A 57,671-nucleotide genomic window follows, 5' to 3' on the forward strand; every position below is an offset into this window, starting at 1 on the left:
CCAATTTGTGTCCTTCCTCGTAATTGGTCTGTTTCATCTTTCGTAAATTGGCTGGTTACAGTGCCGGAGATTTCACTTACAGTGTTGCTACCATGAAGTTTTGGAGGCCATATAGATGAAACAGCTGCCCACGATCCCATCACGCAAAACACTAGAAAAGATACAATCCTATCAACCTGGAATGCCGATTTGGGAGATAAAAAAAATGTACGGACTCTCTCCTATCATGAAATTAGCCTCAAATGAAAATCCACTCGGCCCATCCCCCAAGATCATCCGCGCCATTCTCGGTGCGCTCCCGGAGCTGCATCGTTACCCGGATGCCCATGCAACGACTCTGAAAGAGCATTTGGCAGATCATCTTGAGTTAAGTCTGGAGCATTTAGTCATCACGAATGGCGGTGACGAACTGATCAAGCTCATCTCCGAGACCTATCTGGAGCCCGAGGACGAAATCGTCGTGCCTTCGCCGACCTTTTCTGAATATGAATTCGGTGCGCATCTCATGGGAGCTGTCATCAAAACAGTTCCGCTTGAGGCCGATTACGCATTCAACGTCTCAGCAATTTTGGCAGCGATCACAGATCGAACCAAGCTTGTCTACCTTTGTTCCCCAAATAACCCGACAGGCACCTATTTGACTCATCAGGACTTGACGGCATTGCTAGACCAATTGCCAGATGGGGTGCTTGTTGTACTCGACGCTGCTTACAGTCACTATGCAACGGCTGACGATTACACAACAGGCATTGAATTTGTCCGCCAAGGATACCCTGTTCTCGTCTTGCAAACCTTCTCGAAAATTTACGCGCTTGCAGGTATTCGCATCGGATTTGGTGTCGCTCACCCCTCGGTGATCCAAAAAATCCTGAAAGTAAAAGAACCGTTTAACGTCAATTCCTTGGCACAAATAGCCGCCATTACCGCTCTTGGAGACGTAGAGCATTTTGAAAAATCCCTCACGGAAAACACCAAAGGCCGCAAGCAGCTCTACGATGCATTCGATGAAATGAATATCCCTTACACCGTGAGTATGTCTAATTTTATCTTGGCAAAATTCGGGCCAAATGCGGGTAGGATTTATCAAGAGTTGCTGGAAAGAGGAATCATTTTGCGGTACGGAGACACTTGGGAGTTACCGGAGCATATTCGAATCAGTGTAGGTACGCTGGAAGAAAACCAAATTCTCATCCAAAACCTCCGTGAGCTATTACCTATCGCAGGAAAATAAACGAAAAACACCGGCTAGAAAATGTCCGGTGTTTTTTCTTTTGCAAAGTGTTTATGAAGCTGAATTCCCCTTGTGTTTACCCGTCGCCAATACTATACTGAATGCAAATTACCCAGTCATTTCCACCGGCAGGAATGACTGAAATTTCATAACTTGACGAAAGCTTGCGTTCAATAGAAAGGTGGATCAGATGTCACTCAAACCTGAAAATTTACAAAGCTACATCGACTCCCCAGATAAACAGCAACGACTATACAAACGAACGCTCTGGATTGTCGTCATCTCACAAATTTTCGGCGGTGCAGGACTTGCGGCAGGTGTCACCGTAGGGGCTCTCCTCGCCCAGGATATGCTGGGTTCGGAAAGTCTCGCGGGCATCCCTTCCGCATTGCTCACGCTTGGCTCTGCTGTGGCTGCATTGCTGGTGGGTCGGCTCTCTCAACGCTTTGGACGCCGTTTGGGGCTCGCTAGCGGCTTCTTAGCCGGAGGGATTGGCGCAATTGGGGTGGTTATCGCAGCTGTCGCAAACAGTATTGTCCTTCTGTTTGCTTCCTTAATTCTGTATGGGGCTGGCACCGCTACTAACCTGCAGGCCCGCTATGCAGGCACAGACTTGGCAAAGCCTAAACAGCGCGCGACTGCCGTGAGTATTGCCATGGTCTCCACTACATTCGGGGCTGTTGCAGGACCAAACCTGGTGGAAGTCATGGGACGATTCGCTACTTCCATCGGTGTCCCCGCACTTGCTGGTCCTTTCATCTTGGGTGCCGCTGCCTTCATCCTCGCAGGTCTCGTATTTTGGGTACTGCTTCGTCCGGACCCGTTCATCGTTTCGAAAGCAATCGCCGAAGCGAAACAGGTGGATCAGAGCTCCCCATCCTATCTGAATGAGAACCAGCTTGCAAGCAACAACCGGGGAATCATCGTGGGAGCCACCGTCATGATTTTGACGCAGATCGTCATGGTCGCCATTATGACAATGACACCTGTACATATGAAGCATCACGGACATGGTCTCTCTGAAGTAGGCATCGTCATCGGTTTTCATATCGGTGCGATGTACCTCCCTTCGCTCTTGACAGGTGTTCTCGTTGACAAGATCGGTCGCTCCACCATGGCCTATGCTTCTGGTGTCATACTGCTTGCAGCCAGCCTGACTGCAGCTTTTGCGCCAGTCGATTCGATGCCGCTACTCATCACCGCTCTTGTGCTGCTCGGACTGGGATGGAATTTTGGACTAATTAGCGGCACAGCGCTCATCGTGGATGCAACGCAGCCCGCCACTCGTGCGAAAACGCAGGGAACAGTTGATGTCTTGATTGCCTTGGCTGGCGCATCCGGTGGTGCCCTGTCCGGTATGGTCGTCGCCAATGCCAGCTTCGCAACGCTTTCCCTTGCTGGAGGCGCATTATCGCTGTTGCTAGTCCCTGTCCTGATATGGTCCCACAGAAAGAGCAAACACCGTGTAGAGATCTCCCAAAACTAAAGCCACCCTCATCAGGTGGCTTTTTCTCTATTCCAAGTACCTCAAAACAAAAAATAACACTGCTCACAGGCAGTGTCATTTTCCTCCAACCACTTTATTATCATGTCGCTCATTTGGACTATGCTCATCTACAATCTGTTTTAAGCTAGCGAAGCCAGGAGTAAATTTGCTGTTGGGAATCTTCTTCTTGGAAGAGAGATTTTTCGAGTAAACAGCAGTTTCGTTGCCTCTTTTCGCGAAGAACTCAGCTAATTTCATCGTATCCCACTCCTAACTAGCTCTCTTTAAGGTTTTGACCTTGTTCACAAACTTGGTAACAAATCCTAATAATAACATATACGTAGTCAACCGCTCGAACTCCTGCATATTTTCGGGAGTAAATGTGTCATTCTTGTAAACAGCGACCGCAAATCCAAGCCTGAACTTGCCAAAATTTTTTACAATGGCAAATTGTTCAATGTCCGTGTTTTGAATACGTCCCTTTACTTGTTTATCGGCAATTCTGCAATCCTCTTGAAGCATGGAAGACAGTAGTAGCGTACGTACGGTGTCAAAATCTTTCAACTCGGTTAAGTAAAACACTTCAAACTGCTTGTCATTATTCGTAGGGACGATCCAATAGCAGCATAGCTCGTCCGGTTTCAATCCATAAATCGTCTTTACTTCCATTTCAAATGCCTTCATAAAAGTGATCGCATTCGCATTAATAATAGCTGATGACTGACCACTTCCATCCAAGCTGTAAATCGCATTGGCCAATTCTTTCTCACAATACTTCACTTCCATCTGGAACTCGATCTCGTTTCCTCTAACCTTGTTGCAGATGAACAAAACGATGAATATCATTCCCGCCAAAATAGCGGAATACAAGATAGACAAGCCTAGAACAGAGCCTAACGAAGCTAGTTTGTTTTCCTCATGTGGCGGTGCTAGGATAAACAGCCATTCGATCGGTTGAAACATCCACTTATGTATGACTGCTATCAAATCTGGCAGCAAACCTTTCAACAATTCAAATACGAGCCATGAGACCAGAACGAACAAGATGCCAAGAACAGAAAACACGATCTTTACATGGCTCTGCACGAGATTCTTTAGCACCTGTAAACCTCTCCTTCTGGTAAAGTTTTACATTATTTTAACATTTTATTCAGATTCTACAAATAGGAAAAAACTACCTACATTTAGGTAGTTTTTTAGGCGTTTCTATCGTAATCGTACTGACTTTTTGATTACCTATGTACTGTATCGTCTGCTGTACAATCTTGCTGTTTTCTTCGATTCTCTTTAACGGTTTAAATGAACTCAACAATTGCATATTCCCCCTATCGGTATACTGGGTGTACTTCGTAGCAGAACGCTCCTTTATTGGTCTGCCCATTTTTCACCTCTATCAAACACGAAATGCTCATCATGGCCTTCATCCGTCTTGGTAATACCCCATACATTATGCCGTTCTGATTTTGTTTAGACCCCTCTTCTGGGTGCTGCTTTTCCACTGTTAGTGACGGTTTTGTTACAGACAATGTTGCTCCCATTGTCACAATTGACATCCACAATCCTTGCCATAATAAAGGATAATCCAAGCGAAAAGGAGTTAGTCAGAATGAATTCAATAAGAGCGAAGAATGAAACCATTCTTTCCTACATCATTGCCATCGCGCGGATTTTCGATAGATCAAGTAGACTTGCCCTACCTCGAACCATCCCATGCCACTGGCTTATTACCTCTGGTCACGAATGCGGTTGAATGGTTTTTTCATGCTTGGCGTTCTCGCCTTCAAACTGAATGGCGGCCTGGAGAAGAAAGTGAAGATACCGTATCAGTATATGCTCGTGTTCTTGATTGTGACTTTCGCATGGATTGGTTTATGTTGGATGCTGATTACCCACAGTTAGTAGCTATTCCCATTCTCGTCGTTGTCTATGAATCTCTTCACAAGCCTCTATACAAAAAGCGGGAGAGAAAAAGTCCCCCGAGAATTAGCCCATAACATTAAAGCCACCCGCCAGGGGTGGCTTTTTTATCCTTACTTCGCCTTTGGGGTTACCTTTTCCACTTTGTTTTCGCCTATCTTCACTTTGAATATATCTTGTTCATCGTAAAAAAAGATGAAATCTTCCACCACGTACAATCGGTGTACGTTATTGGGGTCCCCTTCAGTAAGACTACCACTTTTGATAACTGTTTTCGAACTGCCATCTGTCTTTATTTTAAAGAGCTCCATCGTATCTTCATACGTATAACTGATCTCGTAATTGGGCATCTCAAGCTGATAGATTTCTTTCAAGGGCTTATTGCGCGTATAGTAAATCCAGTCACCTACAACATTCAGATTATGGGCCCAATCACTGCTCAACTTTTGAAGAGAGCTTCCATCCTTTTTGATTTTGTATAAGCCATCGTTGTTATAAAAAATCCACTCTCCTTGAACGGCGACAAAGCTTCGGTGTGAATTGATATTGACAGGATCGCTGCCAAAAACGTTTATCACTGGTTTTTTTGTGGGCGCAGTCTCCATTGTTTGCTGATTACCAAAGCCAAGAACTACAATCAGGCATACTGTCATCACAATGGAAATCATCCATTTCCCTTTATGTTGCATCATGCATCGCTCCCGTTCATGGCCTAATAAAGTACATCCGGCAACACTGATTTATATGTACCAAAACGAATTCGTTTTGTCTGTCTTAATTTGGATTATCTAGAAAAACTAAGAAGCCACCCGTCATAGGTGGCTCTTTCTCTCTATGCTAAAGGGAAATGACACGCGACCTGCCGATCCTGCCCAACCTCTATGAGCTCGGGAATCTCCTTGCTGCATCTCTCCTGCGCCATTGGACAACGAGGATGAAAACGACAACCTGACGGCGGATTGGCCGGAGATGGTACATCCCCTTGCAGGACGATCCGCTCTTGTCGCCGATGCGGAGTAGGCTTCGGAATCGCCGACAACAATGCCGCTGTATACGGATGCAGTGGCTGTGCAAACAAGTCATCCGTTCGTGCAATCTCCACCATTTTCCCCAAGTACATCACGCCTACCCGATCAGAAATATGGCGTACCACATTCAGACCATGCGCGATAAATAGATAGGTCAGCCCCATCTCTTTTTGTAATTTCATCATCAGGTTCAAAACCTGTGACTGTACGGACACGTCCAGCGCAGAAACAGCTTCGTCCGCCACAATAAACCGTGGTGAGAGTGCAATCGACCGCGCAATCCCAATCCGTTGCCGCTGTCCGCCGGAAAACTCATGCGGATACCGATTCCGTCTCGAAGGATCGAGGCCCACCAGACTCATCAGCTCGACTACCCGTTCATCCATTTCCTTTGCAGATGCGCGCAGATGAACCCGCAACGGCTCTCCAATAATATCGCTTACCAAAAATCGTGGATTCAACGAACCAAACGGGTCTTGAAAAATAATCTGCATATCCCGTCTCAGCTTCAAATTCTCTTGTCTGTTCACCTGATGGATATTGGTTCCGTCAAACAGCACTTCTCCGCTCGTCGCCCTTTGCAAATTCAACACGACACGCCCCAGTGTCGACTTCCCGCAACCGGATTCTCCTACGAGCCCAAATGTCTCCCCTGCCCTAATTCCGAAAGACACATCATCTACGGCTTTTACATGACCAACGACACGGCTCAACAAGCCCGCCTTAATTGGAAAATACTTTTTGATATGTTTGGCTTCGATCAAATATTCCCGGTTCATTGGCGGTTCACCTCTGCTTTGCTTCCAGCGACTGAATTTGCACGCTGATTTATTCTGAAGTGATTGCTGACATCTTCGTTCAACCAGCAAGCCACTTGTTGTCCCGTAACAACCTCGCGCAAAATTGGCTCCTCTTTTCGGCATTTGTCAATCGCATGCGGACAACGCGGGTGAAAACGGCAGCCCGTCGGCAATTGGGTAATGCTCGGGATAGTGCCTTGGATGGTGTACAATTCTCCGCCGCGCTCCCCTTCAAATCCGGGAATGGACTGCAGCAAGCCAATCGTGTAAGGATGCCGGGGCTCGTCAAATATCCGTTCGACCGTTCCCTCCTCCACAATCGTTCCCGCATACATCACCGCGATACGATCCGCCATCTCTGCTGCTACCCCCATGTCATGGGTGATCAGCAAAATCGACATACCCAATTCCTTTTGCAGCCGTCTGAGCAAATCCAAAATTTGCGCCTGAACCGTTACATCAAGAGCAGTAGTTGGCTCGTCTGCTATCAGCATTTCCGGGTTGCAGGCCAAGGCCATCGCAATGACAACACGCTGGCACATCCCTCCAGACATTTCGTGCGGGTACTGTTTCACTCGTACTTCTGGCGCCGGAATACCAACCAGACGAAGCATCTCGATCGCTTTTTTGAACGCATCTGTCTGGTTCATGTTTTGATGCAGCATCAAGCTCTCCGCAATTTGATCGCCTACCGTAAATACCGGATTGAGAGCCGACATCGGGTCTTGGAAGATCATCGCAATTTTGTTTCCGCGAATGTTCATCATTTCATCCAAATCCTTTGCCGCCAGATCCTGTCCGTGAAACATGACATTCCCACTCTGAATAAATCCGCCCGCATAATCAATCAGTCGCATGACTGCAAGTGACGTCACACTCTTTCCACTGCCGGATTCCCCTACCAAGCACACCGTCTGTCCTTTGCCAACGTTGATGCTCACTCGATCCGTGGCCTTGACCGTGCCGTCATCCGTAAAGAAGCAAGTGGTCAAATTTTTTATTTCGAGGATGTTGCGTTCCACTTGTTCAGCCTCCTTTTCGGGTTCTTCTTTTTCTTCCGTGGGTCAAATGCATCGCGGATGCCGTCTCCGACGAAGTTAACCGCTAGCACTACGAGCAAAATACAAAGACCGGGATAAAGTGCTTGCAAAGGATCGACCAGCATGAATTCCTGTGCCTTGCTCAACATTAATCCCCAGCTTGTTTCTGGCGGTTGAATTCCCAAGCCTAAATAAGAGAGACCGGACTCTGACAGAATGGCCGAACCAACCATGAGAGTCGCGTACACAATAATCGGGGCCATTGCATTGCGTACCAGGTGACGCGTAATAATGCCCCAGTGTGATACGCCGATCGCTCTCGCCGCTTCCACATACTGCATTTCCCGTAGCTGCAAGAACTGCCCGCGCACTAGGCGTGCCACACTTGTCCAGCTCGTCAGCGACAAAATCAGGATCATATAGACAAATTCCGCTCCGAAGAGAGCCAAAACCAGAATGTTAAAAAACAGACTCGGAATGGAATTCATCACGTCCACGAGACGCATGAAGCAGGTATCAATCCAGCCGCCAAAATAACCAGAAATCGCTCCAATCAGCGTCCCGATGACGACCGCAGCAAAAGCAACGCTGAAGCCGACCAGCATAGACACCCGGCTGCTATGAATGAGGCGGGACAAAATATCACGACCGAGCTCGTCCGTTCCGAGCACATGCCCTTCTGTTCCAGGAGGCAGGTTGGTAATCATAAAGTCAACCTTTGCCGGATCATGCGGTGCAACCCAATCGGCAAACACAGCAATCCCAATAAAAAACAGGAGCACGATCAAGCCACTAACAGCATACGGATTGCGCATGAATTTTCTGCCCGCAGTTGTCCATAGCCCAGGAGGCTTTTCGCCAGCAGGGTTTGTTGGAAGCTGTCCACCCGGTCGATTCGTTTCAACAACAGTGTCATCTTGAAGCTGTACTTGACTCATGCTGCCCTGCCTCCTTTGCGTCCAAGCTGCACTCGTGGATCAACCAGTGCGTAGATTAAATCGGCTAGCAGGTTTCCGATAATCACCATCAGTGAAATCAGCAACGTGATCGACATCAGCACAGAATACTCACGGGCTACAGCCATTTCGACAAACAGACGGCCCATGCCTGGCCAGTTAAATACACTCTCTGTCAATGCTGCGCCTGCTACCAGAGTCGGCAAATCCAATCCGATGATCGTCACGACAGGGATCAATGCGTTCCGCAGAGCATGGCGGAAAATCACGCGTCTTTCCTTCATTCCTTTGGCACGCGCCGTCCGAATATAGTCCTGCTCCAAAACCTCCAGCATACTGGCGCGCGTATATTTGACATAGGCTGCGATGTTCACCAGTGTTAACACTGTAACAGGTAGAATCAAGTGCAAAATGAGGTCGCTTACCTGTCCCTCTTTCCCCATCGTGTACATGTCAGATAGTGGAAGGAGATTCAACTGCATCGCGAAATACTGTTGTAGCATAATCCCAAACCAGAAGGTCGGCATCGCGAATCCGAGATAGGCAACGATGGAGGCGATCTGGTCAGACAGACCGTATTGCTTTGTGCTGTTGTAGATTCCCCACGGGATGGCGATCAGCATGGAAAGCCCCCACGCTACAGACATGAGCACAAACGTATTCCAGACCGTCGGCCACAAAATATCACCAACAGGAACGTTATTTTTAAAGGTATGGCCCAAATCTCCTTGCAGCAAATTACCGACCCATTTCATGTATTGAATATAGACTGGCTGATCCAACCCCATATTTTTCATCTGGATGAGCTGTGATTCAGGAGACATTCCCGGTGAGAGCATAACTTTTAGCGGTCCTCCGGGTGCTGCATGCATGAGTCCGAACGAAACCACTGTGATCAAAAATAAAACAAGCACGGCTTGTAGTACGCGGCGTACTAAATATTCAGCCAATCAGCATCCTCCTTTCGTTTGAAAGGGGAAGGGACAACAAGGCTGCCCTTCCCCCTTTTCCTATTGCTAACCGCCACCAGCCGAGCTTATTTTTTGGTATCGTCGATCCACCAGTTCAGGAAGCCAAAGGTCTCCCCATATGGAATCATGGATACTGGTTTAAACTCATCCTTATACTTGACGCGAGAAGTCATGCCTCGTGGCGTTCCGTACTGATACATGAATACGTATGGCAGGTTCGTCGAGATTTCTTTTCCGACTTCTTTATAGATCGCTGCGCGTTCCTCTTGTTTAACCGTGGATACAGCTTTTTCCCAGAGCGCATCCAGCTTCGGATTGTCGTACCAGCCAGCGTTGTTGCCAGGAGGGAATGCCTTTTTCCCGAAAGTAGAAATGCCATCCGGGTCTGGATCAGACAATTGCCATCCGAGTAACAGAACCTGGAATTTACCAGGGTTGGCATACTGATCGACAAGAGCCGAGAAGTCTAATGCCTTTGGCTTCGCTTCAATTCCGACCTCTTTCAGGTTTTGTTGAATAACGACTGCTGCCTGTTCACGACGACTGTTCCCCGAGTTGAAAATGAATTCAAAGGAGAAACGATTGCCGTCTTTGGCAAGAATTCCATCTGCCCCGGCTACCCATCCGTCTTCTTTCAGCAATTGTTTTGCTTTCTCTGCACTATATTCGTAATGGACTGCTGCATCGCCCGGGTCTGCCCATGTACCTGGCAGGAACGGTGCATCCATAATTTTTCCGGTTCCTTTCAAGATATTATCGATAATACCTTGACGATTGATTGCGTGGGCAATGGCCTGACGCGTTTTTTGACCTTCAAACAACCCGTAGTTGTTCGGGAAGTTCTTCTTGTCGAAGTTGAAGGCAAAGTATTCATAGCTAGGACCTGGCTCCGTCGAAATGTTGATCGTTCCTTTCGCCTTCACCGCTTCGAGCTGCGTGACAGGAATGGAATCTACCAAGTCAACGTCGCCTTTCATCAAAGCCTGTACTTGTGTGTTTTGATCCGCATAGATTTTGTACACAACCTTTTGGATATGCGGCTTCTTTTCCCCCCAGTAATCTGGGTTAGCATCTAGCACATGGAATTCCTTTTGTTTCCACTCTGACCATTTGAACGGCCCGGAAGTTGGTGTCTTGGCTGGATCTTTTCCGTAAGAATGTGCTTGCAATTCTTTAAACGGTACGTCTTTCAACACGTGGGCTGGTGCCAACTGTTGCATTAATCCAAAAGCAAATGGAGCGTACAATTGAGTCAATTTGATTTCTACAGTGTAATCATCCAATTTTTTCATTTCTTTGACTTTATCGTATTTCGTTATTCCTGGTGCGCCTGTCTCAGGAGCTTTGATTGCATTTATGGTATAAATCAAGTCATCAGCCGTGATTGGCGTTCCATCCGACCATTTCGCATTATTTTTCATCTTGATTGTGTAGGTTAATCCATCTTCGCTTACTTTTGGCAGTTCAGCTGCAAGGGACCAAGGGTAAACCGCTAAATCAAAAGACGGGTTCCGATTGTACAAATACGCTTGGGTGTACTCCATAACGTCGCCGGATGCCGTGTCATTTCCGAAAATCGGATTGATCGTGACGATGTCAGACGTGGTAGAATGCGTGAACGTTCCACCGTCTATTGGTTTCTCATCATCCGTACTGGTCGCCTGAGGAGCTACCTGCTCCACCGGTTTTTTTGCTGGTGCTGGTGTTGTAGTTCCTGGCGAAGCGTTGTTCCCGCTTGAGCAACCGACCAACAGCGCGCCGGTTAAAGAGAGCAACGCCAACGGCTTCAACCAACCTTTCCCTTTTTTCAAATCATTTCCCCCTCTTTCACATGTTTTCAAGCCTTTTCCATAATGGGCAATACATCCCAAGGCCTGTCTTTTTAATATTAAATAATTTTCTGTTATTTGAAAATATTTTCCCTTTAAAAGATTTGAAAAAATCAGATCATTTTATATTCCTTTATAAACCTTAATAATAAATCCCCCTTCCACTGAAGGGGGAGCGAGTCTGCCCTATACTGTTTGGAACTGCAACAGTTCACGTATGATGCTTAGCGCCTTGTCGATATCCGCTGTCTCAATACCGGAATGAGTGACCGCTCGAATTCTGCCGTGACCGAGCTCCGCTACGCGCACCCCATGTGCTTGCGCTGCTTCTATGAAGGTCTGCCACGTATGGACTGGGTGTTCAATCCGGAAGAACACAATATTGGTCTCTACATCTTCCACATGAGTCACGATTCCTGGAATCTCCGCCAGACCACGTGCTAAACGAAGAGCGTTTGCGTGATCAACTGCCAATCGATCCGTCATTTGCTGCAAGGCAACCAAACCTGGCGCTGCAATAATCCCTGCCTGACGCATACCGCCACCCAGCATTTTGCGCAGACGATACACTTTCTGAATAAAGTCTTCTGTTCCGACGACAAGGGAACCAATCGGTGCTGACAACCCTTTCGACAGACATATTTGCACGGAATCGGCATAACGCGCAATCTCTGCCGCATCCACGTCAAGAGCAACGGCGGCATTGAACAAGCGTGCACCGTCCATATGAACGGGCACAGCCTTTTCGTTTGCAAATGCGCGAACCTCTTCCAAATAAGACAGCGGAAGGACACGTCCCCCCATCCGGTTATGCGGGTTTTCCAGGCAGATCAAGGAAGGCAATGCGAATTGTGGATCTTCTGGCTCCAACGGAAATACCCGCGCCATATCCGCGATGTCCAACCTTCCATCTGGCTGCGTCGGAATCGGCTCGTACATAATGCCACCGCACACAGCCGCGCCACCCGCTTCATAGATGTAAATATCCGTCTCATTGCCTACGATTACTTTGGAACCGCGAGGACAATGCGCCATTAAGGATGCCAGATTGGCCATTGTTCCACTCGGCATGAGAATGGCTGCCTCTTTACCCAGCTTCCGGGCCGCTTCTTGCTCCAATTGGCGAACCGTAGGATCTTCTCCGTAGACATCGTCACCGAGTACCGCCTCTTGAATGGCTTCCATCATCTGATTTGTCGGCAAAGTGAATGTATCGCTTCTCAATTCTATCAACGGTTTCATACCCCACTCTCCAATTGCTGACCTACTTGTACACTCAGGCAGTCTTTCACCTGCTCGATCAACTCAGCGGTCTCACTGTAATGCTTGCCTTCCACGATGACATAGCCGAGACGATGCGAGAAATTTTGCGGAGGCTGGACGTTTTGTCCGATTTTCGCATGAATCGCCACTTCAGCAATCCCCGGCAGGTTGCGAACGGTATCCATTCCCTGTATCCCGCCATAGGTTCCCTGACGCTCAGACACGAGAAAATGAATGCCTGCATATTGTCGTTCTTCGACTGTTTGAGACAATTCAGGCGCAAGTCCAGCCGCACACCTGATTTGTTGCAAAAGCAGATCAATCCCTGTTGAACGGCGAACCAACTCTGGAATCATTCCACCAGCAAGCCTTGCGTTTACTTCGATGACAACACAACCTGCTGATGTCCACTTCACTTCTGTATGGGCAGCACCGAACTGGTAGTTCACCGCCTCTAACGCTCTTTCCACCGTTCGCTCGATCTCCTGTTTCTCTTCTGCCGACAACGGTGCAGGGAAAATATGTCCTGCTTCCACGAAAAATGGGTATCCCGTTAACCGTTTCTGGGTAATGCCGATGACAAAGCATTGCCCTTGCCACGAGAACGTCTCCACGCTAAATTCAGGGCCCTCGACATACTGCTCGAGAAGCACTGTCCGAGCTGTTTGCTGACCGCGCGCATTGTACTTGATCGCAAGGATTTCCTTTGCCATATGCTCCACTTCATCCCAGCTAAAGCACAGGCGCACGTTATTCGACCCGCTATCGTCAGCAGGCTTCACCACGCAGGGCAGAGAAATGCAAGAGCGTGCTTCCGTCAATGCCTCCATAGAGTTTATTGCCAAAAATTCAGGCTGAGACACTTGATACCCCTGAAGCTTCTCGCGAAATATCGCTTTATTACGGCAGGCTTCAATCGCCTCCAGCGAATTGCCTGTCCAACCGAATTTCCGGGCCAGCTTGGCAACCGCCTCGAGGTAATAGTCGCTTGTCGACATGATTCCGGCTATCTCTCTGCCTTCCTTAATTACTTGTGCTACACTGTCAGTCAGCTCTGCTTGGGAATTCGTGTCGGTCACGACTACGTGACATTCCAACTCATTCAAGCCGTGGTAACGTTCAGGCTTCTCTGTGAAAAATACGGGCGTAAACCCCAATTCGCGCGCTTTTTTAATAGCGAGCATACCTGTCCCCGTCGTATTCGCTTCAACGAACAGAAAGTGTTTGTTCATTCGGATACATCCCCATCAATTTGGAATAGGACCAGCTAGTCACGACTGTCTTTGGTTCCACACATTGTGGCGTGTCTCGCAGGTTCGTTTGCATCAGACCCTTGCTCTCCCGGTAGGAGTGGCTATAGATCGTATCGACATACCGATCCCCTCGATCCGGCAATATGGCCACGATATTGCACTCACTCCCGACCTGGCTCGCTAACCAGTTGGCTACGGCGTATACGGAGCCCGAGCTGTTGCCAGCAAAAATATGCTCATTACGGGCCAACCGCAGTGTAGCCGCAAATGCCTCAGCATCGTTCAACCAATGCACTTCATCGATCATGGAAAAATCTACGTTCTTTGCGATCAAACTGTTTCCCAAGCCACCTTGCAGACGTGTCGGCTGATCGGGTTGTCCGAATATCACACTCCCCGCTGCATCCACCGCCACGACGCGCAGCTCCTTATTATGATGCTTCAGTTCTCTGGCGGTCCCGGACAAGGAACCCCCACTGCCGACTGCACCAACGAGTACATCAATTCGATTGAGGTCCTGCATCAGCTCGGATGCCAGCGCAGCATATGCACGCGGATTTTCCGGATTATCGTATTGTCGAGGCCAGAACGCTCCTGGATACTCCCTCATTAACTCTTGGAGTCGCTCCAGTCTGGCGCTTTGCCACCCTTGTTTTCCCATCTGCGAAACTACGTGAACATGGCAGCCAAGCGAGGTCAGCTTGGCATACGTAATCGGGTCAATTCTCGGATCAGTCACGATGTGTACGTCGTACCCCAACTGACGCCCAACCAAGGCCAACCCGCAAGCCAACGTTCCTGACGAGCTCTCGATAATCGGCATGCCCTCCTGAAGTTCTCCTGACTCTATCGCTGCCAAAATCGACTGCTTGGCCACACGATCCTTCATGCCGAACGGATTCATTAGCTCAAGCTTTGCAAATACGGAGCCCACTGCCCTATCATCAAGTCTCAGCTTGACCAGAGGGGTATCCCCGATTGAATCTGCCAGCTGTTCATACCGCATCTACGCTCACATCCTTCCCTTGCTTGCCAGAAAGAAGCCTCTTCATTACCCTCTCCCGCCTTTCTTCGATCGCCTGCAATTGCCCTTGTCGATCTTGCCACTCCCGTTGCAGCTTTTCTGCATGCTCCCTCTGTGCTGTCAGCATATGGTGTACATCCTCCGGGTTCGTGGAGCCCGTTGATTTTTTCGCGTACAAGCCCCCCTGCACATCGAAGGAAGCAGCGAGGAGTGAAGCCGTATCCGGCACTTGAAAGCCTGCTTCCGCGCAAGCTTCATAGAGTAACCGTGGATCTCCCGGCTCCGGCGATACACCGTGTTCCAGCGCGCGAACGATGTACCTGCCTGCGATTACCTGAGCTGTTCGGTACGGAATCTCATGCTCCAAGGTCAGCAAATTCGCAAGAGTAAATCCTCCAAAAAAGTCCCGTTTACATATATGGAGCAAACGATCCTGATTGAATTGCAGATGATCGATCACCGCTTTTAACAGGCGCAAGAGCGTTTTGGTTTGTTGAAACAACGACAGAAGATGAGTGCCTGCCTCTTTAGACGTCTCTACCAAATTCGTGAAGGCTGTATTGCGCTGAGCTAGCACCATATCCATATAAAATCCGGTTAGATGCGCACTCTTCCCCCGGATACGCTCCAGGATCGGGAAGTTTCTTTTCTGTGGCATGGCAGAAGATATGCCTGATAGCTCATCCGGCAATTGGAGGAAGTTCATCTCGCTGCTGCCCCATTGAATCAAATCTGTTGTAAACCGGGAGATCAACACTGAGAAGGTGGACAGCTCTCCTGCCATTCTCAAAACCCATTCCCGAGACGCGACCGCCGACAACGCACTCATTCGAGGCTGTCGAAACCCAAGCAGCTTGGACAACCGTTGACGATCCCACGGCAGTTCTACCCCAGCCATGGCCCCTGCCCCAAGCGGGCACTGATTCATGTCGTCATAGATTTGTATCCATCGATTCAGGGCTTGCAAAAATTCGTTGTTAATAGAGGAAAGATAGAATCCAGGGGTAATCAATTGTGCGGATTGGTAGTGGGTATATCCTGGCATGGGAACCGAACGATATTGAACAGCCAGTTTATCCATCGATTGAATAAGCTGTCCCAATTCTCCTGTCATCTCCAGCCATTGCGCACGACCAAACATTACCTGTGCGCACGCTTGGACATCATTGCGGCTGCGATCCATATGCCAACACGGTACCGGTCTCGGGAGCAACCCTTCAATATAACGCTCGAGGGCAAAAGAGATATCGGACATGTTCTGTCCGGGGTCAGGAGCGATTGTTTCGGGTGTAGCGGCCTGAAGTGCCTGTGCGATAGGCAAAGCGTCTTGTCGTGTAATCAAGCCCATCCTGACGTATTCCAACAGCATGGCGAATTCAATTTGAATATACCCAGGCAGCAAATGATCGACTTCATACTTGAACTGCGGTTCCAATACTTCATCATGCAAGAGGCGGCTTGGTGTCGAAGCTATACGGCCCGTTAATTTTACACTCATGCAAAAATACACCTCGCTTCCGACTGAGTAACGATTCAACCAGGAGTTGCACTAAAGAGAGATTCCTCCTGATTTTTGTTCCACATATTCGTAGCTTTGTTCTTTTTTCATTCTCAAGTGTGGATTCATCAACATGAGAACCACAATAAGAAGTCCCGCTCCGCCAATAATTCCAAATATCGTAAAGATGGAAACAAGACCAGTAGTCAGACCTACCAGAAAGACCGAAACAGGCATAGCGCACTGAACCATTACACTAATCAAGCTCGATGCTCTTCCCAAGACTTCTTTGGGCACCATCAAGGTGATCAACGTGCCCATTTTGATATTCACAAATGCAGAGCCTATTCCATTCACAAATACACAAATAACTTGCCAAACAATTGGAATGCCAAACGCAAACACTCCGATTCCGATACTAAACAGACTAATGCCGCAGCAAATGTAAATAATCGCATCATATCGATTCAAATAATTAATACATAGCGACCCAAGCATAATCCCGATAAAAAAGCTGATCTCGAGCATGGCCAATTCGGTAACATTGGTTACGACCAGTGGCAGCAAGATCGTTTCTGGAGCCGTCAAAAAATTGAGGATGGTAAAATAAATCATGCAGTTTCGCAAAAAATCATGCTTCGTAATCGCATGGATTCCATCCTTCAAATCCGTCATGATCATCTTGGCTGTAAACTCACTGACAGTAGAAACGACAAGCTCCCTCTCGTTAATCCATAAAATAATCAGTGCACCTAACAAATAGGTGACGACATTCAAAATAAAAGCATACTCCATCCCAAACGCGATCAACCCCGCTGCCAATGCAGGAGCCGCTAAGCTGACAATCGTTTGAATCATCTGCGATAAACTTTGGGCTTGCGTCATATGTTGTTCGGGAACCAGCGTCCGTATTGCTACCGTGAGTGCTGGCCGAAAGAAGGCACTGACTGTGGTCAGCAAAACGGCGATGATGATCAGTGCAGCAGGATGTAGCCTATCAAACAAAAACAACAGGACGATGCATAAAATGAGCGCAGCTCTCAATAAATGCGAGACGACCATGATCCTCTTTTTATTTCCCCGGTCAACAAAAACGCCCGCGAATAATCCGAATAGGATCAATGGAATGGTTTCCGCTGCCAATAAAACTGACATTAACAAAGGACTTTCCGTCAAAACCTTCATTAGCCAAATAAGCGCTAATCGATACACTCCATCTCCCATATTCGAGACAAATTGCGAAAAGATTAAATAGCGATAACTTTTCAAGCTCAGTAACGCCCGAAAAGATACCTTTTCATTAACGCTTACTGGCTGTTCCATCTCGATAATCCACTCCCAGTACGAACGGAATCAAATTTGGGGGAAGATGACTTCCGTGCATGCCAGAAGCCATCTCTTGAACCTGCTACTCTACGTGTGATACACATGCACTTCTTTATTCAATTCACTTAAGCATCTATACCCTAGTTCGAGCTTTTGATAGAAGTCAGGTCCTTCTTTCAACAATAAAATGCCGAGGCTGGTCCCACTATGCGCCACAACCGTACCTAACCCTCCAATTTTCTCGTTGATCTCCATGACTTCCGGCAATAGTTTCTTGGGTAGAATTTTTTGATTCAAGATCGCACTTCTGGACGACACGGCACCTATCGTGTGGACATCTCTTTCTCTGATCGCTTTCGTGATTTTTTGTAACAACACGCTGTACTCCATCTTTTCTTCTTCGGTATATGGCTTTGTTCGTTTATTGAACTCAACGGTATCGATGGTTCCTCCCTCATCAATACTTAGAATGCATAATGCCGGCAGTTCCCCGATGTACTCTCGCAATCTGACTTCTTTATGGTAGTAAGAAACGGAACCCTCATACATTACGCCATCCGTCGGCTCAATACTCAACAAAAACCACTCTAGTAAGGAAGGCTCGATGTTTATATGGAAACAATTCCCAACAGCTCGGGAGGCAGCCACCAAATCTGCTGATGAGCTTGCCAAGCCTTTTCCAACCGGAAGTTCAGAGTTGATCTCCAAAATTCCACCTGCCGGCAATCCGTAGTGCTGAATGATTTTTTCGACCAACCTTTTAGACTTTTGCTTGGAGCGTGGCACGACGACGATCTCCTGCAAGGTTGGAATCGAATAAAAAGTAGCGTAGGATGCATTTTTGATAGGCAAAGTAACCAAAAAATCCCGATTATTTTCTTCGAGAATCCCCTGCAGAAGTTCTCCAAAAGTACCGACAGATACACCGATTCCTACGTCATTCGTATTAGGAAAACGACTAATGGAACTAGTCTTTATCATGCTCATAGCGGCCCCCCGTTTACACGAATATGATATGGTGCTGATTTACATGATGATCACTTCCGCAGGACGATAGCGTTTCATGAAGTAATCGAAAAATTCAATTTTGTTGAATTGACTTTTATTTGTACTAACAAAGACTCCCATTTGTTTTTCTGGCAGGAACCACATAAATGAGTGAAAGCCTATGACCTCGCCTGCCTTCGCCAAAACATTCTCATGCACGTATTCCGGATGGAATTTTACTGTAAATCCATACCCTGTAGACGTCCCTTTTGGATGAGGGACTGACTTACTGGAGAACATTTTTTCTATCGAAGCTGCCTCTAAAATGTTTTCTTTGCCATCAGCACCTCCACTTAAGAGAGCCAGCATCAATGTAGCGATATCATTCCCCGTGGAGAGCATGCTGCCGTCTGGTGAGATTGCAGGGCTAAAATCGTACTTTTGCACCGCCTGATTTTCCTGATCATAGCCTGTTGCCATTTTCGCCTCTAATTCGGGTTGTAGTAGAAAACTGCTGTTTGTCATTTCGAGAGGCGCAAAGAAATTCTCACTCGCATAGCGATCAAAGGAAACGCCCGTAACTCTTTCCACAAGATAGCCCGCCAGCATAAAGGCAAAATTCTCGTTCCCAAAATGTTCGCCAGGTTTGTCTACCACGGTTGGCATATAACGGTGAATATACTCTCGTAACGTTAGGGAGTCACGCCCGCCAAAATTATAGCTTTGGTCATTTCCCGCATCTGGCGAGTCAAACCCTGTTGTGTAGCTGAGTAAATGTTCTACCGTTAGTGGTCCCTCCACTCTTCTCGGTATTTCAATATCGAGGTATTGCTGAACATCCTCGTTCCAGCCAATCAGCCCTTGCTCCACTAGCTTCATAATGGCAGCGACTGTTACGAGTTTGGAAATCGAACCTACCCTGACTACGGTATCATCTGCACTCATGGGCACTTTCTCTGATAGATTGGCGTAACCGTAAGCTTTCTTTACTTTTACTTGACCGTGTTGGACTACCACCGCAATTACACCAGGAAGATCATTCATCGTAGAAGAGTCGAAAAATCCGTCTACCACTGCTTCGAAATCTACCCATTCTCCAGCAATTTCGTGGTCAGGACTGTTGCGCAATTTCAGCATGCAGTGCTGGATGACTTCCCTTAGACTATCCTGGAGGCATGCAGTAAGTCGTTCGATGGTTTCCGTCTTATACTGTGCCTCACTGTAAGCGACCATAAAGTGAAAGCTTCCATTCAACACTATGCACTCAATGTCAATCTTGCATTCCCGAGACTGCTCCTGACTCATGGAATCTCCGCCTGAGAATGTGGACAATTGAATGTCGTCATCCTTTTCTTTCCGATCCATATCAAATTGTCCCAAATAATTAAAACTGACATCAGGTTTTACATTCAAGGTGGTACTTGGTAATTTTGCAGACAAATATTTCAAAACGCCGTAGTGAATCCCTTTATGCGGTATTCGTCGTATATCTTTTTTGATTTTCGGAATGATAGCTGACGGATTCATTTCGTTCCCGACGTCTACCATTACTGGATATTCACTCGTGAACCATCCCACTGTGCGGTTAATGTTCAGATCTGGTAGAATCGATTCCCTGCCATGCCCTTCCATATTCAAGGTGACGCTATCGATATTTGCCCATTTTTTGAAGGCCATTCCAATAGCAGCCAACAATAGTTCATCGATTTCCGTCTGATAGGCACGATTGGCTTGTTTTAGCAACTCCTCAGTTTGCTGCTGATCCATCGTGACCGTTTTGGTCCTGGTTGTTTTCCGAAGCGGTTTTTGCTCATCGTAATCCGTTGGCAACGTTTGATCATCCCTCTCCTCGATTCGATTCCAATATTCACGCTCTTGTTCGAGTCTTTCGCTATTGGCATACTCGTTCAATTGTTGCGCCCACAATTGGAAGGAATCACTTTTTAAAGGCAAACGAATCTCTTCGTTACGAAGGAGCTGCCCATAAGCTGTTTTGAAATCATCGATTAAAATGCGCCATGATACTCCGTCTACGACTAAATGGTGAATAGCAATCAGCAAGTGATCGCCATCCGGGCATCGGAATAACCCCAGCCTCATTAATGGGCCATCAAAAATGTGAAGCCTCGATTGAATTTCACTGCATTTCAAGTCCATCGCTTGTTCGATCTCAGACCCGTTCTTGTTTTGATAGTCCCAAATCTCCAGACTATACATGCCGCTAGTGTTGACGCCTCGATTGTAAGCTTCATAGCCGGTATTGGTCTCGCGGAAAATCATTCGCAGTGCATCATGGTGCTGTACGAGCTTATCGATGACTTTGCGAACCATCCCCTCGTCAAACCGCTCTTTGCGGTACAATACAAAAGATTGGTTATAGTGATGGAGATGCTGACTGTGTTCTTGCATCAACCAATGCTGAATCGGTGTCAGTGGTACAACGCCTTCCATATCCTTCTGGTCAATTTTCCGATTCATTGGTTTCAGTTTTGTACTCAGTTCTGCGATCGTTGGATATTTGAAAAGATCCCGAATTTCCATCTTGTATCCCAAAGCTGCTAATTGCGAGGATACTTGAATGGATTTGATAGAGTCGCCACCGAGCTCAAAGAAATGATCCAAGGTCCCAATCTTTTTCTCGTGTAAAACGTCTTGCCACACAGCTACCAATATGTTCTCGGTGTCCGTTTTGGGCTCCACATATTCCATTTCACTCTGCAAGACGATGTTGATATCCACTAGCGCTTTTCGATCAATCTTTCCATTCGGCGTTACTGGTATTTCCTCTAGCTGAACAAAATGGGATGGGACCATAAATGCCGGTAACGACTTCCGCAACGATTCTCTCAATACGTTCGATTCCACCGAATCTGCCGCTACATAGAATGCAACCAGTCTTTTTTGACCGGATTCATCCACTCTGGCGATAACGACCGCGTCGCGAATATTGGCCATTTTTCGTAATTCCGCTTCGATTTCTTCCAGTTCGATTCGATTCCCACGTATTTTCACCTGATTATCCAATCGGCTTAAAAATTCAATATCTCCACTGGGGAGCCATCGAGCCATATCCCCTGTCTTATACATGTTTTCACCGATACAAAACGGATTGGGAACGAATCTTTCCTTCGTCAACTCTGGCTGCTTGAAATATCCTTTTCCTACTCCCACTCCTCCAATATACAGTTCTCCTGGGACACCCACAGGCTGCACCTGAAGATTGGCGTCCAGAATGTACATCTTCACCCCTGGCAAAGGCTTGCCAATCGGCAATAATTTGTAATCTTGCTGGTCTACTCTTTCATAATAGGAGGAATCAATGGTAGCCTCCGTCACTCCATAGCTGTTCAAGATTCTCATGGTGCTTCCGTATCGATCGACAAGCTTGTGAAAGGCATGTAATGGGCATTGATCCGAACCAAGAATCAATATTTTCATAAAGTCTATGTTGAGCCCATTTTCATTGAGATAGTCCATGAAAGGAAGCACCAGGACAGGGGTCGATTCAAACAGATTAATCTCATGCTTTTCCATCAGGTGGTAAAGGCGCTCCAAATCCACTCTCGCATCCTTTGGACAAATAACCAGCTTCCCACCGTTTAACAGACATCTTATATAATCACCAGTAAACACATCAAAAGAAAAACTTGCCCATTGCAAACTCCTGACGGGGAATTCATCCAGCCTGTATTCTTGTTTCCATGCCTGCGCTAGCGAATGCAGCTGCCGGTGTTCAATCATGACTCCCTTTGGCGTTCCCGTAGTTCCTGATGTATAAATCACATAAGCAAGGTGATCAAGCTGAACAGGTAACCCCAGATTCGTATTCTCCTGATGATAGGACTCTTCATCGTCAAACATGATCATTTTTTTGTCAGCATTCACTTTATGGCGTACCGACTGATGCAGTAACAAAACGTCTGCTCCCGAATGCTCCAGCATGTACCGTATGCGTTCTTCGGGATAATCAGGGTCAATCGGGACGTAGGCTCCACCCGCTTTCACAATCGCCAAAACGCCAACGATCATCTCCATGGACCGTTCTGCGATGATCCCCACCAATTGATTTGCACGGACGCCCTCAGCTACCAATGTCCTCGCGAGCTGATTCACCCGTTTATTCAGTTCTGAATAAGACAGTTCTTGCTCTTCAAAAGCGAGAGCAATTCGATCCGGGTTTTTCTCCACTTGTTCTTCGAATAGCTCGATGATCGTTTTATGCTCATCCCCATTGGTAAAAAGAACTTCCTTATAAGCTGAAATCATTGCCTGTTTTTCTTCCACTGACAATAATTCGATATGTTTGAAATGAATATCTGGTTGATTGGCTACCTGTTCGATGATGTTGCCCAAATATCCGAGCATCCGCTGAACCGTTTCTGGCTTAAATAAATCCGTGCGATATTCGACAGTCAGACCAGCGCCATGTTCCAGATCCATGCATACGAGCGATAAATCAAAATTCGTCATGGAATTATAGGATTCAACGGCTGTCATTTCCAAACCGCTTATTATATTTTCCTCTTCTACCTTCTCTATATATTGGAACATAAAAGAAAAAATAGGATTGCGGCTGACATCTCTTTCCGGGTTAATTTTTTCGACCAATTTATCGAATGGATAGTCATGATGCATGTAAGACTCCAGTGCTTGCTGTCTCCAAACGTGCAACGCCTCGATAAAGGTATGCTCCTGATTGACTTCCAGTCTCAACGGGAGTGTGTTAATAAAAAATCCAATGACCTGCTCAATATCCATGTGATTCCGGCCGGCCTCTGGAGTACCGATGATGATATCCTGTTGATTGGTCAGCTTGGACAACCAAATGCTTATTGTTGATAAAATCACCATAAACATGGAGGCATCATGCTGCTGCGCAATCTCTCGCATCCGGCTAAACGTTTTTTCCGAAATCGGATAAGATTCTATTGCCGAAAAATACGTTTGTACAGGCTGACGCTGAAAATCCGTTGGCAAGTCCAATACGGGAATCTCTTTTTCGAACGTCTTCAGCCAATATGCTTCTGATTCTCCCAGCTCTCCATGATGAATCGAATGATTTTGCCAGACTGCGTAATCTTTATACTGGATGTTCAATTCCGGCAATACGGGCTCTATTCCTTGATGCACGGATTCGTAGATGGTGCCCAAATCCTTCATCAATATCCCCCATGACCATTGATCACTGATCATGTGATGCATGTTCATTAGCAATACGTATTTTTCTTCCGCAGCCTTGCATAACTTCACACGAAACAATGTATCCCTGTCAAAATCAAAGCTGGTTTCCGTCTCTTTTTGGATAATCAAATCAATCGCTTCTTGCTTCGCCGCTTCGGACTCCTTGGAAAGATCGACAAATGTATAGGTGAAGTCATTGCCCGGCAACACCTGTTGTACGGGACGCCCGTCTTTTAAAAGGAACTTTGTTCGCAACACTTCATGTCTTTTCACCAGCAACCCGAAGGCCTGATGCAGAATACGCTCCTTTAACGGTCCCGTAATATAATAGATCGTCGGCATATTATAAGCGGTGTTCTCAGGCTCTAGCTGCTGAATGAAAAACAGTCTCCTCTGCGCATGTGACACCGGGTAATACGCTTGCTCTGTTGCCTTGGGTATCGTTGATCGATCCTGTTGTGTATGGAGCTTACCTGTGGACAGCGTCGCCTCGGTATAAAACAGGGAGGATAATTCGCGAATGGTTCGATGCTCGAATAAGTCCTTGATGGTAACTTCTATGCCCATCTCTCTTTTCATGCGCAAGCGAACCTGAATGGTTTTCATAGAGTGCCCGCCAAGCTGGAAAAAGTCATCGTCGATCCCGATGTCCTCTACGTTTAGCACAGTACGCCAGATAGCTGCCAAGCTTCGTTCCAGCTCATTGCACGGAGCAATGAATGCTCCCGGCTTCTTTTGAACCACGTCTGTCTCTGGCAATGCTTTTTTGTCTACTTTTCCGTTGCGATTTAGTGGCATCGCATCCAGAATGACGATTCGCTCTGGAATCATATACTCCGGCAAGAACGTTCCAAGATAGGCTTGCAGCTCCTGTTCACTCTGCTGTTCATGCATGACCACATAGCAAACTATTCGGTTCTGCCCATGTTCATCTTCTCGTGTTACCGCTACACACTGCCTCACCAGCGTGTGACGTAAAAGGGCGTTTTCTATCTCGCCAAGCTCGATGCGATATCCGCGTACTTTTACCTGAAAATCAGCACGCGTAACAAATACGAGTCTCCCATTTGGCAAATAACGTCCCAAATCGCCTGTCTTATATAACCGTTCTGTTCTGCCCCGCAAAAATGGATTTTCTGAAAAGGCTAGCTCCGTGCGTTCAGCATCATGGAGATACCCCCGCCCTACACCCGTTCCAGAAATGTAGATTTCCCCGACACAACCAACCGGAACGGGGCGCATCCATTTGTCCAGCACATAGTGCTTCATATTGGCGATCGAGCTTCCCAAGGCCACATAAGGATAATCATCATGCGCATACGAACGATCAATGATTTCATGAATCGTATCATCCGAACACTCCGTAGCTCCATACGTATTTACTACGATCACATCGGGATACAGGTCTTGCCACTTTCTGCACAGTGTTACTGGCAATCCCTCACCGGTCGAGATCATGTATTGCAATTGAGGCAAAGCATGCTGTTCCTGTGGAAGAGTCAGGGCAGCATTGTGCAATGCTTCAATCATCGCTGGTACCATCTGAATCACGGTGACACCGTCTCGATTCAAGGCTTGGAGCAATGCATCCGGATCAGCAGCCGTCTCGTTGTCGTAAATCACAAGCTTTCCACCTGCCATCAAGGGAGCGAGGAACTGCCACACCGATATATCAAAGCAATGGGAGGCATTCTGCACTACGATGCTGTCTGAATTCAGTCCAAGGACATCCATTTTGGCGTAAAGATGATTCAACATGCCGCTATGCTCGATCATTGCCCCTTTTGGCATACCCGTGGAGCCTGAGGTAAAAAAGACGTTTGCCAAATCAGCATGCGCATTGATGATGTCTGGATTCGATGTATCCGACGCTTGCAAAGAAGAGATGTCCGCGCTTGACCCGTCCCCTTTATTCAGGCAAAACACGACTGGCTTGTGCTCCACTCTGTCTGCCAAGGTCATGCTGCGCGATTGGAAACGCGACTCGGTCAGTAGGACCTTCGCCTTGCTGTTATCAACAATCGTAAGGAGCCGTTGGTCGGGATGAGCCGTATCAAGCGGGACATAGGCCCCTCCTGCTTTTAGCACAGCTAGAATGCCAATCAGCATGTCGATGCTTCTCTCTGCAAATAGGCAAGCAAGATCATTTCGGCCAAATCCTTGTATTCTGAGCCAATGCGCCAATCGGTTCGAACCCTCATTCAATTCCCGGTAGGTGATGGATTGCTTACGATCGATAGCAGCAATAGCGTCAGGATTGCGCTTGACCTGCTCTTCTATCACTTGCTGGGCAAATTGCTCCATGCTGCGATTCGACTTCGCAAAATTGCCCATTACCTTTGTCATGAGCTCTTGTTCTTCATCCGTCACGATGTCCAGATCGCTGATGCTCTTGTCTACCTCTCGGCAAATCTGCTCGAGCATATGGATGTAATGGGACTGCAGTCGTTCCAGATCGCTCTTGGAAGACGCATTCTCATGGAACAAATGTATCTTCATCAGCTGCCCGACCGTTACAACTATCTCCACTCTTTGGAGACCACCGCGATAAATCATGGCAGATTCTTGATGATCTTCTGCACTATTCCGTATAGTTAGTGTCGTTCCAAATATAGGATCAGCTTCCCGCACACCTGCATAGTGACGGATCATGTCTAGTGTAGCCATATCATGTTGCTGTAGTTGTTCCCAGCTTTCCTGGACTTCCTTTACGACATCACGCACTTTTTGATTCGCATGCACGGTCAGGAAGACAGGCAAGCTATGAGCCAGTGGCCCAATAATGGTATTCGCCTCTTTCCATGTTTCGGGTCTGCCAGAGACGGTAACGCCTATGACCAGCCTGTCCTCGCCACTGTACATATTCTCCAAGAGGAACCAAGCCGCCTGAAAGATTGCCTCTATGGATACTCGCTGCTCGAATGCCATCCTTTTGATGGACGTGGTTAACGCTTCGGAAAGAACAGCGTCGCAACTGATCGGAAGACTTGCTTCCTTCTGTGCCCCTTGTACCGGAACAAACAGAGACGCGCTTTCATAGCCCTCGAATTTCTTTGTCCAAAAGCTTTTGACTTTGGAGCCATCTTGGCTTGACTCCCAAGCAATGTACTCTTTGAATGAGGCCCGCTGGTCAACAGATGACTGAGTACCCCGTACCCGTTTCAGCCATTCCGCTACAAGTAGCTCACGACTGGCATCGTCCATACATAATGCATGATGGGTCCAGATAAGGACGGATTGATTGGCGTCCATCTGCAAAATCGATACCCGGATTAATGGCCCCTCCTCATACAAAATGGGCTCCTGATGGGATGCAAGCGTTGAGAGATATACTTGCTCTTGCTTTTCAGGAGATAATTCCCGTACATCCTGCCAATCAATCGGTAGGGGGAGCTCCTTCAATACGACTTGTACCTGTTTGTTTTTGAGCTGGCGGAAAACCGTTCGCATCACCGGCGTCTGGCTGACTAATTCCTTCCACGTTTCTTGAACGCTTTCCAGTTCGAGACGGTGCTCGATGAGATAGCGCATGGTTGTCATCTTGTCAGGGCGTAATAATTGCTTTTGCACCATGGAAAGCTCTATGACTTCTTGTACGTTCTCTTTTGTTAAATGCTTCAAGCCAGTGCACCTCTTTCGCTACAGAAATAATTGTTCAAAATCATCACTGGTCAGGAATTGACTGTTCAGATGACTGACAATCTCGCGGATTCTTTGATGCGGCTCGGCTGTCACATTTTCCAACAAGTATTCATATTGGGTGCAAATCCGTTGCACAGTCTCTCTCTTGAATACATTCGCATGATAGGTAATGGCACCATTTATGTGATCGATAGTTTCATGGATGCGGAATTGAAAATCAATCGTGGAGGGATAGTCGTTGTCACTCATTTCAAATAAGAGTTGGGGCTCATGAGGTATAGGAAAGGACACTTGATGATAATGGGCTTCTTTTAACTTGCTTTGTACTTGCAAAACCAAATCGCCAAATAGTGGATTGCCTGACAGATCCGCTCGTAAAAGCAAGGCGCTTGGGACATCCTCGCACTCGTCCCACCCCGCACGAAATGCCAAAGCCAAATCCTCCTTCTCGGTTTCTGCATACAAAAGTACGAGAAATGCGGTCATGAATATCGCATAGGAAGACGTATCCCAAGCTTCAACCAGTTGAGAGATCCCATTCTTCTGCAAGCATGGCCATTCAAACGTTTCTTGCTCGAACTTTATGGAGGCGGTAGAGAACGGGGTGACGTCCTCCGGCAATATCTTGAGGGAAGGCAAACCATATACAGGGATGGTTTCGCAATCATTTTTCAAAAGAGACAGACTGGTGCGTTCAAAGTCGGCAATCCATTTGGCAATGGTTTCTTCCTCCAAAATATCCGCATTGTATTCGAATCCTGCCAATATGTCATGATGGTTGTCCTTTTCAACGACCAAGCATAAATCATACTGGGATACATCTTTGCCAATCGGATAGGTGCTTACGGTAAGACCATTGCTATCAAACGTATTTTGGGCATTTCCCAGCATAATGGCTGCATTTTGCTTAATCGCTTTTTGATGGACGAAAGCCGTTGAAAAAAAGGACGCATATTTTTTATCGCGCTCATATTGCAACTCAGCTGCAATCAAAGAAATGGGATAGTTTTGATACTGTGAACATATAGACAACTCTTCATGTATCAGCTTGGCCAACTCACGAAGCGAGCTGTTCTTTGGAATTTTGATTCGCAGGGGAAGCATCACCATACACGGTCCCATGATCGTATGAAACTCTCTTTTCGGTCTGCCGTACCTCGGTACGCCAACAATGATGTCGTCTTGCCCAGCTATCCGATAAAGAAAAGCACTAAAAAGAGATAAATAAATGACATCTGTAGGGTATTGATTCTGTTTATGATAAGCAATCAACTCATCCCGGAGTTCGCGGGTAAACGTAAAGAATGATATCCCCCCTTTAAATGAAGGGGTACCAGGACGTTTTTTATCTGCTGGTACTTCTAACCTCTCAAGAGTCCCGCCCAATTTCTTTTTCCAAAAATCTCTCGCAGCTTCGCCTTCTTGGCTGTCTATGTAATTCTGTTCCCACTCCACAAAGTCTGCGTATTGGTGTATTTGTGGTTGCAACTCGTGATCATTGCCCGTTATCAGTAGTTGGTAGATCATCGTAAATTCATCGAGCGTGAGCGAGACACTCCACCCATCAAAGCAGATATGGTGAAACTTGAAGCTTAAAATACTGCCGCTTTCTTTATAATCCAGCAATCTGCAACTGAATAACGGCCCCTCTTCTAGCGTAAAAGGTTTGCTGAATTCCTGATGAAAATACTCTCTAATCCTCGTGTCGTCCCAGGTAGCGGAAGACACATGTTCAAAATCCAATACGGGCTCGCTATATACTTTTTGAATGGGCTCGTCTTCCAAAACAAAAATGGAACGATAGATTTCGTGGCGTTTCACGATCTCATAAAGAGCACGGATTGTAACCGATACATCCAATCGACTTTCGAATTGGAACAGATACTGCTCCTGATAATAAGGACTCATTGGATAGACCAAATCGTGTAGATAGTAATCTTTTTGAGCCTCAGACAGAGGGATGGTTTTGACAAAAGTTTTATCCATCATTCGTAATCTCCCCGATACGCAGTTGCGTAATGGTTGGGCATGCGGCTCTCACCAGCATGCCCCAACAGCCATCATCTAGTTAGCTGAAAAGTTCATTGAAATCATATTCTTCAACCAGGTTTATTTGAGACAAGCGCTGCATTGGATTGTCGATCATTTGGCAGATGACATGCTTTAGCTGATCCAGTAACGTATCCATGGCATTCTCGCTGAATGCTTCCGTGTTGTAATGTGCCGTTAACGTCAGTTGGTCTTGCCGCGTGGACAAAAATAACATCATATCCAATTGATCATCTTGAACGAAGTGACTGCCTTCGTACGTTTGGATAATCGCTTCATCCAGAAAACGACGTAACGGACATTCCGTAAAGGTAATTTCAGCTGATTCAGGCGGATTGCTCGATACGTGTTGTCCAATAAAAACAATGGAATACAAATTCTTCTTATCGCCTGTGGCAGTATGTTGATCCTCTACGACCAAATTGTACGGATACTCTTGATTCTCGTACGCACCATATGCGGTTTCTCTTGTTTTGTTCATCATTTCCAGTACGGTCGGGTTGCCAGACAAGTCTGTACGCATGGCGACCGGATTGATTAGCGGACCAATAATTCCTTCAAGGTCCGTCTGCGTACGGCCAGATAAGGTCGATCCGACAGTAATGATTGTTTGATCCGTGAGAAGTGACAGCCAAATGTTGATCGCCGCAAGCAAGCTCGTATAGACGGTACCACCAGCCATTCGGGTCAATTCTAAAAGCGATTGGCCCGTCTCTTGCTCAATGGGAAGCGAGGCTACATTTGAAATTCGGTTGCCGTGTGTAAACGACTGTGTCTCTCGCGGTATGAACGGCGCATCTACATTTTGTTGCAGCTGTTTTAACCAATAGTCCCGTTGTCGGTTCAGTTCTCCATTTTGCAAGCGTGTTTGTTGCCACAAGGTGTAATCCATATAATCCAATGGTTTGGAAAACTCCTTTTGCACGCCGCTCTCTACTTGTTGATACATGTCCGCGAGATCATTGATAAACACATCTAACGACCAGCCATCAAATCCAATATGATGAGCACTCAAGATGAGGAAATGCTTCGACGGTGTCATTCGGTACAAAGTCATCCGGAAGAAAGACTCTCTTGAAAAATCGAATGGCTTGTACAGGGCGGATTGCAAATCGGTTTTGATGCGCTGCTCGCCTTCCGTCACAGATAATGCAGACAAATCTACAAACGCATTCTCCACCTCAAGGTCGTCATGCACTTTTTGATACAATTGCCCTTCGTTTTCTATAATCGTCGTGCGCATGATCCTGTGACGTTCAAACATGAGGGCCATAGCCCTGTGCATAGAATGACTGTCAACGGGACCCGCTACTTCAAAGAGGTAAACACCTCCTACTGCTTCTTGGTCACTGAATTTTGCATGGAACCATTGTCTTCTCTGCCCGTGGGATACTTCGAATAAGGAGACATCTGTCTGATTTTCCACTCGCGACACTTCATGGATGCGTGTATTCGTCTCGCTGCCTTGCTTGATCTCAGATATACGGGCAGCAATCGCTTCAATGGTTGGAAACTCAAATATCGTGCGCAATGGAATGTCCATCCCAAAAACGGTCCGCATGCGGGAAATGACTTGCGTAGCCAATAAGGAATGTCCACCTCTATCAAAGAATGAGTCTTTGATCGAAATCTGATTCACCTGCAATATATCGCACCAGATGCAGTGGATAAGCTCCTCAGGTATCGTGCGTGGCCCGATGATCGAGAAATCGCTTGATTTAACCGATGGTAACTCCAGTCTATTTCGGTCAATTTTCCCACTCGTCGTTTTGGGAATGCTGTCCAACCTCATGAAATAAGTTGGAATCATATAAGCAGGCAAGTGCTCCTTCAGGAATGCCCGCCATTCGTTTACATCCCCGTCCCCCACGATATATGCGGCCAATTCGGTAGCTGACCTGTCGTTTTTAACAGAAATAACGGCTGCTTCACGAATGGACGGATGCCTGCTTAATGTGGATTCAATTTCACCCAATTCCACCCGCATGCCTCTAATCTTGATTTGATTATCTTGTCTGCCTACGAATTTAATGTTGCCCGAAGGCAGGAAGTATCCCTTGTCGCCGGTTCGATATATTCTTTCTCCTGGTACAAACGGATTCTCCATAAATACTTCCTGGGTTTTCTCGCTATTATGCAGATAGCCTCTGGCCAATCCAAGGCCACCAATATAAAGGTCGCCAATGACGCCAATTGGGACAGCCTTCATATTGTGGTCAAGCACATAAACTCTGTTGTTATCAATCGGCTTGCCTACACTCACACAATCCTTTTCCAGCGCGTCCATTGGCGAGCATGTGTAAATGGTGGAGTCAATCGATACTTCTGTGGCCCCCCACGTATTATGGAGTTTGGCATTGAGCTTTTTAAAGAACCTGCCTACTGTTTCGGGTAAGAGCGCCTCACCACTGGAGATGACATTTTTTAATTTGTGCAAGTTGGCTGCATCCTCCGGGGTAAGGGCGTCCACAAACATATTGAGCATGCTCGGTACAAATTGAATGCACGCAACCTGATAGTGAATGGCAGCCTGGATAATCGCCTCAGGGTCCCGATGCAGCCATGGTTCCAAGAGTGATATCCGTCCCCCTACAGACAATGGCCAAAAAAACTCAACAGCTGCATCATCAAATGTTAAGGTTGTTTTTTGCAGAACAGACTCACCCTGCTCCAAGCCATGTTGTCGCTGCATCCATAACATGCGATTTACCCAACCAAAGTGGAGGTTTTCCACGCCTTTCGGGTTACCCGTCGAACCTGACGTGTAATAAATCGTAACCAAATCTGTCGGTTTTACGGTTTGCTCCGGCAATCCTTCTGGCATGCTTGCTATTTTGTCTTTTTCCGCATGAGAATCTATACATCTGACATGAGTGGCTTGTCCAAACAGGTGCATGAACTCCGGCTCAGATAGACATATGTTGGTTTGGGAGCTTTCCAACAGTTTCGCCATCCTCGCTTGCGGCATCTCTGTATCCAGAGGGAGAAATGCTCCGCCAGCCTTTACGATGCCGAGGATCGAGATGACAAGCTCAATAGAGCGATTCATACAGATCCCGACAGGCGTATTGGGTCCAACACCCAGCATCATCAAGTAGTGCGCCAACTGGTTAGAACGTCTATCCAATTCTCGATAGGTTATTGTTTCACTCCCGTATTCTGCTGCGATGAGTTCTGGTGTCTTTTTTGCTTGTTCGATAAACAAATCATGCAGGCATGTATTCTCCGGAATGGCGACTGCTGTATCATTCCACTCCACGAGAATTTTGTGACGTTCCTCCTCGCTCAACAATTCGAGCAAAGCCATCGGCACGTCCGGTGCGTTCACAAGCTCTTGCAACCAATTCGCGAAGTGGTCTGTCATTTTTTCAATCGTGGATGGATCAAATAAATCCGTGTTGTAGATCATGTTCATTACGAGACCGTCCTCAGACTCACCCATGGATAACTGAAGATCAAATTTCGCCACATTGATCTGAACCGGCATTTTCTCTAATTGACCACTGGACGAATGATAGACATCCGCTTTCATTTCTGCCCAAGTGAACACCGTCTGAAATACCGGGGAGTAGCTGGTATTGCGTTCCAGTTGTAGTATTTCGACGATTTTTTCAAACGGGACATCCTGGTACTCCTGTGCCTGTAGCGCTTTTTCTTTTACTTGGGAAAGCAATTGCTTGAACGTTGGATTATCTTGGAGGTTCGCCCGGTAGACGAGCGTATTGACGAAAAATCCAATCAAGCCTTCGATTTCCTTTACATTTCGGTTCGCTATGGGGCTGCCCACCAAAATATCAGTTTGTCCGGTATATCTGGATAAAAAGCCTTGGTAAGCGGCCAACAGGGTCATAAATAAAGTGGTATTCTCTTGCCGACTGAACGCTTTCAGCTTTTCAAGCAGTTCAGTTGCCAGCACCATCTTGTGCATATTTCCGGCATAGGTTTGAATGCTTGGTCTTGGTCGATCGATTGGCAACTGCAAGACAGGAAGCTCCCCTGACAACTCCGCTTTCCAATAGTCGAGTTGTTGCCCCATCACCTCATCCGTCAGCCATTCGCGCTGCCATACCGCGAAATCTGCGTATTGAATCGGCAATTCTGCCAGTTCCGCACGTACCCCGCTCTCTGCTTCCTCGTAAAAGGCCAGCCATTCTTCCAATAAGATATCCTCTGACCAACCATCAGTTATGACGTGATGCATCGTGCACAGCAAAAGGAACTGATCCTCTTCAACAACGATTAACTTGGCTTGAATCAAAGGTCCCCGCTGTAGATCAAACCTTCCGTCTGTTTCCTGCATGATAGAGTCGTGAATTTGCACTTCTTTTTCGGCGGCAGATCGATCTCGCAGATCAATCACAGGCAATGTTCGATACACATGCGGTTCAATGATCTGAAAAGGTTGGCCCCCTTCATTCGCAAACACAGTGCGCAAGATGGCATGGCGTTGAAGAAGCGCATTCCACCCTTTCTCCAGTGCATGCACATTCCACTGCCCAGTTAAGCGCCACATGTGAGGAACGTTGTACGCCGTACTCTCCGGCTCTAATTGATGCAAAAACCATAGACGCTGCTGGGCATGCGATAACGGCAACTTTTCCCGATGCGAGGCTTTCACAATAGCTGGTGTCCGTTCTCTTTTGCCATCCCGGCCCAACTCCATGATTTTGGCACCCAGGCTTGCGATTGTCGGGCATTCAAACAAGATGCGCAACGGGATAGACAACTGGAATGCTTCCTGCAAGCGGGATATGACCTGCGTCGCTAGCAACGAGTGTCCGCCCAAATCGAAAAAGGAATCGTGGATGCTCAATCGTTCCGTTTCCGTTTTTAAAACTTCACGCCAAATCTCCGCGATCCGCTTCTCCGTATCCGTACGTGGTGCGACAAACTCATCCTTCGTCGTACGCATTTCTGGCAACGGCAATGCTTGACGGTCCACCTTCCCGTTAGCTGTAAGTGGGAAAACGTCCATTTTCACAAAATAGGTAGGGACCATGAAAGACGGCAATTGTTCACTCGCATACCGCTTCCATTCATCGACCTCCCCGTCTCCCGCGAGATAAGCAATCAGCCGTTTATCATCCGCTCCATATTCATGTACAAGGACGACGGCGTCTCTTACGCCCTCATGCTGACTGAGGACAGCTACAATCTCACCGAGCTCGATCCGGTTTCCTCTTATTTTTACTTGATTATCTTTTCGCCCGATAAACTCGATTCCTCGCCCCGGCACATATTTCACCAGGTCGCCCGTCCTGTATAATCTCGCTTCGGGGTCCTTTTGAAATGGGTGTGGAATAAATTTCTCTTGGTTCATCTCTGGTCGATTCCAGTATCCGATAGCTAGTCCCTTGCCTCCCACATATAATTCGCCCACAAGACCAACAGGAACGAGCTTTTGCTTATCGTTTAGGATAAAAACCTCGGTATCATTGATGGGTCGACCAATCGGAACAGAATGTTGAATCTCGCTCTTTTGTGTAATGTGATAAAAGCAAGTAAATGTCGTGTTTTCTGTCGGGCCATACCCGTTAATCACCAAAGTATCTGGTAACATATCCAAGGCACGTTTCGCATGCTTGGCAGACACGATGTCGCCGCCCGTCAGCAATTGACGCACTCCCCTTAAGTCTTCAATCCGGTAATCGATCATTTGATGAAAAACACCTGCGGTTAGCCATAGCGTACTGATTTTCTCGTCACGCAGCACCTGTCCCAACTCTTCCAGAGACAGACTGTGATATGGATAAATCACCAATTTCGCGCCATTTAGCAAGCTCCCCCAGATTTCGAAGGTCGCCGCATCAAAGGAGATCGAGGCGAGTTGCAGCATGGTTTCGTCCGATGTGAGGGTTACGTAAGAAGCATGCTTCGTAAGTCGAATCACCCCTCGATGCGGGATGAGCACCCCTTTCGGATTTCCTGTCGAACCGGATGTATACATCAAATAGGCTAGGCTTTCCGAATTCGTGCTCTCTCTTACATTCGCATCTGATTCCTTGCTGATCTTGCTAGCGTCCAGATCGGGACAAACGATTTTCAATCCGTCCGGCAGTCTGGGCACCAAGCTTTCTTGTGTCAGCACAATCGAAATGCTTGCATCTTGCAGCATATAAAGCAATCGTTGATCAGGGTAGGCAGGGTCGAGGGGAACATAGGCACCGCCTGCCTTTAAAATAGCGATCATACTGATGATCATTTCAAACGAGCGATCCATGTACAAGCCTACTCGGCTATCTGCTCCAACCCCGCGCGATTTTAAATAATGCGCCAATTGATTCGCTCTGCTGTTAAGCTCTCTATAGGATAGGCTATTGCCTTTGTATACGAATGCAGTGGCGTCAGGATGAAGCTCGACTTGTTCTTCAAATATTGTAGGGATGGAATCTTGCGTGGAGACGGTAGCCTCCGTCTGATTCCATTCCAGCAAGAGTTTGTGACGTTCTTCCTCGCTCAACAATTCCAGCAAGGCCATCGGCACGTCTGGTGCGTTTACAAGCTCTTGCAACCAATGCCCGAAGCGGTCTGCCATTTTTTCAATCGTGGATGGATCAAATAAATCCGTGTTGTAGATCATGTTCATCACAAGGCCAGCCTCGGACTCACCCATGGATAACTGAAGATCAAATTTCGCCACATTGATCTGAACCGGCATTTTTTCTAATTGTCCACCGGACGTACGATAAACATCCGCTCCCATTTCTGCCCATGTGAATACCGTCTGAAATACCGGAGAGTAGCTCGTATTGCGTTCCAGTTGCAGCATTTCTACAATTTTTTCAAACGGGACATCCTGGTACTCCTGTGCTAGAAGCGCTTTTTCTTTTACTTGGGCAAGCAATTGCTTAAACGTTGGATTGTCTTGGAGGTTTGCCCGGTAGACGAGCGTATTGACGAAAAAACCAATCAAGCCTTCGATTTCCGTTACATTTCGGTTTGCTATCGGGCTACCTACCAAAATATCAGTTTGTCCGGTATATCTGGATAAAAAGCCTTGGTAAGCGGCTAGCAGGGTCATGAATAAAGTCGTATTCTCTTGCCGACTGAGCGCTTTCAGCTTCTCAAGCAGTTCGGATGCCAGCACAATCTTATGCATACTTCCGGCATAAGTTTGAATGCTTGGTCTTGGGCGGTCGATCGGCAAATGCAAGACAGGAAGCTCCCCGGACAACTCCGCTTTCCAATAATCCAGTTGTTGGCCCATTACCTCATCCGTCAGCCATTCGCGCTGCCATACGGCGAAATCCGCATATTGAATCGGCAATTCTGGCAGCTCCGCACGTGTTCCACTTACTGCTTCTTCGTAAAAGGCCAGCCATTCTTCCAATAAGATATCCTCTGACCAGCCATCCGTAATGATATGATGCATCGTGCACAGCAAAAGGAACTGATCCTCTTCAACGACGATTAATTTGGCTTGAATCAAAGGTCCTTGTTGTAGATCAAACCTTTTGTCTGCTTCCTGCTCGATATAGTCGTGGATTTGCTCTTCTTTTTCGTCAGCAGATCGATCTCGTAGATCAATCACGGGCAACGTTCGATACACATGGGGTTCAATGACCTGGAAAGGTTGCCCCCCTTCATTCGAAAACACAGTGCGTAAGATGTCATGGCGTTGAAGTAACGCATTCCATCCCGTTTCCAGCGCATGCACATCCCATTTTCCTGTTAAACGCCACATGTGAGGGACATTATAAGCCGTACTCTCCGGTTCCAATTGATGCAAAAACCATAGACGCTGCTGGGCATGCGATAACGGCAGCTTGTCTCGATGAGAGACTCTAGCAATAACTGGTATCCATTCTCTTTTGCCATCCCGGTCAAGCTCCGTAATTTTGGCATCCAGGCCTGCGATCGTCGGGCAATCAAACAAGATGCGCAACGGGACAGACAGTTGGAAGGCATCCTGCAAGCGGGATATGACCTGCGTCGCAAGCAGCGAATGTCCGCCCAAATCGAAAAAAGAGTCATGGATGCTAAGGCGCTCCACCTTTAAAATTTCACGCCAAATCTCTGCGATCCGCTTCTCTGTATCCGTACGTGGCGCGACAAACTCATCCTTCGTCGTACGCATTTCAGGCAACGGCAATGCTTGACGGTCTACCTTCCCGTTGGCTGTAAGCGGAAAAGCGTCCATTTTCACAAAATAGGAAGGGACCATGAAAGGCGGCAATTGTTCACTCGCATACCGCTTCCATTCTTCGACATCCCCGTCCCCGGTGATATAAGCAATCAGCCGTTTATCATCCGCTCCATATTCATGTACAAGGACGACAGCGTCTCTTACGCCCTCATGCTGACTGAGGACAGCTACAATCTCCCCGAGCTCAATCCGGTTTCCTCTTATTTTTACTTGATTATCTTTTCGCCCGATAAATTCGATTCCTCGCCCTGGCACAAATTTCACCAGGTCGCCCGTCCTGTATAACCGAGCCTCGGGGTCTTGTTGAAAGGGATGCGGAATAAATTTCTCTTGATTCAACTCCGGCCGATTCCAGTACCCGAAAGCGAGTCCCTTTCCCCCCACATATAATTCGCCCACAAGACCAACAGGAACGAGCTTTTGCTTATCGTTCAGGATAAAGACCTCGGTATCATTGATGGGTCGACCGATCGGAACGGAATGTTGAATCTCGCTCTTCTGTGTAATGTGATAAAAGCAAGTAAATGTCGTGTTTTCTGTCGGACCATATCCATTAATCACCAGTGTATCCGGTAACATGTCCAAGGCTCGTTGCGCATGCTTGGCAGACACGATGTCGCCGCCCGTCAGCAATTGACGCACTCCCCTTAAGTCTTCAATCCGGTAATCGATCATTTGATGGAAAACGCCTGCGGTTAGCCATAGCGTACTGATTTTTTCGTTACGCAGGACTTGTCCCAACTCTTCCAGAGACAGACCGTGAAATGGATAAATCACCAATTTCGCGCCATTTAGCAAGCTCCCCCAGATTTCGAAGGTCGCCGCATCAAAGGAGATCGAGGCGAGTTGCAGCATGGTTTCGTCCGATGTGAGGGTTACGTAAGAAGCATGCTTCGTAAGTCGAATCACCCCTCGATGCGGGATGAGCACCCCTTTCGGATTTCCTGTCGAACCGGATGTATACATCAAATAGGCTAGGCTTTCCGAATTCGTGCTCTCTCTTACATTCGCATCTGATTCCTTGCTGATCTTGCTAGCGTCCAGATCGGGACAAACGATTTTCAATCCGTCCGGCAGTCTGGGCACCAAGCTTTCTTGTGTCAGCACAATCGAAATGCTTGCATCTTGCAGCATATAAAGCAATCGTTGCTCGGGGTAGGCAGGGTCAAGCGGGACATAGGCCCCGCCTGCCTTTAAAATAGCGATCATACTGATGATCATTTCAAACGAGCGATCCATGTACAAGCCTACTCGGCTATCTGCTCCAACCCCGCACGATTTTAAATAATGCGCCAATTGATTCGCTCTGCTGTTAAGCTCCTTGTAGGTAAGGGTTGCATCTTTGTATACCAATGCAATGGCATCAGGATGAAGTTCCACTTGTTCTTCCAATAATGCGGTAATGGAATCTTGCATACAGCACCTCCTAATGATTACTCCACATTTCCAGCAGTTGCTTTTCTTCCTCTTCTGAAATCAGTCGCAAGCCTTCTATAGACTCCTCAGGATATGCCATCACTTGTTCGAGCCAATTCACAAAATGTCCGATCATTCGTTCTATGCTGGACGGATGAAATAAGTCTGTATTGTAGCCAAATGAAATCGTCAACGAGTGCTCTGAATTCACTTCTATGGAAATGGACAAATCAAATTTGGCAACCTTGATGGTGCTTTTCACTGGCTCAATGGTTCGATTTGGCCATTGCTTTACGTTTCTCAGATGGGTCTGCATTGTAAAAATTGTTTGAAAGACAGGGGAGTAACTGGCATTTCGCTCCGGCTGAAGGACCTCTACGATTTTTTCAAAGGGCACATCCTGATTTTCTTGCCCGCGCAACGTTTTTTCTTTGACTTGGGCGACCAATTGCCTGAAGCTTGGATTGTCTTCGACGTTTACTCTGTAAACCAGCGTGTTTACAAAGCACCCGATTACCCCTTCCATTTCTTTTCGAGTGCGATTCGCGACCGGGCTTCCTACCAAAATGTCTGTTTGTCCGGTATAGCGAGAGAGAAAGCCCTGATAGGCAGCCAGCAATGTCATAAACAGAGAAGCACCCTCTTGTTTGCTGAAAGCTTTTAGTTTTTCTAGTAATGAAGGGGCCAAATCGATATGCTGCATATCCCCTGCATACGTTTGAATGGCTGGTCGTGGACGATCGAACGGCAACTGAAGCACCGTAAGCTCATCTGCAAGTTCCTTTTCCCAATACGCCACTTGCTCTTTCATCGTCTCATCCGATAACCATTGTCTTTGCCATACTGCAAAGTCTCCGTATTGAATGGATAGCGGTGGCAGATTGGCAGGTGTTCCGCCGATTGCTTCTTCATAAAACGCCATCCACTCGTCCAGCAAGATATCCTCTGACCAGCCATCGAACACAATATGGTGGACCGTACAAAGCAGTATATACTCCGATTCATCCTGCTTAATCAGCTCGGCTTCAATCAACGGCCCTTGACTCAAGTCAAATACGCGATCAGCACTCCGTTGAATATAATGCTGGACCTGCTTCTCTCTTTCATCCGCAGATAGACTGCTTACATCCACGACAGGCAGTGCTCTTGGTTGATGCGGCTTAACGAGCTGTACAGGGACGCCATTTTGTTTTGCGAATACGGTACGAAGCATTTCATGACGTTCAATCAATTGGTTCAATCCTTTTTCTAAGCCGGCAACATCCCATGAACCGCTTAAGCGCCATACATAGGGAATGTTATAGACGTTGCTTCCGGGCTCCAGTTGGTCAAAAAACCACAACCGGTGCTGCGCAAAAGATAACGGGATCGGTTCCGTTCTATCCACTTGCACGAGAGCAGGCAATTGAACCATTTTCTCGCCTTGACGCAATTCGGTTAGCCGCTTCGCCAAGCCCTCAATGGTCGGGCAATCAAAGATCGCTCGGAGGGGTAAATGTTGACCAAACACCGCTCGTATTCGCGATACAACCTGTGTTGCCAACAGGGAATGCCCGCCCAATTCAAAGAACGAATCATATACCCCAATTGGGTTTACTTTTAAAACTTCACTCCAGATGAGTGCGAGCAATTCTTCTGTTGAGTTTCGTGGCGCTGTGTAGTGATGGCTTACCATATGGATCTCAGGCAGTGGCAATGCTTTACGATCCAATTTGCCACTCGATGTAAGCGGCATTTCCTCCACCCGTACAAAATAAGAAGGAATCATATAAGGCGGTAATTGTTTTTGTAAATGGTTTTTTAATGTCTCGACCTCTGATGCCCCACTGTAATAAGCGATTAATCGTTTATCCCCCGGCTCATATTCATGGGCAATGATGGCAACTTCTCCTGCCCCCTGTTGCTTCCTCATAACCGCTTCGATTTCACCTAATTCAATCCGATAACCGCGAATTTTCACTTGATTATCCATACGGCCGATGTACTCAATATTGCCGTCTGGCATCCACCGCGCGTAGTCACCTGTCTTGTAGAGCCTTTCAGATCGATTGCCAAAAGAATTCGGGACAAAACGTTCAACTGTTAACTCGGGCCTTCCGATATACCCTCGTGCAAGTCCAATGCCCCCAATAACCAATTCGCCCATCACGCCTATTGGCTGCAGGTCGCCTTCCTTATTGAGGATATACGCTTGAATATTATCCATAGGCTTACCGATGGGGATTACCTTGCTATCGGCCTGGCAATCATAGTAGGTCACTTCAATTGTCGTTTCCGTAGGACCATACAGATTAATAAGCGTCGTATGGTTCCGTTGCCCGATTAATCGATGAAAACGTTGAACCTGTTCCGTACTCAGAGCTTCCCCGGTTGTATAAACTCGCTGTAAAGTTTTGATTTCCTCTGCGCAATCAACGTTTTCCAAATGATCTAAAAAGATGCTGAGCATAGAAGGAACAAAATGAATATAGGTTACTTGGTGCCGGGCTACCGTTTTGACGATAAGCTCCGGATCTTTCTCTGCATGGGGAGCGAGGAAACAGAGTTTGCTGCCAGTGAAAAACCACAGGACTAATTCCGTTACGGAAACATCAAAACAATAGGGCGTTTTTTGCAAAATGGTGTCATGCTCGTTCATAGGGTAGCGATGGACCATCCAGTTCATCCGATTGACAACCGAGCAATGTTCGATCATGACTCCTTTTGGTGCTCCCGTCGAACCTGAGGTATAGATGACGTACGCCAAATTTTTCGAATGGGCAACCGACTCAAGATTATCGTATTCTACATCCTGATCTGGCCTATTCTCTTCCAATAACAGGACAGGTCCATTGAAATCAATCGCTGTCTTGAATTTCTCCTGCATGACGACGACCTTCGTATCGCTATCCCGGAGAATGTAGGACAGCCTTTCTTTCGGAGCCGCTGTGTCCATCGGCATATACACTCCACCCGCTTTTAGAATGGCAAGAATACCAATCATCATGTCGGGAGAACGCTCACTCATTAACCCTACTAATGTATCCGGCTTCACTCCCAGATTTCGCAATTTGCTTGCCAGGAAGTTTGCCCGGTTGTTTATTTGCCTGTAGGTCCATTGTTCGTTGCCGAATACAACCGCCATTCTCTCTGGCGTCCGTGCAGCTTGCTCCTCGAAGATTTGATGGAGCGTTTTCTGATCCTCAAACGCAACTTCCGTGTCATTCCACTCTTGGAGGATTTGATTCTGCTCAGAAGCGGTCAGCATAGGCATGGAATGCAGCGTCCGGTCACTGTGCGTAAGAACGCTTTTCAGCAATTCAATATAATGCGCAAACATGCGGCGCATGGTAGATTCGTCATACAAATCCGTATTGTATTCCCAGTCAAGGCTGATACTTCCGTATTCATCCTTTGTTAAAAGGGAAGAAGAGAGCTCCTCGTGATTCGTCACCACGACGTTGATATCGAATTTGGCCGATCCGTTGCTAATGCCTTCGGTGAGTTGAATATTCAGATTGGATACAGGCAAATGAGTGACTTTTGCATCCTGGAAACTAAACATGACTTGGAATAGAGGGTTGCGACTTTGATCACGCTTCAGTTTCAACGCATCGACTACTTGATCAAAAGGAATCTCTTGATTCTCGTACGCTTCCAAGGCTGACCTCTTCACGTCTTGCAATACATCCCGGAACGTCATAGTGTCGGTAAATTGCTGACGGATCACAATATTGTTAACAAACATCCCGATCAATTCTTCCGTGTCTTTCCAACGCCGATTCGCGATACCCGAACCTACAATAATGTCTTCTTGGCTGGAATAACGATGGAGCAAGGTTTGAAACGCAGCCATCATGACCATAAAGAGGGTCGTGTTTGTTTTCATGCAGTAATCACGCAGTTGAAGATACAGCTCTTCCGGTATTAATTGGGTGAACATATTCCCGTTAAAGGTTTGATTGACTGGTCGTGGCCGATCAGTGGGCAGTTCCAGAACCCCATTGGCTCCTTCCAGTAGATTCTTCCAGTACGTTAGCTGCTTGTTTTCCTTGCCGCGCTTAAACAGCTCATTTTGCCATACGCAATAGTCTGCAAATTGAATCGGCAATTCAGCCAATGGGGACGGTTTATTTTCAAGATAGGCACTGTACAGCGTAAACAGCTCTTTTAAAAATTTGCGGAATGACCATCCATCATGAATCAGATGATGCTCCACAAACAAAATGACAGATTCCCACTCAGAAATCTTGTAAACAATCCAGCGCGCCAATGGTAGCTGCGAGATATCAATCGGCTTTTTGATCTCCATTTGAATCAGTCTTTGAACTTTTGCAGCACGATCACTCTCAGGTAAGTGCGAAACATCGATAACAGGCAATTCCACATCGAATGGTTCATAGATCACCTGATACGGTTGTCCATTTTTCTCATGAAAAACGGTTCGGAATATTTCATGTCTGCGCACAATCTCCGTAAAACACTTATTGAGAATAGGGAGCTCCAGCCTCCCACGCACTCTCATTGTGGCTTGAAAAATATAAGCCAAGTTATTGGAACTTAACTGCTCTAAAAACCACACTCTTTCTTGCGAATAAGAAAGCGGCAATTCTCGATCTCGTGATACCCTTTTGATGGCAGGGAATGCATCCACTGCATTTACCTCATCTGCGTTAGCTATGATCGGTACGATGCTCCGAATCGTCGGATAGGCAAACAGAGCAGACAACGGAATCTCTTTCTTGAAAAGAGCACGGATTCTCGCAATCATTTGAGTCCCCAACAACGAATGTCCACCTAATTCAAAGAAATGATCCTCGACTCCAATCTCATCGTATCCGAACAAATCCTTCCAAATATCCAAGAGCTTCGTTTCCCATTCAGTTTCCGGTTTTACATATTCCGTCGAAACATGCGGGCGACTATTGCCTACCTCTGGCAGTGATTTACGATCAATTTTTCCGCTGGGTGTAAGCGGGAAAACATCCATTTTCACAAAATACGCTGGAACCATGAACTCTGGAAGCTGAGCTTTCAGATAATCACGCCATTCTGTTATCGTTCCAGACCCGACCACATAAGCGATCAGCTTGTTATTTTCATAGGCGTCTTTTTTCGCCACAATGATTGCTTGTTCCACAGTCGAATGATTGCCTAACGTAACTTCAATTTCCTCCAGCTCAATTCTGTACCCTCTCACTTTTACCTGGCTGTCATTTCGCCCGATATACTCCAAGTTTTCGTCGGCCAAGTACCGAACCAAGTCTCCCGTTCGATACAAACGCGAGTCTGATCCTGGACAAAACGGGTTGGAAATGAAGCGTTCCTTTGTCAATTCAGGGCGGTTCAAGTAACCTCTTGCTACGCCTGATCCGCCGACATACAGTTCTCCAGCAACTCCGACAGGTTGAATTTGCAAACGGTCGTTCAACACGTATAACTGTGTATTCGCATTCGGTTTTCCAATGGGTATTTGCGTGTGCTTATCATCTGAATGGCATGGGAAGCTGGCCACCTCGACTGTCGTCTCAGTCGGCCCATACGTGTTGTATAAGCTTGTACCATAAGGAATCGTCAATAGATCGATACTTTTCGCAACAACATGAGGCGGAAGCACTTCCCCTCCAACTGTGACGTATTTCAAAGAGGATAATGCAGAAGAAGAACCCTGATTTTCTATATAATCCAATACGGCTTTCAACATTGACGGAACAAACTCAAGATGGGTAATTCGATGCGTCTCGACTGCTTTCACAAGCAAGGCGGGGTCCTTCTCATCGCTACTCGGGAGAATGTACAGGCTAGCACCTTTTAACATCCACCAAAAGAGTTCCCAAACAGAAGCATCAAAGGAAACAGACGTTTTTTGCAAAAGCCTGTCCGTATGTAAAAGAGGACTGCGACTCTCCAGCGTTTGAAGAAAATTCATAACGGAATGATGCTCAATCATTACCCCCTTGGGATTTCCTGTCGAACCGGAGGTATAGATGACATAAGCAAGATTGTGGCCGGTTACTTCAATTGCAGGGGGCTCCGTGCTTTCATTCGACAAATTTTCGCAATAATCCAACAATTTTACCCCTTTTATTCCGTCAGGCACTTTTGTTGCGGACGCTTCATCCACAATCACTACTTGTAAAGCTGCATCTTCCATAACATAGTGGAGTCTTTGAACAGGATAAGCAGGATCGATCGGTACATAAGCGCCTCCTGCTTTCAACACACCTAATATGCTCACGATCATTTCTATGGAACGCTCTTGGCATATCCCCACCAATCCTTCAGTCGTTACCCCAATCTTCCGGAGGTAATTCGCTAGTTGATTTGAGCGGATATCCAATTCCCTATAAGTCATCTTCTCTTGCTTAAAAACGAGCGCGATGGCATCGGGATTGCGATTGGCCTGGAAACTAAAGGCAGTCATGATTGTATCAGGAACATTCGTGGGTTCGTCATTCCTGCACCAGTCGTCTACCAATTCTCTCTCTTGGGATTTGGCTATCAGTCTCAACAAATCGATAGGCGTTTCGACATCAGTGATTGCTTGTTCAATCCAGTTGCAAAAGTTCTCGATCATTCGTCGTATTGTTTGTTGTGTAAACAAGAAGGAATTATATGTGAATGTTATGCGCATGCCCTCGGCCTCTTCGACATCAACACGCAGCTCTACATTTGCTATTTGGGAGTCGACAAAAAGTCTGTTATCCTTATCCCCGGCTTTTCCCACTCTTAAAAAGGTATGAAATAATTTCGTAGTTTCGGAGTTGCTAGCAGGCTCCTCCTCCAACACATTATCTTTGACCTCGTTCAACAGCTGCTTAAAATTCGACGTTCCACCAACAATTACTCGACTTGTAAAAAAGGCAGAGCTATCACCTGCTATCGTACCAATCCGAATGTCGTTTTGCCCCGTATATCTGTAAAGATAGCTATAGTATGCAGCTAAGAGTAGTGTAAACATGTCAGTCTCTTCTTGCATGCAAAGTAATCTTGCTTGTTCCCCCACCGTTTTTGACAAGTCAATCGATTGCGTCTCTTCCGCATAACGAGCATTATTCAGTCTCGGGACATCAAACGGAAGCTGCAGCAATGGAGCCTCTTCTGCCAATTCTGAAAGCCAATGATTCACATGATCTTTCATGGTCATGATTATCCTCCTTTTTTGAGCTTGATAATGAAGGGGGAACCCTCTAAAATGGTGAAGTTCCTCACCCGCTCTGCTTGATCAGACTTTAAAAATGGATATTGGTCGGTAAGCCTCCCCCTCCTTTACAAAGTAGGCGTTGACTCAGCGAATCGTCCATGATAAAGACCGGACACCCGATTCGTTAAGGTGAAGCAAGTAAGCAGCGTCAAAAAAGGTCAGAATAGTTGACCAAACAAACATGTTGTTTCCTAATTTTATTGGGCATGTTCAAAGCGGCTACAAACGAGATGTGAACGGGAAGGTAAGTGAATCGAATTGCTATGAATTCGTGAAAAAGTGGAGTAGTGTTTGGAATACTGTTGAGTATGAAACACCTATGCAGGACAGTATTGCAATTGAATGGTAAATTGTTCCTTCGAATCGTGGAAAGGTAGCTTCAGATTCTACTAGGAAGAGGGGAATTTTTAGAACAATTACCTAATCAAAGTATAAAATGTAATAGATTACCAATTAGGTACATTATACCATATCTGAATTTTATGTCAAATCATAGCGTATCCATTGGTTTATTATAAAACAAAAATAGACATGTTTACCTTCTCGGGTAGTCTGGTGTAGAAATTCATCGATACCTGAGAAGGCTGAACATGTCTATTTTTCCATTAACCTTGAAAAAGGGTATACCCTCCTACTACTATCGAGACTGCAAATAATATACCAAAGTACCACTTCGTAAATCGAAGACTGAACCACGAGCCTTCCCACCATAAGATCCCGAAAAAAATTGCCCCAATCAGGATGCTACTTGCAAAAGCAATGAGTGCATTTTCCATCTTTCTTCACCTTTTAAAACAGAATGGAAAAGGGGCTGCCCTCCACGGTAGATCGAACAGCCCCTTTTTATTTACCTGACTGTAATGTGAATCGTAATGGTCTCGCCGCCGTATTCCACTGTAATGGTCGTTTTACCAGATTCCAGTGCGGTCACGACACCATTTTCTACAGTCGCAATCTCAGAATCTTCCACTGTCCATTCGGCATCTTTGGTGACGATCTCCTCGTACCTATTTTCATAGACCGCATACAGGACGATCTCTCCAGTATTGTCTGCCTTCAAGCTTAGCGAAGAGCGCGATACTCGCAAATCTTTCACTTTCTTTTCCTCTACGACGAGCACGCGATTGGTTACCTTTTTACCGCCGTATTTTGCAGTAATGACAGCCTTCCCTTCAGCCAGCGCTGTCACTTTTCCCTCTTTTGTTACTTCGATGACCTCATCGTCGCTAGAGGACCAAGTCGCTTTCTCTGTCACCTCTTCCGTGTTCTTGTCATTGAAGACGGCTGTCAGCGTTAGCTGCTTCTCCTCATCGATCTCCAGCACCAAATCCTTGAAGGAAGTCGTCAACGAACGAATCGTTTTCTTAGAAACCGTCACCGGAATCTCCAGTTCCTCGCCCATATAGCGAACGGTAACGATGTCTTCTCCCTCTTCTTTGCCCGCCGTAATGCGACCCTGCTTGACGGTAACCAACCCGTTTTCCGTGTCGTATTCAACATTTTTGTCTCTCGTGATATCCTTGCGTTTTTTGCCTTCTACCTTATAAACTCGTAAGGTTGTGGTTACTCTCGGCTTCATCCAGAAGGACGGTTCGTTTGTTTCCAACTGGAAGGTAGGTATTCCCTTAACGGTGACCTCCACCGAATCGGTTTTGTTCCCGTCCACGGTCGTCACTGTAATCGTCGCAGTTCCAGGAGCTACAGCCTTGATCTTGCCTTCCTCATTTACCTCGACGATCTCAGAGTCGCTGCTTTCCCACTTGACTCGTTTGTTGGTAGCATTTGTTGGTTTTACAGTAGCTCGAAGGCTTTCTGTATCACCCACACGCAGCGTTAACTCCTCTTCCTCCAGCTCAACTCCGGTGACCGGCTCTCCTGTTGGTGGATTCGGCACATTTGGCACGTATAGCTCAATGGAATCATCCAGTTCGACGGTGTTTCCTGCCTGGTCGCGAAGCTGGATCAAAACTTTTTTCATCCCATTGCCATACGTTAAGCTCCACGGTACTGTTCCCGTCACCTTTTCCCAGCTGCTCCACTTGCCTTGGTCATTGGAGATACGCATCTCGACATCTCCCAAGTTGTCCGAAGCAGTAACATGCAGTCTCACGCTGGTGGAGCTGGTTAGACGATCATCATTGTTGATGACGAATGTTCCTGTCGGTGCGGTTTTATCCAAAGTAAACGTGATCTTGGTTTCGTTTCCAGAAGCATCGAGGACCCGCAGTTCATGCTTGCCTTCACTTGTTACCCGGTCGCCACTTGCAAACGGGGCACCGTTCAACGTCGCGGTTCCTTCGTTGAATGTGATTGTCACGTCATCTTTGTAAATGCCTTTATCCTCGACTCCAGAAACAACGGGCGCATCTGCATCCAGCTCAATCGTATCGGACACGGTTGTGATGTGCCCTGCCCTGTCTGCGATCTGCATTTCGACCGTCTTGGTTCCATCACCGGACTTCAACTGCCATGCTTTGGTCGCAGTTACTGCCTCCCAATTGCTCCAGTCGTTGTCACCATTGGCAAAGCGGATTTGTACATCACTCGTACTGTCGTTCGCTGTGATGGAGAGCGTAACATCACGTGACTTGGTGGAATTGTCTCCGTTATTAATCGTGACGGTTCCAGTTGGCGCCACCACATCGAGTTCAATCGTATCACTTAGCTTTGTGACATTCCCCGCTTTGTCCCGCAGCTTGACATAGACCGTTTTGGTGCCGTTTGTACTGCCATCAACCAGCTTCCATGCTTTTGACTCCGCAAAACGCTCCCACGTACCCGAATTGTCATCGGCGTTAGCGATCGCCATTTCGATGTCGCCTGGATTTCCCGACGCAGTGAGTTGCAGTGTAACGTCTTCTGTTTTCGCAAATTCGGCTCCGTTATCAATGCTGAGCGTTCCAGCCGGTGGTGTTTTATCCAGCGTGAAACGAATCGTCGTGCGATTTTGCGCATCATCTGTGACGACCAACTCATACGATCCTTCCGCAGTGACGACCGAACCGCTCGTAAACGGATTGCCGTTCAGTAATGCTGTTCCCTCGCTGAAGGTAATCGTTACGTCGCTCGCATAGACACCGTCCTGGGCGACTCCTGTGACGACTGGTCCAGTGGAATCCAGCGTGATTTGCTTTTGAAGGGCCACTTGGTTTCCTGCCGGATCTCTCAGCTCGGTATAGACCGTTTTGGTTCCATCACCACCGCTTAGTTCCCATGGAACTTCGCCTTTTGTCGGCGCTGTTTTCCAATCGCTCCACGTCAGGTTGTCATTCGACAAGCGCATTTCCACACCATGAGTATCAGCCGACTCCACACTCAACGTAACCTTGCTCGTGTTGGTATACGATTGACCTTGATTGATCTCAAAGGCCCCCGTAGGGCTGGTCATATCGAGTGTGATCTCATCGGTAAAGCTGGCTATATTCCCTGCTTTGTCTTTTACTTCCATGGAAACCGACTTGGTTCCGTCCCCCGTCAGCAAGTTCCACACCTTTGTTGTGGTCAGCGTTTCCCAAGCAGTCCAATTGGCTGGATCGCTCGTATCATGGGAAAAGCGCATCTGTAGTTCATTGCTGAAATCGGTAACGGCAATTTGTAATGTGGTTGTAAGTGTATTGGTATAATCGGCGTCACCATTGATCTTGAGACTGCCCGACGGCTTCGTTTGATCAATCGAAAATGCAAGCATTGCTGTATTGCCCGCTTCATCCGTGACAATCAGCGTATAAGCGCCATCGTCATTGACGATTTCTCCGTCAGCTATCGTCTTTCCGTTCAAGGTCGCCTTTCCTTCGTTGAAGCTGATCGTCACACTCTGATTGTACAGCTTGTTGTTCTCTACCCCTGTGACTACAGGCGCAACCGTATCGAGTGTAATTGTTGTCTGTAAATCATGAGTGTTGCCAGCTTCGTCGATCAACTGTAGATAGACCGTTTTCTGTCCATCCCCATTTGTTAGCTTCCAAGACTTGGCGGTCGCCACATCCTCTAGCGCACTCCAGCTGATGTTATCGTTGGACAGCTTCATTTTCACCCTGCTGGAAACGTCAGTGGCATCGATTTGCAAAATGACATCTTGGTTATTCGTATGAGTGGCTCCGTTATTGATCGCAAGTGTTCCAGTCGGCGCGGTTTTATCCAGGGTAAAGGTTACCGTAGTCGTATTCCCCGCTGTATCCGTCACTACCAGCGTATACTTGCCCTCCACACTCACCTTTGTGCCGCTGACAAAAGGAGCACCATTCAATGTTGCTGTGCCGTCGTCGAAGACAGGTGTGACATCTGCCGTGTAGAAGCTGCCATTCGCTACCCCTGTCACAACAGGTGGCGTTTTGTCCAACACGATGGTACCAGATGTATAATACATATTCCCTGCACCATCACGGAACTTCGCGTAGACCGTTTTTTGCCCATCTCCGCTAGCCAAGTTCCATTCCAGCTTGTTGTTGACAGGAACAGGTATCCAGCTACCTGTAAAGCTGTTATCATTCGACAACATCACTTCTACAGGGCCGTTCGCATCACTTCCCTGAATGGTAAGCTCCACCTTTTCTGATGAAGTGGCTACGTTCCCATTATTGATTTCGATAGTCCCTGCCGGAGGTGTTATATCCAGCACAATGCTATCCTGCGCTTTCAGGACAGTTCCTGTTCCGTCACGCAGCTCCATGAAGATCGTTTTGGTCCCTTCGTTTGTCGTAAAGGTCCACATTACAGGTGTCGCAAACGACTTCCATTCGCTCCAAGGACCGCCTTCCACGTTCGTCAAACGATATTCGGGCTGGGCTGCGTCAGGATCATCATGGGCCATGGTGAGCGTCACATTTGGTGAATTCGTAAACGCAGCACCACCATTGATGGTAACCGTTGCTGTCGTTGGTGGTTCATCTACATCCGTCACTTGGATGTTCATCACCTTGGTGAATATATTGCCAGCCGAGTCTGTTGCGGTGATCGGTACAGCGTAAGTCGAGCTCGTTTCAAAATCAAACGTTTCTGTCGCCTTCAGTTGATTTCCGTCAACAGTAAATGGCACCGTAGGGTTTTGAATATGGAACGAAGCGGTGTCTCCTTGATCAGGATCTACTGCCGAAAGCGTACCAACTACCGCTCCTATTTGATTGTTTTCGGGAATCGAATTGGACGATAAGAGGATATCGGTTGGTGGAGTGTTAAGAGCATACGTGATTTCTAGCTGTGAAGCATAGCTAACATTTCTTTTGTCGTAGAAAATGATTTGAGGCTGATACAAGACAGGAACAGGTGGTGCTGTTTGTCTTCCTCTTAAAACAAAGGTAGCTTTTTTGTCTGGAATATTACTCATGACAAAGCTGGTTACATCAAACGATTTCCACCCTGTGAAATTAGTAGGAATAAACTCATTTGTTATGATTCTTTCCTGATACGAAGGTAGCACAGTCGCAAAATCATCGTTCCAATTGTCATCAAACGAGCCCCATAGATCAATGAAAGGCATATCTCCGCCTGTTGCTTCTACCTTATGCACATAAATTTTCAGAACAGCAGACTGAATTTTCCTCTCACTTTTCACGCCGCTCAGGTCAAAACGTAGAGCAGCATTCGCAGCCCCATAATCCCCACCAGAGTCTCGCGCATAGCCGACGATCAGCGTATTGGGAACACCCTGATAATCCAAGCCATCAGGATAGGCACCAAACGCATCCACGAACTTGTCTGCCTCTACTCCAATCTCTAGAAGTTCCGCTGCGTTGGCTTTTTCTTGAATAAGCATAGGTTGGACAATTGCAAACAGCAAAGTAAATACCAACAAACGAGCCATCATTCTTTTCATCAATAACGTTGTCCTCCTTCCTTCTTCATTTCAACTCCCCCTACTGTCGACACATTCCCCCAGCAAAACATCTGGGTGAAACAAAAATATGGTAACAACAGTCTTTTGCAAAAAATACTAACTAAAGTTATGTCTTTTCGTGATTGATTTTTTTCAATAAAAAAACCCACCGTACTGTTGCAAACAAAAAGAACCCCAAAAAATGGGGTTCCAATTTAGCGGGCGTTATTTAAGGATTAGCTCCTTCTCCCATGTCTTTTTATTGCCTTGCTCATTTTGAAAGACCAAGATCAATTTCCCCTTTTCCCCTTTCAACTCATCCTTGTAAAAGAAACCGGTGAACTGTCCATTGCCACTGATGTAAAAGCCATTCCCACCAGAGATACCTTCTGTGTCGTTTTTGATCGCTTGCTCTGTAGTGCTTACGATGTCAGTTTTCTCAGACTTCCACTGCATGCTAGCTAACGAATAGCCGGCAGGAAGCTTTTCAATAAAGAAATCGAAGCTATTCCCCTCGATGGGTTTCGGTTCCTGGTCGACCACGACGAGAATTTCTTTTTCCTGCTGTTCTGCGGCAATGTCTTGTGCAACTTTCTCCGGTTGTTTCTCCGTGTTTTCTTTGTTTTCCTGAGGAACTTGCTGCGGCACTTGACCAGTCGATTCTGAAGGAACCGGTGTGCCACAAGCACTAGTAACGAGTGATAGAACCAATACAGCCAGTAAGTTTTTCATATTATTCTTTTTCAAATTCATTGTCATTTCCACCTTTGTTTTCATTTTCAATCAACGTGAAGGAAAAAGCGACTCCATTCACGGTATTTTCCGCACCATAATCACTGCCATGTAGATCGAGGATATGTTTACAGATCGCCAATCCGAGACCCGTGCCGCCAGATTTCCGCCAGCGAGAGCTATCTACTCGATAAAATTGCTCCCATATCCGCGTTAGTTGATCGTCTGGGATGTGAGCTCCTTCATTTTCAATTCGAAACCGGATGCACTCCCGCTCGCGGGCCCCGGTAATCCGAATCTCACTTGATGGATTGGCGTGCCGGACTGCATTGCCAAGCAAATTCACGATCACTTGCTCGATACGTCTTGCATCTGCCCATACGTTGATCTCTTCTTCAGGTAAGGCGAGCGATAGTCGTACCTGCTTGTTTGCCAGCTGTAGTTGAAAGGAAGCGGCTACGCGATCTACGATTTCCGATATAGGAAACGATTGTCTACGAAGCAAAATGGCTTTGGCTTCGAATTTGGACAACTCCAGCATATCCATGATGAGTTCGTTCATCTTGTCGACTTCGCTTAAAATGACGTCCATGTATCGCTCCCGCTTTTCATGTGCGACATCATCTTTTAACCCTTCCGCAAAGCCCTTCACAATGCCAAGGGGGGTCTTCAGTTCATGAGAGATGTTTGCAATCAATTCTTTGCGAAGCTGCTCCATTTTTTCCTTATGCTCTAAATCCTCGCGAAGAGTGACATTGACACTCTTCAGGTCTTTTAATGTCTGATCCAGCTTGCCAGCTAACGTATTCAGATGGCGAGAGAGCTCACCGAATTCATCCTGAGAATGAATCGAAGCAAGTTCTGTGAAGTCCAGATTAGCCATGCGTGAAGCGGAATGACTCAGCATAACTAATGGTTGCGTGATGATCTTCGAAAAGACAAAGGACAGCAGCAGTAAGATGACGAGGATGACTGGCGTCGCGTATAGGGAATAGCTGGTCAGCATACTTACCGCATCGCTCACTGGTTGCAACGTCGTCACCGCCAGTATATAATTCGCCCCGCCCTGATCGGAGAATCGATGAATCACGATGGCATAGTTTACACCACTCCACGGATCAGTCCACTTCCGCTGGATGAATGATCCGCTTTTCATCTGTGTAATCTCGTCGGATTGCTGCGTCAGCCATGGTCCGATTTGATCAGCTACGAGAGAATCCTGATAAAAAGGGTTATGTGCCCGCTGCTGACTAGGCAGCATGAGTTCAGAAATAACTGCCGTAACCCGGGTTAGTCCATTTTCGGTCACATTTGTGGATGGACTTTGCCTCGCAATCCGTATCGGCTTCATGATCGTATTGTTCTCATCCATGTAGATTCCGTCGATGGTAATCGTGTCTCCAACATGGAGTCCTTCAGGAAGATCGGTGCTTTTCATTTCTTTTAGCGGTAAGGTAATCACTTGATTTTTATTTGCTACTTTCATTTCCAGAAAATAGGGGTCGAGATTCAATTGCCTGAGCTGCTCATCTACGATCGCGATGCTGGCATCTGTGCGATTCATCAATGTACCCACCAGCTTATCCAGCTTGTGCTTGTCGGGAGGGAGTTTGGCGTACTCATCTGGGAAAGATGCCATTGCTTGCGAGAGCTCGCTTACTTTCGCATTTAGATAAAAGCGCTCAAAGAAAAATTTTTCCCCTATCAATATCAAAGCGTAGAGCAAAAAGACAAAAACAAAAGTGGCGGCAAATAATTTTGTCACAACGTTTAGTCGAACTCGTTTCATCGCTTTGCCTCAAACTTATATCCAAAACGGATCATCGTCTGAATCAGATGCTGCTCTGTATCCAACTTGGCCCGCAGTTTTTTCACATGGGTATCAACGGTGCGATGGTCGCCAAAGTAGTCCATCCCCCAAACCCCATTCAATATGCTATCTCGGGACAAGACCGTCCCTTCATGCTTGATGAAGAACAGAAGCAGCTCATACTCTTTTGGTGTCAATGAAACCGGGACGCCGGCAATCGTGACAGTGTGAGCTCGTTTGTTTACCGTCAATGCTCCAAACTGAGCGATATCATCTCCCCTCCCGATGCTCCCCTCTGCTCTTTTCATCAGAGCTTTGGCACGGGCCACTAATACTTTTGGGCTAAACGGTTTGGTGACATATTCGTCTGCGCCAAGCTCAAAACCCATCAACTGGTCATCGTCGTCTACTCTTGCTGTAATGATCATGATGGGAATGTCGGATTGTTGGCGGATTTTTCTGCACACCGACCAGCCATCCATCTCGGGCATCATGATATCTAACACAACTAAATCGACAGAGTGCAGAGCGAAAAGCTCCATCGCCATTTTACCGTGCTGCGCTTCGTACACTTCCCAAGCTTCTTTTTTAAAATAATCCGATACAAATTCACGTATGAGCTCGTCGTCCTCTACGAGTAACACTTTCCGTTTCATTTCCGCACTCCTTACTCGTGGTTGTGCATTTATTGCATAGATTACCAATTTATCGTGAAACATACGAATCCGTTTCTCACCGTCACCATTCCATGACCGCCAACCTTGGTTTTACAAGATGAGTATAGATGGCTGATGTGACCGTTGTGTGTACATGAGATGGATTTCCAAAGAAAACAAATGACTTAGGCCACTGAAAACATACAAAACGAGCCTTAGAATTGATTCTATAGACTCGTTTTTCTTTCGTTATTTTGTTGATCTTGAAAGAGTGGACTTTTTCAGTGGCCTCCGTATCGGCGGGGGGATTCTAATGGTCGAGCTCACTTTCTCTTAATCTGACGATTGCTTGTGCACGATTTTTTACCTGGAGCTTGCTAAAAATCTGATGCACATGCCCTTTTACCGTCCCTAGTGTGAGATGCAGCTTGTCCGCAATCTCCGAGTTGGACAACCCTTCACCAATCAGTGCCAGTACTTCCGATTCTCTTTCCGTCAATTTTTCCAAGGAAGGGGATACCCGGATTTGAATATCAAGCGTAGGAAATTCCTTCTCCACGCTTTTGAGCAGCATCGAAAGATAAACCATCTCTTGCTTGGATACGTTTTTGCTTTTATAGAGCGAGTAAAGCATTTTGGCAACACCGGGACCTTCATCCAAAAAAGTGCGGACATAGCCTTCTGGCGCGGCTAACGTCACCGCCATGCGCATACACTCTATCGCTTCATGCTGCTGTTTTTGGATCATGTAAGCTTGACTGAGCAGAAGAAAGGCTTCAATCCGACTCCCGAGCCGATCCTTTATTTCCGCCTCGTGCTTTAAGCTGGTTAGCAGCATGATGGCTGCACTGTCGTTTTTTAAATAGATGTATACCCGGGCCAACGTCATTCTCTCAAATTCATGCCGGGAAGCGATAATATCTACATTCATTTTGGTATAGGGCTCGGCCCATTTTTCTATTTCTTCCCGTCGATTTTCTTCGATCCATAATCGGACGCGGAACGTTTCTACAAAAGCCATCCAATGAGGAGGCGCATCATGCTGGCGGCATAGCGAAGTGATTTCCTCCATGGCTAGCCACATCTCCTGGCTACGATGCTCTGCTTTTCTCCATCGAGCCAAAGTCAGATAAACCGGGACCAATACACCAAAGTTCAAAGAGATTGTGCCTAATTGTATCGCACGCGGTACGAAATATTTCAGCTGCTCAAAATCATTTTGCTCATAATAAAGCTCACCCAAAACAATAGAACCATAGGCCAATATACCAAGACCACTGTGCTTCCAGATCGCCCTTAGTTTTGGATAGTATTCATTCACGTTGGACAAATACCCGCTCAAGGCCACACGACTGCGCAGGACGTATGGCTCATCCGAATTCAGTTCAATGCCGACGATGAAGTAGCGGCTGAATTTAGGCTTCATGTGAACCGATTCTTCCATATATTTGAGGGAAAGGTCTACATTTCCCCGCATCACTTCGATATAACCCCGAAGCACACACATTTCTACTCGGCAGTCGTCATAGCTCCCATGATTCATCCGTGTTGCTTCGTCAGCCAATTGAAGGAGGATTTCCGCCTGATCAATTTCATTGGACACAGCATGCAGCCAGGCAAAAGCAATGCACAGCTCGGGGTTGCTTTCCAACCAGGACGCATCAAAGTATTTCATCCATCTGCGCAGTGTAATATTTTCGTACTGTTTCAACATCCACGGCGCATGTGTGACGATTAAACGGCTCGCCCGGTTCCAATCTTTTCCGAGAAACGCATGCTCAGTCGCCTCCATGATCCACCCGTGACTTTCAAACCAACAGCTTGCAGAGATATGTAGGGCAGGAAGCAGTTCGTTATATGTTTTCCTTACGTGGGAAAGCAGAAGTTCTGCGAACAAATGGTGATAACGATACCACTCATTTACGCCATCCAGTGCGATAACAAATGAATTCGTCCTCTCCAGCATACGAAGGATGTCGTGAGCGTCCGGCTCTCCGGTAACGGCTGCACATAGATCTCCTGTCAGACGCGGCAGTATGGACGTTTTCAACAAAAACATCTGCACCTTTTCTGGAAGTCTTTTCAATACTTCTTCCGTCAAATAGTCCCCGACATACTTGTCATTACCGGAAAATTGATGAATGACCTTTGATGCTTCGGGCTTTCCTTGCATAGACAAGGCTGCTAACTGCAAACCGGCCACCCATCCCTCTGTTCGTTTGCTCAGCAAGCCAATGGCTTGTTCTGACAAACTCAGACCCAGTTGCTCGCGGAATAAGCGCCGGCACTCCTCCTCATTGAACCGAAGAGTGTCTGAGCCCAGTTGCTTCAACTGTTTCCGGACACGTAGACGGTGTAGGGCAAAAGGAGGTTCCTCCCGCGTAATCAGGACGACATGCATATACAAGGAAGCATGCTGGATCAGTGTCTGCAAT

The 57,671-nt window shown here is 46.8% G+C and carries 25 protein-coding genes and 1 pseudogene (1 of these 26 only partly in view); 3 read left to right on the forward strand and 23 right to left on the reverse strand.

What is annotated here, in order from left to right:
* The first annotated feature begins 115 nt into the window (after positions 1-115).
* Both hisC and KB186_RS16610 read left to right on the forward strand, forming a co-directional pair.
* The gene (gene hisC / locus KB186_RS16605) at positions 116-1,231 is read left to right on the forward strand and encodes a histidinol-phosphate transaminase (RefSeq protein WP_232774006.1); all 1,116 of its coding nucleotides are present in this window, start codon (positions 116-118) and stop codon (positions 1,229-1,231) included.
* 190 nt (positions 1,232-1,421) lie between these two features.
* Entirely contained in the window at positions 1,422-2,717 is a 1,296-nt protein-coding gene (locus tag KB186_RS16610) for an MFS transporter (RefSeq protein WP_173611112.1), read from the forward strand.
* Positions 2,718-2,792: 75 nt separating this feature from the next.
* Here KB186_RS16610 and KB186_RS16615 read toward each other — a convergent pair whose 3' ends face one another.
* Positions 2,793-2,975: a hypothetical protein gene (locus KB186_RS16615; RefSeq protein WP_007723975.1), complete on the reverse strand. Its 183-nt coding sequence runs from the start codon at positions 2,973-2,975 to the stop codon at positions 2,793-2,795.
* A gap of 12 nt (positions 2,976-2,987) precedes the next feature.
* A complete protein-coding gene (locus tag KB186_RS16620) occupies positions 2,988-3,818 on the reverse strand; it encodes a hypothetical protein (protein ID WP_173611111.1) in 831 nt (276 codons plus the stop codon).
* A 563-nt stretch (positions 3,819-4,381) separates the two neighbouring features.
* On the opposite strand from KB186_RS16620, the pseudogene KB186_RS16625 reads away from it, so the two are divergent.
* A pseudogene (locus KB186_RS16625) lies at positions 4,382-4,678 on the forward strand (hypothetical protein); the annotation flags it as partial.
* A 69-nt stretch (positions 4,679-4,747) separates the two neighbouring features.
* Here KB186_RS16625 and KB186_RS16630 read toward each other — a convergent pair.
* The 21 genes from KB186_RS16630 to KB186_RS28370 form a co-directional block, all read right to left on the reverse strand.
* A complete protein-coding gene (locus KB186_RS16630) occupies positions 4,748-5,326 on the reverse strand; it encodes a DUF5050 domain-containing protein (protein ID WP_229088176.1) in 579 nt (192 codons plus the stop codon).
* A 140-nt stretch (positions 5,327-5,466) separates the two neighbouring features.
* Positions 5,467-6,441 (reverse strand): ABC transporter ATP-binding protein, encoded by a 975-nt coding sequence (locus KB186_RS16635; protein ID WP_173611110.1) that lies wholly within the window; start codon positions 6,439-6,441, stop codon positions 5,467-5,469.
* Positions 6,438-7,484, reverse strand: coding sequence for an ABC transporter ATP-binding protein (locus KB186_RS16640; RefSeq protein ID WP_173611109.1), 1,047 nt, complete (start codon positions 7,482-7,484; stop codon positions 6,438-6,440). Before KB186_RS16640 ends, KB186_RS16635 begins: the two co-directional genes overlap by 4 nt.
* Entirely contained in the window at positions 7,460-8,440 is a 981-nt protein-coding gene (locus tag KB186_RS16645; protein WP_173611108.1) for an ABC transporter permease, read from the reverse strand. Before KB186_RS16645 ends, KB186_RS16640 begins: the two co-directional genes overlap by 25 nt.
* On the reverse strand, positions 8,437-9,408 hold the full coding sequence (locus KB186_RS16650) for an ABC transporter permease (RefSeq protein WP_173611107.1): 972 nt from the start codon (positions 9,406-9,408) through the stop codon (positions 8,437-8,439). Before KB186_RS16650 ends, KB186_RS16645 begins: the two co-directional genes overlap by 4 nt.
* An 86-nt stretch (positions 9,409-9,494) precedes the next feature.
* Positions 9,495-11,240 carry a peptide-binding protein gene (locus KB186_RS16655; protein ID WP_173611106.1) on the reverse strand — a complete coding sequence of 582 codons (1,746 nt, stop codon included), beginning with the start codon at positions 11,238-11,240 and terminating at the stop codon, positions 9,495-9,497.
* Between the two features lie 204 nt (positions 11,241-11,444).
* Complete coding sequence (gene ltaE, locus KB186_RS16660) at positions 11,445-12,500, reverse strand: low-specificity L-threonine aldolase (protein WP_232774007.1); 1,056 nt, start codon at positions 12,498-12,500, stop codon at positions 11,445-11,447.
* Positions 12,497-13,753 (reverse strand): ATP-grasp domain-containing protein, encoded by a 1,257-nt coding sequence (locus KB186_RS16665; protein ID WP_232774008.1) that lies wholly within the window; start codon positions 13,751-13,753, stop codon positions 12,497-12,499. Before KB186_RS16665 ends, ltaE begins: the two co-directional genes overlap by 4 nt.
* Positions 13,728-14,780, reverse strand: coding sequence for a PLP-dependent cysteine synthase family protein (locus KB186_RS16670; protein WP_232774009.1), 1,053 nt, complete (start codon positions 14,778-14,780; stop codon positions 13,728-13,730). The genes KB186_RS16665 and KB186_RS16670 overlap by 26 nt, the downstream gene beginning before the upstream one ends.
* Positions 14,770-16,296, reverse strand: a complete 1,527-nt coding sequence (locus KB186_RS16675; RefSeq protein WP_232774010.1) for an argininosuccinate lyase — start codon at positions 16,294-16,296, stop codon at positions 14,770-14,772. Before KB186_RS16675 ends, KB186_RS16670 begins: the two co-directional genes overlap by 11 nt.
* Positions 16,297-16,347: 51 nt before the next feature.
* The gene (locus KB186_RS16680) at positions 16,348-17,619 is read right to left on the reverse strand and encodes an MFS transporter (protein WP_232774011.1); all 1,272 of its coding nucleotides are present in this window, start codon (positions 17,617-17,619) and stop codon (positions 16,348-16,350) included.
* Positions 17,620-17,709: 90 nt separating this feature from the next.
* Positions 17,710-18,609, reverse strand: a complete 900-nt coding sequence (locus tag KB186_RS16685) for a GHMP family kinase ATP-binding protein (RefSeq protein ID WP_221868280.1) — start codon at positions 18,607-18,609, stop codon at positions 17,710-17,712.
* A gap of 39 nt (positions 18,610-18,648) precedes the next feature.
* On the reverse strand, positions 18,649-27,411 hold the full coding sequence (locus KB186_RS16690; RefSeq protein ID WP_232774013.1) for a non-ribosomal peptide synthetase: 8,763 nt from the start codon (positions 27,409-27,411) through the stop codon (positions 18,649-18,651).
* An 18-nt stretch (positions 27,412-27,429) separates the two neighbouring features.
* On the reverse strand, positions 27,430-29,421 hold the full coding sequence (locus KB186_RS16695) for a condensation domain-containing protein (RefSeq protein WP_232774014.1): 1,992 nt from the start codon (positions 29,419-29,421) through the stop codon (positions 27,430-27,432).
* A 79-nt stretch (positions 29,422-29,500) separates the two neighbouring features.
* On the reverse strand, positions 29,501-39,043 hold the full coding sequence (locus KB186_RS16700) for a non-ribosomal peptide synthetase (RefSeq protein WP_232774015.1): 9,543 nt from the start codon (positions 39,041-39,043) through the stop codon (positions 29,501-29,503).
* Positions 39,044-39,053: 10 nt separating this feature from the next.
* Entirely contained in the window at positions 39,054-46,169 is a 7,116-nt protein-coding gene (locus KB186_RS16705) for an amino acid adenylation domain-containing protein (RefSeq protein ID WP_232774016.1), read from the reverse strand.
* A gap of 904 nt (positions 46,170-47,073) precedes the next feature.
* Positions 47,074-52,038 carry an Ig-like domain-containing protein gene (locus KB186_RS16710; RefSeq protein ID WP_232774017.1) on the reverse strand — a complete coding sequence of 1,655 codons (4,965 nt, stop codon included), beginning with the start codon at positions 52,036-52,038 and terminating at the stop codon, positions 47,074-47,076.
* 225 nt (positions 52,039-52,263) lie between these two features.
* A complete protein-coding gene (locus tag KB186_RS16715) occupies positions 52,264-52,791 on the reverse strand; it encodes a hypothetical protein (protein WP_173611094.1) in 528 nt (175 codons plus the stop codon).
* Positions 52,772-54,559: a sensor histidine kinase gene (locus KB186_RS16720; protein WP_232774018.1), complete on the reverse strand. Its 1,788-nt coding sequence runs from the start codon at positions 54,557-54,559 to the stop codon at positions 52,772-52,774. The genes KB186_RS16715 and KB186_RS16720 overlap by 20 nt, the downstream gene beginning before the upstream one ends.
* Positions 54,556-55,236 (reverse strand): response regulator transcription factor, encoded by a 681-nt coding sequence (locus tag KB186_RS16725; protein WP_172142293.1) that lies wholly within the window; start codon positions 55,234-55,236, stop codon positions 54,556-54,558. Before KB186_RS16725 ends, KB186_RS16720 begins: the two co-directional genes overlap by 4 nt.
* A gap of 310 nt (positions 55,237-55,546) precedes the next feature.
* Positions 55,547-57,671, reverse strand: the 3' portion of a protein-coding gene (locus KB186_RS28370) for a winged helix-turn-helix domain-containing protein (RefSeq protein WP_173611092.1). It continues 446 nt past the right edge of the window; the window shows 2,125 of its 2,571 coding nt (coding positions 447-2,571); its start codon lies beyond the right edge, outside the window; the stop codon is at positions 55,547-55,549.

This window comes from Brevibacillus sp. AF8, from assembly GCF_021270385.1.
Classification (GTDB): Bacteria; Bacillota; Bacilli; order Brevibacillales; family Brevibacillaceae; genus Brevibacillus.

Bases quoted from the DNA above. Each gene is read 5' to 3' on its own strand.
- KB186_RS16670 (WP_232774009.1), bottom strand. From the start codon at position 14,780: ATGCGGTATGAACAGCTGGCAGATTCAATCGGGGATACCCCTCTGGTC.
- KB186_RS16715 (WP_173611094.1), bottom strand. From the start codon at position 52,791: ATGAATTTGAAAAAGAATAATATGAAAAACTTACTGGCTGTATTGGTT.
- KB186_RS16695 (WP_232774014.1), bottom strand. From the start codon at position 29,421: ATGATGGATAAAACTTTTGTCAAAACCATCCCTCTGTCTGAGGCTCAA.
- KB186_RS16680 (WP_232774011.1), bottom strand. From the start codon at position 17,619: ATGGAACAGCCAGTAAGCGTTAATGAAAAGGTATCTTTTCGGGCGTTA.
- KB186_RS16630 (WP_229088176.1), bottom strand. From the start codon at position 5,326: ATGATGCAACATAAAGGGAAATGGATGATTTCCATTGTGATGACAGTA.
- KB186_RS16645 (WP_173611108.1), bottom strand. From the start codon at position 8,440: ATGAGTCAAGTACAGCTTCAAGATGACACTGTTGTTGAAACGAATCGA.
- KB186_RS16615 (WP_007723975.1), bottom strand. From the start codon at position 2,975: ATGAAATTAGCTGAGTTCTTCGCGAAAAGAGGCAACGAAACTGCTGTT.
- KB186_RS16705 (WP_232774016.1), bottom strand. From the start codon at position 46,169: ATGACCATGAAAGATCATGTGAATCATTGGCTTTCAGAATTGGCAGAA.
- KB186_RS16685 (WP_221868280.1), bottom strand. From the start codon at position 18,609: ATGAGCATGATAAAGACTAGTTCCATTAGTCGTTTTCCTAATACGAAT.
- KB186_RS16725 (WP_172142293.1), bottom strand. From the start codon at position 55,236: ATGAAACGGAAAGTGTTACTCGTAGAGGACGACGAGCTCATACGTGAA.
- ltaE (WP_232774007.1), bottom strand. From the start codon at position 12,500: ATGAAACCGTTGATAGAATTGAGAAGCGATACATTCACTTTGCCGACA.
- KB186_RS16675 (WP_232774010.1), bottom strand. From the start codon at position 16,296: ATGAGTGTAAAATTAACGGGCCGTATAGCTTCGACACCAAGCCGCCTC.
- KB186_RS16635 (WP_173611110.1), bottom strand. From the start codon at position 6,441: ATGAACCGGGAATATTTGATCGAAGCCAAACATATCAAAAAGTATTTT.
- KB186_RS16665 (WP_232774008.1), bottom strand. From the start codon at position 13,753: ATGAACAAACACTTTCTGTTCGTTGAAGCGAATACGACGGGGACAGGT.
- KB186_RS16710 (WP_232774017.1), bottom strand. From the start codon at position 52,038: ATGAAAAGAATGATGGCTCGTTTGTTGGTATTTACTTTGCTGTTTGCA.
- KB186_RS16700 (WP_232774015.1), bottom strand. From the start codon at position 39,043: ATGCAAGATTCCATTACCGCATTATTGGAAGAACAAGTGGAACTTCAT.
- KB186_RS16610 (WP_173611112.1), top strand. From the start codon at position 1,422: ATGTCACTCAAACCTGAAAATTTACAAAGCTACATCGACTCCCCAGAT.
- hisC (WP_232774006.1), top strand. From the start codon at position 116: ATGAAACAGCTGCCCACGATCCCATCACGCAAAACACTAGAAAAGATA.
- KB186_RS16720 (WP_232774018.1), bottom strand. From the start codon at position 54,559: ATGAAACGAGTTCGACTAAACGTTGTGACAAAATTATTTGCCGCCACT.